The organism is Vibrio sp. JPW-9-11-11 (assembly GCF_013369335.1).
In the GTDB taxonomy this organism is placed as follows: Bacteria; Pseudomonadota; Gammaproteobacteria; order Enterobacterales; family Vibrionaceae; genus Vibrio.
Map to the genome: position 1 here is coordinate 113353 of NZ_SZQJ01000003.1, position 57671 is coordinate 171023.

Below are 57671 nucleotides of genomic sequence, written 5' to 3' on the forward strand. Positions count from 1 at the left end.
GAAATCGAGATTGAGAAAACCCAAGGGCTGAACGATATTTTTGCCCAGTTGTCTGCGCAAGGCATCAAGGTGCTATCGATGCGCAATAAAGCCAACCGCCTTGAAGAGTTGTTTGTCAGTATTGTTCGTGAAGGGGATAAATAATATGTATCGTCTCTATTGGGTTGCGTTTCGCAGCCTGCTAGGTAAAGAGATCAATCGCTTTACCCGAATTTGGGTGCAAACTTTGGTGCCGCCAGCGATCACCATGACGCTTTACTTCATCATCTTTGGCAACCTGATTGGATCGCGCATCGGTCAGATGAACGGTTTTAGCTACATGGAGTATATTGTGCCGGGGTTGATTATGATGTCGGTGATCACCAACTCCTATTCGAATGTCGCGTCCTCGTTTTTCAGTGCCAAGCTACAAAAGAACATTGAAGAGCTACTGGTTGCGCCCGTGCCTAACTACGTGATTATTGCGGGCTATGTGATGGGGGGAGTGACGCGTGGCTTATTGGTCGGCGCGATTGTAACTTGTGTTTCATTGCTGTTTGTCGATCTACAGGTTGAACACTGGGGAATCATTGTCGCCACTGTCTTTATGACGTCGGTTGTCTTTGCCCTAGGCGGTTTGATCAATGCGGTTTACGCCAAAACCTTTGACGATATCTCGATTATTCCGACTTTCGTGTTAACCCCACTGACTTATTTGGGTGGCGTATTCTACTCGATCAGTCTGCTGCCAGAGTTTTGGCAAGGAGTGTCGAAAATCAACCCGATTGTCTATATGGTCAATGCATTCCGCTATGGTTTCTTGGGCGTATCGGATGTGGGGATTGTGACTTCGTTTGGCGTGCTGAGCATATTTGTTATCGCGCTTTATGCCGTTGCCCATTACTTGGTGACGAAAGGGATTGGTCTAAGAAGCTAATCGTTTTACTCTTGCTATCAATAAAAAGGCTTGGTGTATTGCACCAAGCCTTTTTTGTGTGTCGACCTTATTCCGCGCTTTCTGACGGCGTGGAATGAGGTTCGTCATCTTTGTTTTCGACCACTAAATCGACCACCTGGTTGTCAATCAGACGCGCCTTGCCCAAAAACGCAGACATCAAGATGACCGCTTGAGTGGTTTCGGCGGTGATCGCGTGTAGTGTGCGAGCATCGCGGATAAAGATTTCATCAGGATGCAACCCCGCTGCACGCAGTTGGTCGCTGGCATCCTCAATAATCGAAGCATAGTCATCACGACCGCCGCGTATCGTGCTGCTGATCCAGCGCATGGTGCGTGCTAGAACCGGCGCACGTTGGCGTTCGTCGAGTGTCAGCAGACCATTACGTGAGCTCATCGCGAGTCCATCCATTTCACGTACTGTAGCCACTCCTATGATTTCGATGTCCATCGCCAAGTCTTCCACCATCTTGCGAATGACGGCCAATTGTTGGAAGTCCTTTTCTCCAAAACAGGCGATATCAGGCTGCACTATGTTGAACAGTTTTGTCACCACGGTGGCGACACCGCGGAAATGACCAGGCCTTGAAGCGCCTTCCAACATGCTTGATAACCCAGGGACGTCCACCGAGGTTTGGTTTTCCACACCTTGTGGATAAATGATCTCTGGAGTTGGCGTAAAGACTAGCTCTACCGCCTCACTGCTCAGTTTACTGAGGTCGTCTTCAAGCGTGCGAGGGTAGTTGTTGAGATCATCGGTGCGGTCAAACTGCATCGGGTTTACAAAAATGCTCACCACCACGATGTCTGCGTGTTCACGGGCTTTGCGTACTAAGGTGAGGTGACCTTCGTGCAAATTACCCATAGTGGGCACAAAAGCGATACTGCGTCCTTCGCGTTTATACTGTTTGATTTGCTCGCGCAGTGCGGCAATTTCAGCAAAAGTTTGCATGGCAGTGATCCTTAAGCGATGGTATGAGCGTCATCAGGGAATGCACCACTTTCAACGTCTTGCTTGTACTTAGCGACGGCTTGACGCATATCACCCGTTTCGGCCAAGAAGTTTTTCGAAAACCTTGGCATGTAGTTGGCAGCAATGCCAAACATATCGTGCATCACTAAGATTTGTCCGTCAGTGACATTACCCGCGCCGATACCGATAACAGGCACATCACACACCTCAGTAATACGTGCCGCGAGTTCTTTAGGGACACATTCGAGCAAGATGATTTGCGCGCCCGCTTCTTGCAGTGCGAGAGCATCACGTACCATACGATCGGCTTTATCTTGTTCGCGCCCTTGAACTTTAAAGCCGCCAAAGATATTCACTGATTGTGGAGTGAGTCCTAGGTGAGCACAAACAGGAACTGCACGTTCTGTTAACATCTTCACTGTGTCGACTAACCAATCGCCACCTTCAATTTTCACCATGTTCGCCCCTGCGCGCATCAGCGTTGCGGCATTTTCACACGCTTGCTCGGGTGTGGCGTAACTCATGAATGGCATATCGGCCATCAATAAGCAGTTTGGGCTACCCGCGCGAACACAACGGGTGTGATAGGCGATATCGTCAACGGTCACGGGTAGTGTGTCACGAGTACCTTGCAACACCATACCCAGCGAGTCGCCGACAAGCAGAACTGGCATTTCTTGGCTTTCAAATAACTGAGCGAAACTCGCGTCATAAGCGGTTGAAGTCGCAAATTTACGACCTTCTTGCTTCCAAGTCATTAGGTCATTGATGGTAATTTTTTTCATGATTTATCCTTACAGGAGTTGGCTATGATTGCCAAATACGCAGACCGTTTTGTTCGACGACTTTGAGTAAGTCTTCTAGTCTGGTCCCACATGGGAGGGTTAAATTTGGTGCGATCTCAGCAAGCGGGTAGAGCACAAATTCGCGCTCTTTCATTCCATAATGGGGAACGGTCAGTCGCTCGGAATCCATCACCTCATTGCCATAAAGAAGGATATCGAGATCTAGGGTTCTTGGGCCCCAACGCTCTTCCTTACGGACGCGCCCTTGCTCTAGCTCAATGGCTTGAGTGCAATCGAGTAGTTCAAGTGGCGTTAATTCTGTCTCGAGTTCAACCACGGCGTTAATATAATCGGGTTGATCTTGTGGCCCCATCGGTGTGCTGCTGTAGAGCGATGAGGCGCCAACAAACTCGGATTTGGGCAAGGCTTTTAGCGCATCGATAGCCGCGTTTGCTTGTGCGACGGGCGAGCTTAGATTGCTGCCCACAGCAATAAATACACGCATCATGATGAGGCCTTAGGCTTCTTCTTACGGCTGCTTTTGCGGCGGCGCTGCCTAGGTTGACCTTCACTACTTGCGTCGAGATCTGCCACCATCGCTTGGCGCATATTGCGTCCGGCATTTTGGAACGTTTGCCACCATTTCGCCAGCAGTTGGGTGTCGCCCTGCTCAATCTCACCACGCATTTCAAGGAAGTCAAAACCCGCGCGGAACTTGTTCAGCTCCATTAAGCGGAAAGCGCGTTTGCCGCTGCGACGTGGTAGGCGCAACTGCAGTTGCCAAATCTCACGAATGGTTGCGGTATGGCGACGAGGAATCGCTATGGTGCGCACCTGCTCATCCAGTACGTAGTTGCTCGCTTCCATAATCGCATCGTAATAAGAGAGCTTGCGCTTTTCCATCAGTTGTTTTGCGCGCTCTTGCAGCGGGTACCACAACATAGCAGCAAACATGAAGGCAGGATTTATACGCTTGCCTTCTTCGATGCGCTGGTCTGTGGAGTCGAGTACCAAGTCCAGCATCTGCTCAGTGGGTGAAGAGTAGTCTTCAGTAAAGTGTTCCGCGATGGTTGGGAATAACTGCTGGAATAAGTTGTATTCGCGCATTAAATGATAGGTTTCTAAACCATAGCCTGATTGAAGCATCTTCAATGACTCTTCATACAGGCGGGCCGCGGGAATATCTTGCAATAGGGTTGCGAGTTCTTCGATCGGCGCGGCGGTATCTTCTTCAATATCGAAATCAAGTTTCACCGCAAAACGAATCGCCCGTAACATGCGTACAGGATCTTCGCGGTAACGCGTTTCAGGATCGCCGATGAAACGAATCAGCTTATCTTCTAAGTCTTCAATGCCGCGAGCGTAGTCGTGGATGGAGTAGTCGCCGATATTGTAATACATTGCGTTAACGGTGAAGTCACGGCGTTCGGCGTCTTCATCAATAGTGCCATAGACATTATCACGCAGTAGCATGCCTTCTTTCGACTGCTGAGCCACGTTCTTGCTTGGCTCTTGGTGATGGCCTCGGAAGGTGGCCACTTCGATGATATCGCGGCCAAACATAATATGCGCGAGGCGGAAACGGCGACCAATCAGACGACAGTTTTTAAATAACTGACGGATCTGTTCTGGTGTGGCGTTGGTGGCAATATCGAAATCTTTCGGTTGTTGGCCGAGCAGTAGGTCACGCACCCCACCGCCGACAAGATAGGCATCAAAGCCTGCACCATGAAGACGGTATAGCACCTTCAATGCATTATCACTGATCTGTTTGCGCGAGATGTTGTGCTCTTGGCGAGTAATAATATTCAAAGCGAGTTCGGGAAACATTTTTGGCTCGCTTGCTGTATCGTCGATTCTATTCATGTGCATCTGGCAACAGTTGGTTGAGCCAACCTTGCTCTAGTTAAAATGTTTAGGCCCATTCGGGGCGAATTTGCGGCTAATGATAGCTTACGGCGAGCGGTTTGAGAATATTGGTGTGATTTCAGTAGCATCCGGCAACTGAGAAAGGTGCCAATGTTCGACTCCCCATTGAACCAGTTCTGGTACCGATAACTGGCTAATTTCTTTATCAATATCAAACCCTAAGAATTGCATCGCGTCGAGTAGGGCTGGTTTAGGGTTATGATTCTCCACCGCCGGTGCATGATTCTGTTTGGATAACTTTTGACCAGTGCCATCCAGAGCTAATGGTAGATGCAAGTAGCTAACTGGGTTAGATTTCAGCATCTTATACAAACTGATTTGCCTGCCTGTCGGCTCGATTAGGTCTGCGCCGCGCACTACCTCTGTGACGCCTTGGTCGATATCATCCAATACTACCGCGAGATTATAAGCAAACAAGCCGTCACGACGTTTGATAATAAAATCTTCATCCGCTAATCCTTGAGGGATGGTCAGTGTACCATGTCGCTGGTCTTGAAACTGATAGACAGGTTCGGTCATTTTCAGCCTGATTGCACACGGATTGGCATCGGTCAACCCGAGGTCACGGCAGGTGCCGCGGTAAAATCCGCCGAGCGCCTTGATCTGTTTTCGTGTGCATTGGCAGTAGTAGGCTTGCTTTGAACGTAACCAATTATCGATTTGGTCTTGATACAGAGCATGGCGCTGGCTTTGGTATACCACTTCGCCATCCCAAAACAGATGGTACGCTTCTAACGTTTTTAAGATCAAGGTGCTGGCGCCGGCCATTTCTCGTGGCGGATCGAGGTCTTCGATACGTACTAACCATTTGCCCTGATGCGACTTGGCTTGGAAATAGCTGCCGAGTGCGGCAACGAGCGAACCGAAATGCAGCGGACCAGAGGGAGAAGGGGCGAAGCGACCAATATAGCTCATAGTATTTTACGTTGCGTGATAAACCAAAAAGGGAGCCAAAGCTCCCTTCAATCGTTATGGCAAAGGTGTAATTACCCTTGCATCTGCTTTTCTTTGATTTCAGCGAGTGTCTTACAGTCGATACAAAGGTCGGCAGTAGGACGAGCTTCTAGGCGACGAATGCCAATCTCAACACCGCAAGATTCACAGAAACCAAAATCGTCTTCTTCGATTTTATTTAGCGTTTTTTCAATCTTCTTGATTAGACGACGCTCACGATCACGGTTGCGTAGTTCTAAGCTAAATTCTTCCTCTTGAGAAGCACGGTCAACGGGATCGGGAAAGTTTGCTGCTTCGTCCTGCATGTGGTGCACAGTGCGGTCAACTTCTTCCCTGAGCTGGTTGCGCCAAGCCGATAGAATTTTTGTAAAATGAGCCAGTTGCTCAGGTGACATGTACTCTTCACCCGCTTTCTCTTGATATGGCTCAACCCCTGCAATGGCTAGGATGCCTAGCGCTTTTTTCTTTGATTCTGGCATGCAGCATCTCCTACTAACACCTAGTCAACTGCGCTCGCAGTTATTTTAAGGCGGGTATCTATAGCAAAAAGAATCATTGGAGGCAAATACTAGACAGTAAACTTATTGTCAATGTGAAGGTCACATCATTTTTAGTCGCTAATGACTAAATTTGAGTGACTTGACGAGTTTTATCTCATTGCTTGAAAGTTGCGCCTTGTAGCACAGGACTTCCACCCCTTGTTCTTGTGCGTCTTTAAGTAATTGTGAATATTTTGCGTCTATATGGAGTGCCGGAGAGACTTTTTCAATCCCTGAATGTAAAACAGTGAATAAAAGTACCGCTCTGCTTCCAGATTGCGCCATTTCAGTCAACTCCCTTAGATGCTTTTGTCCGCGTGTCGTGACGGCATCAGGGAAGTAGCCTTGTCCTTGTTCACCTAACAGGGTGACGCTCTTTACCTCTATATAACATGTTGGCTTATTTTGTGATTTGAGCAAGATATCAATCCGACTATTTTCACTGCCATATTTTACTTCTGTGAGTCGCTGCTCATAGCCTTGCAACTCGGTAATCACGCCGTTTTCTATCGCTTCCAATGCGACCGTATTGGCGCGCGCGGTGTTGACGCAGATACGATGCCCCTGTTGGGTTTCAGTTAGCTCCCAGCTGTTGGGGTATTTACGTTTTGGGTTATCCGAGGTTGAGAACCAAACGGTATCGTCTGGCGTAGCACATCCGGTCATGGCCCCAGTGTTCGCGCAATGAATGGTACGTTGCTCGCCATCGATTAGGATTATGTCGGCCAAAAATCGTTTATAGCGTTGAATGAGTGTGGCGGACTCTAAAGGCGGTTGGAACTTCATTTGGGACTCATTACTGTTTTTATGTACAATACTTGCCACCATTACACCACAAGGTTTCTCCATTGTCACAACTGCCTATTGAAGGCGTGATGCCAGAGCTCCTCTCCGGCGTTCGCGCGCACTCGCAATTGATCCTCAAAGCCGCCCCCGGCGCGGGTAAATCCACTTATTTCCCCTTGCAATTGCTGCTGCAAAATACAGTGAATGGAAAAATTCTAATGCTGGAACCACGACGACTCGCGGCACGTAATATTGCTCGATATCTTGCTCAGCAGTTAGGCGAGAGTGTCGGCCAGCGAGTGGGGTACCGGGTTCGTGGGGAGAACAAAACCAGTCGTGAGACTCAGTTAGAGGTGGTAACGGAAGGGGTGTTAACTCGCATGATTCAATCGGACCCTGAATTAACGGGTATCGACTTGGTGATATTTGACGAGTTTCATGAGCGTAGCATTCACGCCGATACCGCACTGGCTTTCTGCTTGGAGATTCAGGAAGCGCTGCGAGATGATTTAACGCTGGTGGTGATGTCGGCGACTTTAGACCACCAGGCGCTCAACCAGCTACTCCCCCGGGCAACCTATATTGAATCCCAGGGGCGCAGTCATCCGGTGGAATATCGTTATCTACCCCCAAAACCAAACGAACGTCTTGAAGATCAAATGGCTAAGCAGATCAGCTCCTTGATGGCGAGTGAGTCAGGATCCTTGCTCGCGTTTCTACCCGGCGTCGCCGCGATCAAACGCGTTGAAGAGCGTCTGCAGCATTTACCCGCCGATATTCAGCTTTGTCCTTTGTACGGTCAACTTGATTTCGCTCAACAGCAGGCAGCGATTCAGCCAGCAGAGCAGGGCAGGAGAAAAGTGGTGTTGGCGACCAATATTGCAGAAACCTCACTGACTATTGAAGGGATCAGGTTGGTGGTCGACTCTGGGCTAGAGCGCGTTGCCAAGTTTGATTTGCGCAGTGGCGTGACACGACTTGAGCAGGTGCGCATTGCACAGTCATCTGCCGAGCAGCGTGCAGGTCGAGCAGGGCGGATTGAGCCTGGTCTATGTTTGCGTTTATACAGTGAAGGTCAGCTCATGCAGCAGCCTTATGTTCCCCAAGCTGAAATTCTCCATTCAGACTTATCAAACCTAGTTTTAGAGTTGGCGCATTGGGGAACACAAAACCCAGCCGATCTGAGCTGGTTAGATATCCCACCACCAAGTGCGGTTAGCCAAGCTCAAACCTTGTTAGCACAATTGGATCTGTTGGATGAGAAGGGCTTGCTCACCGAGGCAGGCAAATTGGCTGGAAAACTCGGCCTAGATCCGCGGATGGCCAGCATGCTCGCCAAAGCCGAGTCATCGTATTCCACCGCGATTGCACTCGCGGCACTGCTTGAAGAGGCCGAGCGCAATAGCCTCGACTTCACTCACAGCGTGCACCGTTTTAAGCAGGGTCGTCATCACAAACAAAAACTCGTTTCCCAGCGAGCAAAAGCGCTTGCCGATCGTCTTGGACAGAGCTTTGACATGAATGATCTAGATGAGGCTATTATTGGGCCTTTACTGGCGCTAGCCTTCCCCGATCGAATCGCGCAAGCGCGGGTCAATCAACTTGGGCGCTTTGTGCTCGCCAATGGACATGGCGCGGAAATGCAAGACAGTGAACGACTTGCCGCTTGCGACTATCTAGTGGTGTTGGATCTGATGCGCAGCCAGTCTGACTCTTCGATGATCTTTTCGGCGATTGAACTCGATATCCACTCCTTATCTAGCCATTTCCCTAGCCTGTTTTGTGATCAGGAGGTGGTTGATTGGGATGAAAAAAAAGGGCGTTTAGTCGCAGAACAACAGCGAAAAATCGGTCGTTTGGTGGTGGAGAGAGCGAGCTTGCCAGAGCCGCCTCGAGAAAAAATGACGCAAGCTTTACTTAATTTCATTCGTCGCAAAGGGCTTTCGGTATTAAATTGGACAGCGGCCAGCGTTGAACTGTTGGAGCGTTTGCGTTGTGGCCAAGAGTGGCTGCCAGAGCAAGAGTGGCCAGAGTTGAGTGACAGTGCACTACTCAACAATTTAGAGCAGTGGCTAGAGCCATACCTGAATGGAGTGAGTTCAGTCAAAGCTTTGAGCAAAGTTGAGCTAGAGGACGCGTTGTTAGCCTATTTAGGCTGGCCGCTCAATCAAAACATTGATGAGTGGTTGCCGACCCATTATCGAGTCGCCACCGGTAGCAACAAAAAGATTCGCTACCAACAAGGTCATGACCCGGTGCTATCGGTACGAATGCAAGAAGTGTTCGGTGAGCAGAGTTCGCCAGAAATTGCACAAGGGCGTAAACGCTTGGTTCTGGAGTTACTCTCTCCGGCGCAAAGGCCTTTGCAAGTGACTCGAGACTTAGCCAGCTTCTGGGCAGGTGCTTATCAACAAGTGCAAAAAGAGATGAAAGGGCGTTACCCGAAACATGTGTGGCCAGATGACCCGGCAAATCATATCGCGACAACAAAAACAAAACGACAGTTAAAGTAATGACCAAGAAAAGCAGTAACAAAACGACCAGCAAGAGAACCCCGCGTAAGTCGACGGCTAAGCGTCGAGGCGCTAAAAAGCCAGCGCATCGCGGTTGGGTTAAGAAAATTTGGCACGTGAGCTGGAAATTAGCGTTGGCGGTTTTTGCCGTGCTGGTTGTGGTTGGAATTTACCTCGATAGCGTGGTTAAGCAGCGTTTTGAAGGGCAACTGTTCGATTTGCCTACGGTAGTGTATGCGCGAATTCTGAACTTAGCCCCTGGCGACAATATCACCATTCAAGAAGTTCGCAATGAACTCGATGTGCTCAATTACCGCAAAGTGCGCCAGCCACGTTACCCTGGTGAATATTCGTCATCGTCGAGCAAAATCGAGTTGATTCGTCGTCCGTTTGAGTTTAGCGATGGGCCAGAGCCAGACCGTCATGTGATGTTGCACTTTTCAACGTCGAGTTTAGAGCGTATTCAGTCGTTGGAAAAGTCAGGCGATCTTGGCTATTTGCGTGTTGAACCTAAAATGCTCGGTATGCTGGAGAAAAGCCAAGACGAACAACGTCTGTTTTTACGTCGTGATCAGTTCCCCGAAGTGATGGTCGATGCTTTGCTGGTCACTGAAGATCGTCAGTTCTATCAACATGATGGTGTCTCTCCAATGGCCATTGCCCGCGCCATGGTGGCCAATGTTAAGGCAGGTCGTACGGTGCAAGGGGGCAGTACCTTAACGCAACAACTGGCAAAGAATCTGTTTTTATCGAGTGATCGAACCTTATGGCGTAAAATCCGCGAAGCGTACATTGCCTTGATCTTAGATCACCGTTACAGCAAAGACCGTATTTTAGAAGCTTACCTCAATGAGGTGTATCTCGGTCAGAATCGTGGTCAAGCGATCCACGGTTTTGGTCTGGCGTCGCGTTTTTATTTTGGTCAACCGATTCAAGAGTTGCGCATTGACCAATTGGCATTGCTGGTGGGGATGGTGAAAGGGCCTTCTTATTACAATCCGGTCCGTTTTCCTGAGCGAGCCAAACAGCGCCGTGATCTGGTACTCAGACTGATGATGGAGCAAGATATTTTGACGGCACGTCAGTTTGATATGGCCGCCAGTCGCGAGCTCGATATTCAAGATAGTCCACGTATTGCTAGTCGTCAGCCCGCCTATTTCCAGCAATTAAAAATCGAACTCAAACAGAAGGTGGGGGAAGCCTTTCAGGCTGATACGGGTCTACGTGTCTTTACGTCACTTGACCCTGTTTCTCAGCAACAGCTGGAGCGAGCAATCGCAACAAAAATTCCGCAACTCGCGGCCAAAGCGGGCAAATCACTAGAGGGAGCCGCGGTGGCGGTTGATCGTCACAGTGGCGAAATTCGCGCGATGGTGGGGGGGAAACGTACCGGCTATGACGGTTTTAACCGCGCCTTAAATGCCAGCCGCCAGATAGGGTCGCTCGCCAAACCCGCGGTCTATCTGACCGCATTACAACAGCCTGAAAAATATAACCTTGCCACCACGTTACACGACAAACCGATCAGTCTGAAAGGCAGTAAAGGCAATGTTTGGTCACCTCGCAACTACGACCGACAGTTTCGTGGCGACGTACCGCTTTATATCGCGTTGGCCAAGTCGCTCAATGTGCCAACGGTTGAGCTTGGTATGCAAGTGGGCATTAGTAATGTCGTGAAAACCTTCGAACGACTAGGGGTGGATAAAAATGAGATTCGCCCTGTGCCCTCCATGTTTTTGGGCTCTTTTACCTTAACGCCGTTTCAAGTGGCGCAGATGTACCAAACGTTGACCAATTCAGGCAAACGCGCCGAGCTGTCGGCACTGCGTTCGGTTATCGATTTAGAGGGAAATGTGCTTTATCAATCGTTACCTAAAGTGTCACAAACCATCGAACAGCAGGCGGCGTGGTTAACCACCTATGCGATGAAACGCGGCGTACTGGAAGGGACAGGTCGCTACTTAAATAGCCAATTTGGTTGGGCGGCACTCGCGGGTAAAACCGGGACCAGTAACGATACCAGAGACAGCTGGTTTGTGGGCGTTGATGGGCGTGAAGTCACCACCATTTGGCTGGGCCGGGATGATAACAAACCGACCAAACTGACCGGGTCGAGTGGGGCACTGCGTGTTTACGCGGAATACCTTCAACATCGCATTCCAGAAAAGCTAGTATTGCCCTGGCCGAAAGGAGTGAGGACGATAGGTTTTACCTCAGTCACGCAAGGTGGCTTAGATTTGGACTGTGATAATGATTTTACCTTGCCTGTTTGGGATATCAATCAGACCTTCAAACAGCAGTGTGATAATCAACCCAAGCAGTGGTTGAAAAAGTTATTCACTTGGTAGGGCTATAGCATTGAATATTGGCGCTTTACCGCAGTAGATTCTGACAGTATAAACAGCTAGTCGATTAGCAAAGGAAACTCGTATCGTGAAAAAAATGGCCTCACTGTTGTTAGGTGTGCTCACCAGTAGCGTCCTCCATGCCGCTACATTGAGCGATACGCACGTTGAACCACGGCCTAAAGTGGCCTTGGTTCTAGCGGGCGGTGGGGCAAAAGGCGCCGCGCATATTGGGGTATTAAAAGCGCTGGAAGAGCTGAAAGTGCCGATTGATATCATTACGGGTACCAGTATGGGCGCTTATGTGGGCGGGCTCTACGCGACCGGGATGAGTGCGAGTGAAATTGAGTCGTTTATCGAGACCGTCGATTGGAATAGTGGTTATCGCGATAGAGTCGACCGAAGCCAGCGTAAAGTGCAAGATAAAGAGTACGAGGATAGGTATCAATTGACGACCGACCTCGGATTGGGTTGGGGAGAGATCAAAAGTAAACGTGGGATTGTCCAAGGGCAGGGAATGCTTAAGCTACTGCGGGAAACCACGGGGAACTTACCCCCTCTCGATTCGTTCGATCAGCTAGCGATTCAATACCGTTCGCTAGCAACGGATATTATCGAGCTAGAGCCAGTGGTGCTCGATAAAGGCTACTTAGTGGACGCCATGATGGCGAGTATGTCTGTACCTGGGGCACTACCACCGTATGAACTTGATGGACGGTTGTTGGTGGATGGGGGCGTAACCAATAACATGCCGGTCGACGTCGCTCGCGAGTTGGGCGCCGACATTGTTATTGCGGTTGATATCAGCACCGAGTACAAGCGTGCAGAAGACTTTACCAACGTGCTCACCGTGGCAGACCAGCTGTCCAACTATCTAGTGAGAAACACGACCAATCGCCAAGCCGAATCTCTGACCGACAAAGATCTGTTCTTGCGACCCAAAGTTGGGGACATGGAAACGACTGAGTTTGATAAAATGCCTCAAGCCTTTATCAGTGGTTATCAAACCGCAATGACTCAAAGCGAGCAACTGACGGCGCTCAGCGTGTCTTCAGCCGATTACCAAGACTATATCGACGCGAAAGAAGAGGCGCGTAAAAAGCTCCGTTATGGTGACGAAATTCGCGTAGAGCAGGTCATAATCAACAACCACACGCACTATTCACAAACATTGCTTGAGAATCGCCTCGACCTTGTCGCAGGAGAGACCTACAGCCTTGAACAAGTTGAGCAGAGCGTTCAAGACCTGTACGCATTAGACCGTTTTGAACTGGTTACTTATCGTTACGATGTGGTTGACGGTCAAGACAGTTTGATTGTCAATGTGGACGAAAAATCGTGGGGCCCCAATTATGTCAACTTTCGCTTTTTTCTCGAAGATGATTTCACGACCGATAGCCAATATTCGATCGGTGTGTCGACCAACTTTACCAATCTCAATCAACACGGTGCCGAGCTCAGGGCCAACGTTGAGATGGGTAGCGATAAGTTGATACAAGCGCAGTTCTACTCCCCCTTTTTCTCCAGCCAAAAAACCTTCACCACCCTTGGGCTCACATACAGTGACGAAAAGCGCAATGCGCCGGTTACAGGTTTTGAAGATACCAGCCTTGAAGCGACAAAAAACTATATTCCAGTCACTTACAATGAATGGGTGGCTGAATGGGCCTTAGGCTATCAGGATACCTTGTGGCGCCGATTCAAATTTGGTGCTCGTTACACCGACGGGGAAGGCCAGTTCTCAACCTTACCTAGTTTGGGTGACATTCGCTTTAAGCGGTTAGGAGCTTTTGCCAATTATCGTATTGATACCTTGGATAACTACAGTTTTCCGCGTAAAGGCTTTTACCTCGACCTGGATTACTTGGTGTCTCATGATGAAAGTGTTGATGAGAGCTTCGATGATACCTTACTGACCAATCAAACCGGAGAAGATACTTCTTATGAGTTAGGGGCGAAAATGATCGCGGCGCAGACCTTTTCTCGCCATACTTTGGTCGCAAATATCGATCTGGGGTTTGTTGAGAGTAAAAAGTCCTCATTACCGATCGATCCACAAGAAATTGGTGGTTTTTTAAACCTGTCTGGGATTCCGCGCAATAGCTTAATTGGCCAAAACAAAGTGTTTGGCAGTATGGTCTATCGTTACCGCTGGTTTGATAACGACTTCGGCTTGTTTACTTCGCCTTTCTATGTGGGAGCGTCGCTTGAATATGGCGGGGTGTGGTCTGACCCAGAGTTGAGTATTCGCCAAGCGCCTTTATATGCGGCTGGCACCGTATTTGCGGGGGTGGATTCACCGATAGGCCCCATTATGGTGGGCTATGGTCGAACTGAGCAAAACTTTGACTCGTTCTACGTGATCTTAGGAACGACGTTTAAATAACGAGCTAGTAACAAGTGGCGATAGTTTTTCTCTCATTGGGTAGGAAATCAGAGAATTTCGCAAACAAAATCATAGAACTTTAGTCTTAAGTTGCTATGTTGGTCAAAGTGATGAGATTTTAATTTAAGGTTAAATTTGCTATCCTACCGCCCACAGTTTGGCCTCTCTGGCACTGTTTCTCAGTCAACATTGAATGAAAAATATGGCATGGAGAGCCAAGTTTCCAAGGATGTTCACTCCCTTATTTTCTGAATAACTAAGTAATAAAAGGGAGGAACCGCAATGAGAGGAAAAAGTCGTGCTTGAAGCCTATCGTAAACACGTCGAAGAGCGTGCTGCTGAAGGAGTTGTACCTAAACCACTAGACGCTGAGCAAACTGCTGGCCTAGTCGAACTTCTTAAAAATCCCCCTCAAGGTGAAGAAGCGTTTATTCTTGACCTGTTAGAGAATCGAATCCCGCCAGGTGTTGATGAAGCTGCTTACGTAAAAGCGGGTTTTCTTACTGCGGTCGCCAAAGGCGAAGTAACATCGCCACTCGTAAACCGTGAAAAAGCGGCGCAGTTGCTCGGTACGATGCAAGGCGGTTACAACATTGCGCCATTGGTGGACCTACTCGATGACGCCGACCTCGCCCCTATCTCCGTTAAAGCTCTGTCTCATACCCTGCTGATGTTTGATGCTTTCTACGATGTTGAAGAGAAAGCGAAAGCGGGTAACAACTACGCACAACAAGTCCTACAATCTTGGGCGGATGCCGAGTGGTTTACTTCAAAAGAGAAAGTTGCGGAAAAAATTACCGTTAAAGTGTTCAAAGTCACGGGTGAAACTAACACCGATGACTTATCACCCGCCCCTGATGCTTGGTCTCGTCCTGATATCCCAGTGCATGCGAAAGCGATGCTAAAAATGGAGCGTGACGGCATTAATCCAGATCAGCCAGGCAGCGTTGGTCCAATTAGCCAGCTTGAAGAATTGCAAAAAGACGGCATTCCACTCGCCTACGTTGGTGATGTTGTCGGTACAGGCTCGTCGCGTAAATCGGCGACTAACTCAGTGCTTTGGTTCATGGGCGACGATATCCCTTATGTTCCTAACAAGCGCACTGGCGGCATCTGTCTTGGCGGTAAAATTGCCCCTATCTTCTACAACACAATGGAAGACTCAGGTGCACTGCCTATCGAGCTAGATGTACAAAAAATGAATATGGGTGATGTGATTGATATCTACCCATACGAAGGTGTCGTGCGTAAAGATGGCGAAGTCATCTCTACGTTTGAACTGAGCAAGGTACTGCTGGATGAAGTACGTGCTGGTGGTCGTATCCCACTCATCATCGGTCGTGGTCTAACAAGCCGTGCTCGCACCTCGCTCGGTCTTGAAGAGACGGATCTGTTTGCTAAACCTGTTGATCCTACAGCATCAACAAAAGGTTACACGCTAGCGCAGAAGATGGTAGGTAAAGCGTGTGGCGTGGAAGGTGTACGTGCAGGGCAATACTGCGAACCTAAGATGACCACGGTCGGCTCTCAAGATACTACCGGTCCTATGACGCGTGATGAACTGAAAGACTTGGCGTGTCTTGGCTTCTCAGCCGATCTCGTGATGCAATCTTTCTGTCATACCTCTGCGTATCCAAAACCTGTCGATGTGAATACGCACCATACTCTCCCTGATTTCATTATGAACCGTGGCGGTGTCTCGCTTCGTCCTGGCGATGGTGTTATCCACTCATGGCTAAACCGTATGCTGCTGCCTGATACTGTCGGTACAGGTGGTGACTCGCATACTCGTTTCCCTCTTGGTATTTCATTCCCAGCGGGTTCTGGTCTGGTTGCGTTTGCAGCGGCGACAGGCGTCATGCCCCTTGATATGCCAGAGTCTATCTTGGTTCGTTTCAAAGGCGAAATGCAACCGGGGATCACGCTGCGTGACTTGGTTCATGCGATCCCGCTATACGGTATCAAGCAAGGTCTGTTAACGGTTGAGAAGGCAGGTAAGATCAACGAGTTCTCTGGTCGTGTACTCGAAATTGAAGGCGTTGAACACTTGACGGTTGAGCAAGCGTTTGAGCTTTCAGATGCATCAGCAGAACGCAGTGCCGCTGGTTGTACGGTTAAGCTGTCTCAAGAATCAGTCGAAGAGTACCTAAACTCGAATATCACTATGTTGAAGTGGATGATTTCTGAAGGTTACGGTGACCGCCGAACCATCGAGCGTCGTATTACTGCGATGCAAGAGTGGTTGGCTAATCCTGAGCTGATGGAAGCGGACGCGGATGCAGAATACGCTCACATCATTGAGATTGACCTAGCTGAAATCAATGAACCTATCCTATGTGCGCCAAATGACCCAGATGACGCGCGTTTGCTGTCTGACGTTCAAGGCACACAGATCGACGAAGTGTTTATTGGTTCTTGTATGACCAACATTGGCCACTTCCGCGCGGCAGGTAAGCTGCTCGAGAAATGGGGTGGTTCGCTCGATACCCGTCTATGGGTGGCGCCGCCAACTAAGATGGACCGTGATCAGCTCACCGAAGAAGGTTACTACGGTATTTATGGCCGTGCAGGTGTGCGTATCGAAACACCGGGGTGTTCACTGTGTATGGGTAACCAAGCCCGCGTTGCTGATAAAGCCACGGTAATGTCGACCTCGACTCGTAACTTCCCGAACCGTTTAGGCACAGGAGCTAACGTTTACCTGTCGTCAGCCGAACTTGCGGCGGTGGGGGCGATTTTAGGTAAGATCCCGACCAAGGAAGAGTATCTGGCTTACATGGATCAAATTGATGCGACGGCAGCCGATACCTACCGTTATCTCAACTTCCATCGTATGGACCAGTACACTGAGAAAGCTGACCAAGTCATTTTCCAAGAGCCAGCTTAACGCAGTTGCGAAAACGACTTAGCGAATAAACGCCCACCTATCTTAGGTGGGCGTTCTGTTTTCTAATACGACAAACTGGGCCTACACCCTGTCTGTGACTTCCCGCAGGTCTCAGGTGGCTGTATACTGCGGCCCGATTATGTGAGGTGGATGTAGAAGAGGTGTCCGGTGGAGTTTGAATTTATTCGTAATACCTTAATGGGCGAATACTATGTTAAGTCCAGTATGGGGCATGAAATCGTCGGCCGATGGTTACAAGAAGAAGTAAGTAAAGATTGGCATAAAATTGAACAAGTAGAAGGCTTGATTCAGGCTGCGCGTTCACATCCCCAGCAAGAACATTTGTTAGAAGGCACGGAGATCTCCCTTAATATTCAGGGGGATGAGGTTGTTGTTCAAGAGAATGTACTCGCACACGGCCAACAACTGGAAACAGACAATGAGTTTGATTTCTATGACAGTGAAAGCACGGCTAGCTGCGGTATCGAAGATTTTGAACTGCTTATCGAACAGTGGAAAACCTTCCTGACCACCAAGTAATGCACTTCATTGGTGAGTGATATCAAGCTTGCCTTAAAATTGTGAACAAGGCGCACCGTAATGGTGCGCCTTGTTCGTTGTTAGGCCTGAGAAATAATTGATTATCAATAAAAATCAATAAGTTAAAAACTTGGCACGCCGCTTGGATTACTTATTGTCAAAAAGGATGACAGCTTCAGAGAGGATGCAATGAAACTTATAAATGCGATTATCAAACCGTTCAAACTAGACGACGTACGCGAGGCGCTTGCTGATGTCGGTATCGAAGGCATGACAGTATCAGAGGTTAAAGGGTTTGGCCGTCAGAAAGGCCATACCGAGCTTTATCGAGGTGCAGAATACCAAGTCGACTTTCTGCCGAAAGTAAAATTGGAAATCGCAACTCAAGCCGAGAACGTTGACCGAGTGATCGAAGCAGTATCAAAGGCCGCCCACACAGGAAAAATCGGTGATGGCAAGATCTTCGTTTACGACTTGAGCCAAGCGGTGCGTATCCGTACTGGTGAAATGGACGCTGAAGCGCTTTAAGAATTCAAAGGATTGGAGACAACACAATGGAATTAACGACAACAGTAACTGAGTTACGTTACGCACTAGATACCTTTTTCTTTCTCATTTCAGGTGCGTTAGTTATGTGGATGGCGGCAGGCTTTGCCATGTTAGAAGCCGGTCTAGTTCGCTCAAAGAATACCACGGAAATTCTGACTAAGAACGTCTGCCTATATGCTATCGCTTGTACTATGTATTTGATTGTTGGCTACAACATTATGTATGTCGATAACGGTGAAGGTGGCTGGTTGCCATCATTTGGTGCCTTGATTGGTACTCAAGGTGAAGGCGCAGATCACTCTTTAGAGTCTGACTTCTTCTTCCAAGTGGTATTTGTCGCAACGGCAATGTCGGTAGTATCAGGTGCGGTCGCGGAGCGAATGAAACTTTGGTCGTTCCTTATCTTTTCGGCGGTATTGACGGCGTTTATCTACCCAATGGAAGGGTACTGGACTTGGGGCGGTGGTTTCCTATCTGAAGCGGGCTTTAGTGACTTCGCAGGTTCAGGTATCGTTCACATGGCGGGTGCGGCTGCCGCATTAGCAGGTGTTCTACTCCTTGGTGCTCGCAAAGGCAAATACGGTAAGAATGGTGAAATCTACCCAATTCCAGGTTCGAACATGCCACTTGCAACGCTAGGTACTTTTATCCTTTGGTTTGGTTGGTTCGGCTTCAACGGTGGCTCACAGTTGATGGTGTCTGACTTTGAAAACGCGACAGCGGTTGGTCAAATCTTCCTAAACACTAACGCAGCAGCGGCTGCAGGTGCTATCGCAGCGTTACTCGTCTGTAAGACTACTTGGGGTAAAGCAGACCTAACCATGATTTTGAACGGTGCGCTTGCGGGTCTAGTAGCCATTACGGCTGACCCACTATCACCATCACCGCTGTATGCTGTGGCTATTGGTGCAGTATCTGGTGCCATTGTTGTGTTTAGCATTGTTGGCCTAGATAAGCTTAAGATTGACGATCCAGTAGGTGCGATTTCTGTTCACGGTGTGTGTGGTTTCTTCGGCCTAATGGTCGTGCCGCTAAGCAATGGTGATGCCACTTTTGGTGCTCAGCTACTTGGTGCGGCGGTTATCTTTGGCTGGGTATTTGGTGCAAGTCTAGTCGTTTGGGCAGTACTGAAGGCAACCGTTGGTATCCGCGTCTCTGAAGATGAAGAGATGGAAGGGATGGATATGCACGATTGTGGCGTTGGCGCTTACCCGGAGTTCGTTACTGTTAAGTAATTTACTCTAACTGTGACGTAACAATTAGTTACAAAGAAAACTATCAAAAACCTGCTCATTTGAGCAGGTTTTTTTGTTTCGCATCATTGTTTTCTAAACTATGATGAATATAATAACGCAACTGATAGACATTATCATTTCGATATTAAAGGATTGCACCAATGAAAAAACTGCTAACTCTTTCTGCTCTGGCTTGTGCTTCAATTGCTCCGTCTGCAGCATTCGCAGCGGAAGAGGTCAACGTATACTCTTACCGTCAACCATTTCTAGTTGAGCCAATGTTCAACGAGTTCACCAAAGAGACGGGTATCAAAGTAAACGTGAAGTTTGCTAAGAAAGGTTTAGCAGAGAAATTGGCTCAAGAAGGCGAATACAGCCCTGCTGATGTGATTCTTACTGTTGATATCAGCCGTCTTTCTGAACTGACTGAAAAAGGTCTGGTTCAAGCGGTAGAAAGCGACGTTCTTGAGCAAAACATCCCAGCTCAATATCAAGATACCGACAACGAGTGGTTTGCGCTGACTACACGTACTCGCAGCGTCTACTCATCTCGTGACCGTGTTGGCCGTCTAGGTGAGGATTTTACTTATGCTGATCTTGCTAAGCCTGAGTTCAAAGGCAAAATCTGTACTCGTAGCGGTAAGCACCCTTACAACGTTTCTCTCGTTTCCTCAATGATTGCTCACAAAGGTGAAGCGGAAACAAAAGAGTGGCTAGAAGGCGTGAAAGCGAACTTAGCGCGTAAGCCTCAAGGCAATGACCGTGCACAAGTTAAAGCGATCAAAGAAGGTCTATGTGACGTTTCTCTAGGTAACAGCTACTACCTAGGTAAGATGGTCAACGATGCTGAGCAGAAAGCTTGGGCAGATGCCGTTTACATTAACTTCCCGAACCAGAGCACAACGGGCACTCACGTTAACATCTCTGGGATGGCAATGGCCAAGTACTCGCCAAACAAAGCGAACGCTGTGAAGCTAATGGAGTTCCTATCTAACGATACAGCACAGAGCTTGTATGCAGAAGTGAACTACGAATACCCAGTGAAAGAAGGCGTGAAACGCTCTGAGCTCGTCGCCTCTTGGGGGGATTTCAAAGCAGATACTATTTCACTAGATGAAATTGCAGATCATCACGAGGCCGCGATCAAGCTACTCGACGAAGTGAAATTTGACCTTTAATCTTTAGTGGGTTAATGCTTGAATTGAGATAGCCTCAAGTCGCTCTTTTCTTAGGGTTACTTGAGGTTATTGTTTTATACAGGTATAAATACCCTTAATCTATTAAAGGGATATGAGATTTATTTGCAAACGCATTTATGTTTCATACAGCCTCGTTGTATTTAGGCGATGAAAGAAAAAAATTACCTATGGAAAACCAGTAGTGGAGTACTTGCTTTACTGCTGGTTTTGCCGATCTTAGCGATATTCACTACTGCCGTTGGCGAAACTAATGAGCTTTTTGCGCATTTGATGTCAACGGTCATGCCTACGTATGCCTTTAATACCGTGGTATTAGTCACGGGCACTATGGTGCTGTCAACACTGCTTGGGATCCCTGCCGCTTGGGTGATGGCGATGTGCCGAGTCCCCGGAGAGCGAGTGCTGCAGTGGGCGTTGGTTCTGCCTCTGGCCATGCCGGCTTATATTATTGGTTATATATTCACCGATTGGTTTGATTTTGCGGGCCCGGTACAAATCTTACTACGCGACCTGACAGGCTGGGGCCCCGGTGACTATTGTTTTCCTGATATTCGAACTTTGAGCGGCGCGATCATCGTTCTATCGCTAGTGCTTTATCCTTATGTCTATCTGTTGTGTCGTGCTGCGTTTATGGAGCAGAACGTGTCTCTGCTTCAATCGGCGCGATTGCTGAAGTGTTCACCGTGGGATAGTTTTCGCCGCATTTCTCTGCCACTGGTGCGTCCCTCTATTGCCGTCGGGTTATCGCTGGTTGCGATGGAAACCTTGGGGGATTTTGGCACGGTTAGTTACTTTGCGGTCAATACCTTGACGACCGCGGTGTACGATACTTGGCTCGGTTACTCGAGCTTGACCGCGGCGGCAAAAATATCGGCGATTATGCTGGTGGTGGTGATTTTGCTACTTAGTAGTGAGCGTTATAGCCGCCGTAAACAGAAACTATTCCAAAACCAGTTTAGTAGCCGAGAAGATTTTCGCTATGAGTTGAATGGGTGGAAAAAATGGCTAGCGTTAACCTGGTGCTGGGGGTTGGTATGCGTGGCGTTTTTGTTTCCTCTAGGCCAGTTGTTGATCTACGCCTACAAGTATTTTGCCCAAAGTTGGACCAGTGAGTTTCGTGATTATGCATTAAACAGTTTATATGTCTCGTTGACCGCCGCACTGGTTGGGGTGTTGGTGGCGTTAGTGGTAAATTTCTGTCAACGCCTCAATCCAAGCCGTACTAGTCTTGCGATGATGCGTTTATCATCAATGGGTTATGCTGTCCCTGGCACGGTATTGGCGATTGGCGTGATGGTACCCGTACTGTTTATGGACCATCTGGTTAATGACATTGCTAAAGCGATGGAGTGGAGTCGTCCTGGCTTGATTTTCTCTGGCTCGATGTTTGCTCTTATTTTTGCGATGGTTGTGCGCTTTTCGGCCGTCGCGATCGGCAGTATTGAAAGTAGTTTAAGTAAAGTGTCGCCGTCGTTAGATATGGCGTCGCGTACCATGGGGTGCAATGGCAATAGTATGCTTTGGCGCGTGCATTTGCCTTTGGTCCGCCGCGGGGCGCTAATCGCAGGGTTGTTGGTATTTATCGAGTCGATGAAAGAGCTCAATGCTGCGCTATTGCTGCGTCCGTTCAACTTTGAAACGCTCGCGACTTATGTTTATAACTTCGCTTCCGACGAGCATCTAGAGCTTGCTGCTTTACCCGCGGTGCTATTGGTGTTAGTGGGGTTAGTGCCGTTAGTTATTGTTAACCGTTCACTGGAGCATTCCCACTAATGAGTTGTGCCTTATCCATCAAGAACCTTACCTGTAAGTATGACCAACAGACCACAGTGCTTGAGTCGTTGTCGTTGGAAGTTGAACAGGGCGAGATTGTCTGTTTGCTCGGTGCTAGTGGTTGCGGTAAGACGACGTTGCTCAAGGCGATAGCAGGTTTGTTACCTCTTAGCTCCGGTGAGATGAGTCTCAACTGTATGTTGATTGACGATGGTGATAACTGGTTGCCACCGGAGCAGCGCAATATAGGGATGATTTTCCAAGACTACGCGCTGTTTCCTCACCTTACTGTTGCCGAGAATATCTCGTTTGGCTTACGTGATATCAGCGCCGAACAGCAGCAGGAGAAAGTGGCGGAAATGCTTGAACTGGTTCATCTATCTGGTTTTGAGCAACGTTATCCGCACCAGCTTTCCGGAGGTCAGCAGCAACGCGTCGCGATTGCCCGGTCACTGGCTTACAAGCCCGATCTTTTGCTGCTTGATGAGCCATTTTCCAATATTGATACCCAAGTACGCCACGAGCTAATTGGTGAGATCCGCAAGATCTTTAAAAAGCAGGGGGTGACCGCGATTTTTGTTACCCACAGTCGTGAAGAGGCCTTTGCTTTTGCGGACAAAATGGCGGTGATGAACCATGGTGTGATAGAGCAATATGGCACGGCTGGTGAGCTCTACTACCAGCCTTCAAGTAAGTTTGTCGCCGATTTTCTTGGTGGAGGAAGTTACTTGCTTGCGACCCGACGCTCAGATGATGAGTTTGTCACTGAACTTGGCACGATTGAAGCCAAGGCGCAGGCCACTATCGCAATCGGCGCACAATGCGAGCTGCTACTGCGTCCGCAGCATGTGCAGATTTCAGCGACTGAAGAAAGCAGTGTGACGGTACTTGAGCAACAGTTTATGGGCGATCACTGTCGTTATGTGATTGATGCGGGCGGACAACGTTTGTTGGCGAGCTCTGCTGAGGCACTGAGTATTGGTCAGCAAGTCGCAGTGAAAGTCGAAACCCAGGGTATTTTGGCATTTTAGCCGTCTAGCGTGTTATCAATCGCAGCGTGATTATAAGCACAAAAAAAGCCCGGCAGTGATGCCGGGCAAGTGTTCTTCACCTATAGGGTGAAAGAGCGCTGGCTAGAGTTGCAAGAACTCCTTCATTTGCTGAAGAACACATTCCGCCGTATCTTTGTCCGCCATCTCTGCGAAGATACGTAGCAGTGGTTCGGTACCAGAGAAACGCGCTATCACCCAGCCACCGTTTTTGAAATAGACTTTAGCGCCATCTTCATAGCTGACGTGGTCGATTTCAAAGTCGAATTTAGGCAATTGTTTCTCAACATAAACCTTGTTGTACAACGCCTCTTTTTGCGCAGGTTTAAAGGTGCAATCGCCTTCGGCCGTGTAGGCATAGCCATACTTAGCGTAGATCTCGTCGAGTAGCTCAGAAAGCTTCTTGCCCGTCACTGAGATCATTTCAACCAACAGGCTAGAGGCAAATACGCCATCTTTACCTTTAATATGACCACGAATCGTCAAACCACCGGAACTCTCGCCCCCGATAAGAGAATCATCAGCTTCCATTTGTGAGCTAATGTGTTTAAAGCCCACCGGGACTTCAAAGCATTGTTCGCCGTGGTCGTTGGCGATCTTATCCAGCAGGTGAGTGGTGGCAATATTCCGTACCACCGATCCTGACCAGCCTTTATACTCGAGTAGGTAATAGTAAAGTAAGATTAAAACTTCATTGGGATGAATGAAGTTGCCTTTTTCATCAATGATACCTAGGCGATCGGCGTCTCCATCAGTACCGATACCGATATCATAGCCTTCCGCTGCCACAAGGTGTTTGAGGCGATACAGTGTTGCTGCGCTTGGTGACGGCATCAAGCCGCCAAAGTCTGGGTTTTTACCGTCGTTGATGACATCTACATCACAGCGACCGTTGATCAGCACCGTTTGTAGAGCATTTTTGGCAACACCGAACATTGGGTCGATCAGTACGCGTAAGTTGGCCTTTTTGATCGCCTCGATGTCGATAAAATTAATGATCGAATCGACAAACTCGTTCATCGGGTTGATCACTTCGATCAACTTATCTTCCACTGCTTGCTCAAAATCAACCGACTTAATCTGCTCAACCGAAAGTTGGCTGATTTGAGTCTCGATCTTTTCGGTAATGATTTCGTCAGCGTCACGTCCGCCTTCGATAAACACCTTAATGCCGTTGTAGTCGGCAGGGTTATGTGAGGCGGTGATACAGGCTGAGTAGGCGCAGCCCATCTCTTTTGCTTTGAACATCACAATCGGTGTGGGTACAAACTTGTCGATAAAGCTGACTTTAATGTCATTGGCCGCCAGTACCTCTGCAAACCAGCGTCCTGCTTTGTCTGACAAGAAGCGGCGGTCGTAGCCGACCACAAAACCACGCTCTGCGACCTGTTCATGGTTAATAATATTGGCGACGGATTGCGCGACAAGGCAAACATTGTCTTTGGTGAACTCTTCACCGATAAATGCGCGCCAGCCACCAGTACCAAACTTGATCATAACTCTTATCCTTACTCTTAAGTAAAGAGCCTCAACAAAGAGGCTCTTGCTCGCGTTTAGCCAAGTACAACAACAACGTCGTTGACACTGCCTTCAGCTTGCACCGGAACCGAAGTGCCTAGCAGTTTTTCGCCATTCAGTGTCACTGATTGGACGCCTTTGCTGACAGCGTTCGGGTTCTCTACTTTGATCTGGTAGGTTGCGCCAAGCCACTCGCGAGTTACTTCAAACCCTGGCCAGTTGGTTGGGATACAAGGGTCAATCGTCAAAGCATCGAAACCGGTGCGCACACCGAGAATGAAGTTGGTGACCGCGAAGTAAGCCCAGCCCGACGTTCCTGTCAACCATGGGTGGTTGGCACGGCCGTGGTCTTGATGGTCGCGGCCCATGATGAACTGCACGTATGAGTAAGGTTCGGCAATACGTTTCTCAATGATGTCGTTTTGGTTATACGGGTTGAGTGCATCGTAAAACTTCATCGCACGGTCACCACGGCCAAGCTTAGCTTCAGCGACCCATGCCCATGGGTTTGGGTGCGAGAAGATAGCGCCGTTCTCTTTGACGCCTTGGTAGACGCGAGTGACGAAGCCAATGTCATCGTTTGGCGTTGCGAATGACGGTGAGTTGAGGTGCAGGCCGTACTCAGAGAACAGATTCTCGTCGACAGCGTCCATAGCTTTCTCACCGCGCTCTTGAGAAACCGCACCGGAGAGCACCGCAAGGGTGTTGGATTCCAGGTGCACTCGACCTTCCGCTTGCTGCGCGGTACCAATTTTATCGCCATTCTTGGTTAGGCCACGGATGTACCAGCCGCCTTCGTCATCCCAAAGGTGAGTTTCACACGCTTCACGAACGTTGGCTGCCATTTCGGTGTACTTCTCAACATCGGCTTGTTTGCCTAGGAATTTCGCAAGGTCGATAAACTCTTGCAGCGCCCAGAAGTGTAGGAATGACACCATCGAAGACTCACCACCGCCTAGGTTGAGGCAGTCGTTCCAGTCGGCGCGCAGACCTTTACAGATACCGGTTTGACCCACGTACTCAGCCGAGAAGTCTAGCGCGGCTTTCATGTGGTCATAAACGGTCGCATCGCCGCCATCTGCGTAAGGGATCATTTCGTCGAAGAAGCTGTGCTCGCCTGTTTCCATCACGTACTTACAGATGGTCGGTACTAGCCATAGATGGTCATCCGAACAGGTGTCTTCGATGCCGTGGATTTTGTCTTCATCAGATGGCGTCGGTACAACCGTTGGAGATTTAGACGGTTTCACATCCGCTTTCTCAGGATCGAACCAATCTGGATCGAACAGGTGCAGACCGTAACCCGCTTTCACCTGACCACGCAGAAGATCAACGATGCGTTTACGCGTCATAACTGGGTTAGCATGCGGAACGGAAATAGCGTCTTGCGCGGTATCGCGATAACCAAGACCAGTACGACCTCCCACTTCGATAAATGACGCAAAGCGAGACCAAACCACACAGGTTTCTGCTTGGTAAAGTGTCCAAGCGTTGATCATGGTGTCTAGGCCTTCATTTGGTGATTTCACTTGGAACTTGGCGCAACGCTCATCCCAGTGCGCCTTGATACCTGCAAATGCAGCATCTACATTCGCTAGGTCTTGGTACTTATCACGTAAACGTGCACCATTGCCTTTACCAATACCCAAGATGTAAGCAAAGCGAACCTCTTCCCCTGGCTGGATAGTGAATTGCTTGTGCAGTGAGCCACAGTGGTTGTAACAAGTTTGCGCGGTGTTGAAGCATTTACCTTGCTCGACCGCTAACGGATTGGCTTCATCACGGTATAGGCCAAGGAAGCTGTCACGCTGACCGTCGTATGAATCTGGGTCGAAAGTCGAGGCGAGGTAGTAGAAACCTTCGAAATCGTTAGTGTTGTAATACAGGTCGTATTCAATCACGCCTTGGTTGTATGAAGTGCCGGCAGAGTACAGAGACATCTGATGGTTTTGGTTATCAGATTGAATGTGGCTGAATGAGAACTCAACGAATGAGAATGCGCTGATGGTACGTGGTTTATCCGATGTATTCTTAATCACCACATCCCACACTTCAGCGTCTTCACCTTTGGGAACGAAGAGCGTCTTTTCGGCTTCGATGCCGTTGTAGTCGCACTTGAACTTGGAGTAAGACAAGCCATGACGAACTTCGTAGCTCGCTTCGTCAAGGCTTTTGGCTACTGGTTGCCATGAAATAGACCAGTAATCGCCCGTCTCATCATCACGCAGGTAAACGTAGTGTCCTGGACGGTCAAAGGTTGCGTTGGGACGGAACTTAGTCACACGGTTATATTCAGGAGAGTTGTAGAAAGAGTATCCCCCAGCGTTATGAGAAATGACCGTACAAAACTTCTCAGTGCCAAGGTAGTTTGTCCATGGCGCAGGTACGTCTGGTCGAGTGATGACGTATTCACGATGGTCGTTATCGAAATAGCCGTATTTCATGTTAATTTCCTTTTTACCAAGCTACCACTTTGGTAGCCAAAACTTCTAAAGCTAGTGAAAACTACGAATGAACGTCATTCGTGTCGTTGTTATTTCCAAGGTTGTCGATACTCAATGCCCTGCATATCGAGCAAAGGTAAGTGGCCTTTCAGCCGCGCTAGGTAGTCATGCCAGTTACGATGCGGTTTCTCTGTCCAGCATGCCTCCGCTAGGGCGGTTAACCTTGGGAAAATCATGTAATCCATGCGTGACTGATGAGTGACAATTTCACTCCACAGCGCACATTGGATGCCTAAAATACGCTTGCGAGTTGGGTCGGATGACGGCACTTGAGCTAAAGGCTCATAGCGATAGGCGGTTTCAAGTGGTATCACCGCTGCCCAATCCACCCCGGGTTCTTCAGGGCTAAAATCTTGAGTCATATCTAAGTAGGTCGACTGACCTGGCTGCAAAATCACATCAAAGCCTTGCTTGGCGCAATTGAGCGCCGCCTCTTCACTCAGCCATGAGTAAATAACGGTGTCTTTGCTCACCTTGTTGCCATGTTGTGCCTCTTCCCAGCCGACCATACGTTTACCGAGTGAACGCAGTTTCTTCTCCGCGTAGCGAAGCAAATGCCCTTGCAACTCCTTGGCGCTTTGATAACCATGTTGCTGCATAAGCTCTTGACAGGCTGGGCTATCGAGCCAGACTCCATCAGGGACTTCGTCGGCACCAATATGAACCCATGGCGAGGGAAACAGATCGGCAACCTCTTCCAGTACTCGGTCTAAGAACTGGTAAGTGCCAGGCAGTGCAGGCGATAACACGTTGTCGTTGTAGTGTTGAATGCTGCGATATTGGGACGCATCTTGCTGGTCGCAAAGTAGCGCTGGCAGTGACTTAATCGCCGCTCGGCAGTGACCGGGAATATCGATTTCAGGGATAACGGTAATACCGCGTTGCTCGGCATACTCAATTACCTGCTTGATCTCTTGCTGGGTGTAAAAGCCGCCGTAGCGCTCGGCGAGGTGACTAAACTGTGGTTCAAGAGCTTGGTGTGGACCACGATAGCCTCCCGTTTCTGTCAACTGAGGAAATGCCTTGATCTCGACTCGCCAGCCTTCGTCATCCGTGAGGTGCCAATGGAAAGTATTGAATTTGTAGTGCGCTAATTGGTTGATCAGACGTTTAACCATATCAAGCGAATGAAAATGACGCGCACAGTCGAGCATCATGCCTCGATATTTGAAGCGGGGTTTATCGCAGATTTTGACATGGGGTAACTTGAGCGTGTCGCTCGTGCTATCTGTCTGAATCAGTTGAATCAGGGTCGCCGTCGCATGGACAAACCCACAACGAGAGCCTGCCTCGAGTTTGGCTCCAGAGCCGTTAATCGTGAGTTGATATTGCCCATCATCTAGTGTTGGGTTGTTGCGATAGACTACCGCACTTTGGCCTATGGTTTGAACGCGAAAATCGTACAATCGCTCTAACTCTTGTTGCAGCCAAGTCGCCGCATGTTCGGCTAAAGAGGCTTGCAAAGTGATTTGACTTGATGCCGTAAGGTGCAAAACCCCTTCACTCGTTTCGATGTGGTTGGGTTTTGGGATCACAGCAAAGGTATCGCAGTTCACTGTTGGCACATCGGTACGTTCACGAAACGGTGAGGCAAGTGAGATGGGAGTCAGTGTTACTTGGTGTTGAGTGGCCCCTTGGTCGGCAACAATCACAGCGTCTTTGAGTCCATCGGTATAGAAACGCAGCGGCGCCGTATTGATGCTGAACTCACAATAATAGTGTTGGTTAGCCGGTAAGTTTGGCTGTTTAGGGCGTAAGGTGCAGAAACTACCAATTTGCTCTATCTCACCTTGAGTGAGGCTGTCTGGCAGAATAAATCGGTCGATAATGAACTGTAAATGCCAGTCAGACAGTGCTTGGTCACTGAGGTTATGTACGGTCAGACCAAAACGGCAAAAGTGCTTTTGTTCGGCAAGTACAGCAAGTTCAACGCGATAGCTCATGCTCGTCTCCTTAATACAGGTTGTGCTCAGGCTGACCTGCGAACATTAGTGCTCCTTCAATCGCATCGCACTGAGGTTCAACAATCCAAGCTTGAACAGGAGGAGAAAGCCAAGCCTTGATGCGCTCAGCGATACTACCCATTAAACAGATGCGTTTGGCACCGCGTGCATGCAAAGCGGTCACAAACATTTCGATATCGGCGGCGGTTTGCTTGAGCATCTCTATGGCTAGGGCATCCCCTTGAGAGGCGTACTCAAAGATCGCTGGAGAGAATTGACCATAGTCGCGCGGGAGAGCTTGTTTTGACCAACTGACGACGGTGTCTACATCGTTTCCAAACTCACGCATCACATGCTGGGCCAACGGCGTGTTTTCACCAATTCCATCTTGTGCAAGTAGTACTTTTTGTATCAGTCGCAAGCCCATTACTGCACCGCCACCTTGGTCAGAAATCGGAAATTCGCGTCCACCTACTACATGTTGTTCGCCATGCGCGAGGTAAATGCCACAAGAGCCCGTGCCGGCAATCATGATGGCACCTGGTTCTCCTTTGTGGGCGCCGATACAGGCACCATAAGCATCGGTATTGAGAGTGATGGAAGCAAAAGGGTGCTTGGCCGACATAAACTCAAACCAAGCGGATTTCTGCTCAGCCCCGGCAAGAGCAAGACCTACGTGCATATGGCTAAACGCCGACTCGTTTAAGCCTCCTTGGGCGGCAGCTTGTGCAATCGCATCCAGAATAGAGGCCATCGCGATGTCTACACCGAGTAAGATATTGGCGCTGCCACTTTTCGCTTCACCGATAACGTGACCTTGCTCATCCCGAATGCGAGCACGGCAAGAAGTGCCACCACCATCAATGCCAACATAATACAGCGTCATGTTAGTAATCCTTGTGCTCGTTAAAGTGATGAAATTGCGTGACGATGGCTAACAAATACCAAGCGCCGTGAGGGATCCATTGCTCACCCCAGCGCCAGTTTTGGAGCATGTCGTCTTTTTGTCCGGCAGGATTGAATGCGATGTCTTGTTCGTCCTCAAAGCCTGCGGTAATACCGTTACAAATCCCGCCTTTGGCGTTAAAAAAACCAAGTTGGGGTAGGTAGTCTGGGTTGTTATAACCGTGACCGTCCAACATGCACATGTGGTAGGGGTTTAAGCCTAGTACCCAGTTGAGCGAGTTTTGCGAGTACGACAGTAGTTGCTGTTGTAGCTGCTGATTCTTTATGTATGGAAGGGCGATGAACGCCATCGACGCTAAAGAGCCTAAACGTGCGTTTTCACCTTGCCACCAGTAACCCGTTTCGTTGTCTTGCGCGACAAAAAACGCATCACGTTTGGCGCTGTTGACCCCTTTTACGTATTGACGCGGATAGCCAAACGGATTGTCTACCGCTTGAGTGATCTCGAGTTCGAAACTGACGGCTTGTTCAATCGTGGTTAACGTTCCTGCCGACAATGACACGTCTGTCTCGATATCTAGATATGCACACAGAGCGATCACAGGTAGGCCCGCTTCGGCTGCGTGATAATAAGGTCGCGAGCCGTCAAGATTTGCTGCCCAGAAGTGGTTAAATTGGTTGTCGCTTTGCTGGCGATGTTGAAGCTTATTCGCCCAATAACGGCTCTCGCCGAGGTAATCGGATTTTTGGGTTGTTGTGTAAAGCTCAACACTGGCGAGCAGTGCACAGTATTCGTCGATGATGTTCTCTTCACCGTCATTAAGGTATTGCGAGTTGAACTCGCGTAAATGCCAGTAGCCTTTTTCGGCGGCTTGCAAGTACTGCTCTTGAGTATACTCGCCACATTCATCCTGACGCGCGGCCGCTGCCAACGCTGCAATTGAAGCACCGCCGCCTTGTCTGAAACCTGCTTGGAAATCGTCGGTCTTATGGCCTTCTTGAGTGGCGAACACACAGATTTCGCGTTGTTTGACGTCTTTCGACCATTTATCAAACACAGTGATGAAAAAGAACCCTTGTTCGCTTTGCATGCGCACTAAAAAGTCGGCTCCGTATAGCGCTTCTTCAGCCAAACGAACTTTGGTGTTCAGTGGAACTTGTTCGTTGTTGGCGGTTATTTCTAGGCTACGGAGCATATTCCACACCACCATCGGCGTTTGCTGCGGGTTGAGATAGTTGGCATAAGAGAGGTGGCTGAGGTACTTACTCACATCACCGGAGGCGTCATACCAACCACCGTGGACATCTGCGGTAGTGTCGGTTCCCAGTATAGGGGCGTTGTGGTCTTGCTTGTCGAAACGGCCACCACAACGTTGTGATTTGAAGTAGTGCAAAACGTCGGACAGGGTATGTTTAAGCAACAAACCTTGCTCAATGTTAAACGGCTCTGAACGGAGATTATCGACTTTTAAGTAGTAGTGGCCGATTTGTTCAAAGTGTGAGAAATCAATGCGAAAAAAATTCCCTTGGTGCCAATTGGCAACTTTAGTGCCTTTTTCAATCGAGAAAGTGGCGACTGTCTGATGGCTTTCAGCACAGACTAACAAGGCAGTGGTAGAAGATAGGCGCGCTTTGCGAGTCATCAAAACAGCCTGCTTTGGCCCAAGGGCTTCGTAACCAATATGGTTAGTAAGTAGCAGCATTAAAATCTCCGAAACATTCTATCGTTATTGTTATTGAGCCAAGAGCTAGGCCCTTGGCTCTGTTGGTTAGTTTTCGTATAGGTAACAACGCACAAAGTGGTTGTCAGATAGTTGCGTCACTTCAGGTAGCTTCTCACGGCACTTGTCAGTGGCATGTTGGCAGCGTCCAGCAAATGGACAGCCTAACGAAGCTGGCGTCCAGAGTGGGATCTCACCCTTGTTACCTTTGAGTTTTTCGTGAATTGACTTGCTTGGATCGGGCACCGCAGAAACCAGCAGTTGAGTATATGGGTGCTGAGGATCGTGAATGATCTCTTCAGTATCTCCCCATTCCACCATATGGCCGACATACATGACGGCAAGGTCTTCGGCGATGTAACGAGCGGTTGCGATGTCATGGGTGATGTAAAGTAGCGACATCTGTTTGTCGAACTTCATCTCTTCCATCAGATTGAGTACCCCTGCTCGAATCGACACATCGAGCATTGAAGTTGGCTCATCGGCTAGAACGACTTCAGCACCGACCGCGATATTTCGCGCAAGGTTGACGCGCTGGCGTTGGCCCCCCGATAGCTGGTGAGGGAACTTCTGCGCAGTCTCTTTTGGTGGAATCAGACCTACTTGCTCGAGAAGCTCATAAACGCGTTCTTCCAGTTCCTTCTTGTTGCCCGGTGATACTTTTTTGTGAATCAGTAGCGGACGAGCAATGTGATGAAAAATATTGTGGGTTGGGTTGAGCGACCCAAATGGGTCTTGCCAAACCATTTGTACCCCTTCACGGTAGTGCATCAGGTCACTGCGTGAGTTGATGGTTTGGATGTCGCGACCTTTATATTCGATCACACCATCGGTCGGGGCGTACATTTTTGCGATCATTTTCGCTGTCGTGGATTTACCCGAGCCCGATTCACCAACCACAGACAAGCCGCGGCTTTTGTACATTTTGAATGACACGTCATTGATAGCACGCATCATAGGTTGTTGTAGTGCGTTACTGTTGATTGGAAAATCTTTGACTAGATTTTTGCCTTCAACCAGTAGTTCGCCAAATTGTTTGCTCATAATTATCTCCAGTAATCTTAATGCTTATTTCTCAATCAGTGGCTAGAGCTTGGCTTGAGCAATGGTTTCACCATATAAGTGACAGTTTGAGAAACGATTTGGCTCTATTTCTCTTAACGTTGTTGGGACCTGAGTGCAGGCTTCATGAACGCGGTCACAGCGAGCTTGGAAGCGACAGCCTTGAGGAATTTCCAACAAGTTAAGCGGGTTACCAGGAATACCGGTTAGCTTAGTTTTTGGGCCAATTAATGGAGGGAAAGAACTACCCAACCCTTTGGTGTAAGGGTGGAAAGGGCTTTCGAGAATTTGTTTTGAAGGTGCGACTTCTATCAATTCACCCGAGTACATGATGCCGATGCGGTCTGAGAACTCGACCATCAATGACAAGTCATGGGTGATGAATAAGATTGAGAAGCCGAACTCTTCTTTTAGCGCGTAGATCTTCTGTAAGATTTCGCGTTGTACCACCACGTCCAAAGCGGTCGTCGGCTCATCCATGATGATCATCTTTGGATTGAGCGCTAAAGCGATGGCGATAACCAAGCGTTGACGCATACCACCAGAGAACTGGTGTGGGTAGTCGGTCAAACGGCTAGGGTGAATATCGACGATTTCTAGCAGACCTTCTGCACGCTTACGCGCTTGTTCGCGTGTCATGTTGGTGTGACGCATTAATACATCACAGAACTGGTCTTCCATGGTGAGAACTGGGTTGAGTGCGTTCATCGCACTCTGGAACACCATCGACATTTCACTCCAGCGGAATGACTGCATACGTTCGTCGCTGTATTTAAGGATATCTTCACCGTTGAAGATGACCTCACCTCCTGTGATAAATGCGGGCGGCTTATGGAGACGCATCAGTGAGAAGGCGACGGTCGATTTACCACAACCCGATTCACCGGCAAGGCCAAAGACTTCGCCCGGGGCGATATCAAAGCTGACGTTATTACATGCACGCACATCACCTGCATCAGTAATGTAGTCGACGCATAGATTGCGGATAGAAATAAGTGGATTGGTCATGATTATTTATCTCCGCTCCAAAGTGCATTTTGTGGTGGTAGCTCAGGGGTGCGCTCTTTTTGGTCTTGCTGAGCCAGTTTCTTCCAGCGCTTCATTCCTTTGTGTGAACGTAGCTGTGGGTTAGCGATTTCATCGACGGCAAAGTTAAGCAGTGCCAAGCCCGTAACAAGAACTGTGAGGGCGAAACACGGAGCCAATACTTCCCACCAAGCGCCAATCAACATGGCAGAAGAGGTTTGTACGTTGTACAGCATGATGCCCCAACTGATGGTGCTCGGATCGCCTAGACCTAGGAATGAAATGATTGACTCCATACCGATGGCGTACATGACCGAACCGATAAAGCTCGCCCCTACGATTGGAATTAGGTTTGGTAGAATTTCGACGAAGATGATGCGGAACGATGATTCGCCCAAAACTTCAGCGGCTTTCACGAACTCTTTTTCACGCAGTGCCAAGGTTTGTGAGCGAATCACCCTTGCGCCCCACGCCCAGGAGGTACAGCCGATGATAATGGCAATGGTTAGCGGCCCTGCCTCACCGATGAATGCGGCCAGAACGAATAGCAGTGGATATTGAGGAATCACCAACATGATGTTCATTGCTGCGGTCAGAATGTCATCGACGCGCCCACCAAAGTAACCTGCAGAGATACCAATTACCGTCGCGAGGAAACACACCGTCAAACCAGCACCAAAGCCGACCCCCAAAGAGATGCGCGCACCGTAAACCAGTTGAGACCAAATATCGCGTCCCATACGGCTGGTACCCAGCACATGGTCGGCTTTCTTCGACATCAGCATAGTACGGCGGTCTGTGGCTAAGTTTTCTGCTACCCAGCCATCTGGGGAGGCTTGGGCACTTTTTACGACAAACGCTGGGTATTCATGAGGATTACCGGTGCGTTTATCGGGCGCATGTTTAGTGATCAGTGGCGCTGCCACGGCCATAAAAATAAACAGAGAAACAATGGCTAAGCCGATACGAGCGTAGGCATTACCAAGAATGAGTTTAAATAAAGATTTCATGATTATTTGCCTCCCTTACGCAGGCGAGGGTCAAGGACGACGTAGAGCATGTCGGCAATCAAGTTAAATGACAGCATAAAGAGCGTCATAATGATCAACTGACCTTGCAGCACTTGGTAGTCACGGGCGTGAATCGCATTCAATAGCACGGTGCCAAGACCTGGGTAGTTAAAGATGATCTCGATAATCAGCTGACCACCAATCGCCATACCTAAAGACATGGATAGTGCCGTGACGCTAGGTAGTAAGGCATTTCGTGCTGCGTAGTTGAATACCACGCGGTTTTCACTTAAGCCCTTACCTTTCGCCATGGTGATGTAATCTTCAGCTAAAAGGTTGATCATGTTGTTACGCATGTTGACGAGGAACCCACCGATTTGAATGATGGAAGCACAAAACAGAGGTAATACGGCGTGGTACGCCACGTCTTTATAAAACGCCCAGCTGGTCCAGTCTGGCGTCGTTCCCGCGGTATAGGCGTAGCCAGTAGGGAACCATTTGAGACCGATAGCAAAGATGAACAGCGCAAGCATGGCGATAACCACCTGTGGGACGGCCTGGATAATCAGCATACCCGGGGTCACAAAGGCATCGTACTTACTGCCGCGTTTCCAAGCCGCAAAGATACCCAAGATTGAGCCGAGCGAGAAAGAGAGGATAACCGCGCTGCCCGCTAAAAACAGCGACCACCCAAAAGCGCCACCTAATAGCGTATTGACCGACAGAGGATAGAACTGAATCGAAGTGCCCAGCTCCCAACTGAGGATGTTTTTCATGTAGGCGATGTACTGTACAAACAGACCGCCATCAACAAAGCCAAGCAGTTCTTTCATTGCAGCGATACGCTCAGGCGTTACCTGAACCGAAGCATTGGCGAACATCATGGTGACTGGGTCACCAGGCATTGCACGAGGAATAATAAAGTTTAACGTCGCAGCAACTAGCAGCGCGACCAAATAGAACGACAAACGTCTTAAAAAATAACCCATAACTCACACCTTACTTACCCAGATTTTCCCTGTTTCTGGTTTCAGGTCGCTCCTAGCGAAAACAAAAATTAGAGCGAACAATCCCCTGACGACTGGCGCCATACTTTAAACAAGCTAAAGAGTGGGGGGATTGAGCGGCGCACAGAATATGCGCCGCATAGTTAGAACAACTACTTATTTAACTGGTTTTAGGTCCAGTACGTGTAGTAGACGCTCTGGGATACCAGCCCAAATGTTTGGACGGCCTTTTGGATTTTCTTCGTTCCACCAACCAGTGAAGCGAGTCGTGTTGTACTGGTACATGTAAGCACCAGACATAACAGGAATCGTGACTTGGTCAGCCGCAATGATTTGCTGGATACCGTGAGCGATTTCTAGCTGTTCGTTCTTATCAGCTGTCTTGTAGAAGCTGTTTAGAAGGCCGTCTAGCTTATCGTTCTTGTAGAAGTGCATTGCGAAACGAGGCATACCGTCACCAGACTGTAGCTCTGAGTTGTAAGCACTGTTCCAGTATAGATGTGGATCCGCACCGTGGAAGTAGTTGGTGTAAGCTACATCATAAGTTGCTTCAAGCATCGCTTGGTTGTACACAGAGAAGTCAGGAGTACGAGCTTTCGCTTTGATACCGACTTCTGCTAGTTGCTCAACCGCTAGCTGAACTGTGTTGTTAAAGTCTGTCCAACCATTTGGCGATTGAATAAGCAGTTCAAAAGATTTACCAGATGGTGTGTCAACGAATCCATCGTTGTTGACATCTTTAAAGCCCGCTTTGCTCAGCAGCTCTTTCGCGCCTTCTACGTTGTACGTGTTGTAGCCTTGGAATTTCTTATGAGTTTCCTCATCAGACCAAGTCTTAAACGCATAACCTAGGCCAGAGGCGAAGTCATTGACCGTACCACCGCCGTAGAACGCGATGTCGATGATAGTTTGACGGTCAAGAGCCATTGAGAACGCGCGGCGGAAGTCAACGTTAGTGAGCGCTTCGTTCTTCGCTGGATCTGGGTGTTTAAAGTTAACCACGAACGCTTGAGTACCTGCTGGCGGGTACCAGTATTGGTGGTTAGGGCTTGCAGCCGCGTAAGTACGGTCGATATCTGGAATGAATGATGAAGTCCAGTCCATTTCGCCATTGACAACTTTACCAAGGAACTGGTCGTTGTTCGCGATTTGAGGAACACGTAGACAGTCAACGTCTAGGTTGTCTGCATCCCAGTAGTTAGGGTTAGCACACTGGATGTAAAGCTGTGCGGTAAACGTATCGATCTCAGTGAAAGGACCTGAGCCTACAGGATTTTCGTTGGTGAAGGTTGAAGGATCTTTGATGGTCTTCCAAACGTGCTCAGGTACCACTGGTACTTTCACGATTTCGTAAGGAGCGTTTGAGTTAGCTTCTTTGATGTTGAACTTAACTTGGTAGTCGTTCAATTTCTCAACGCTAGAAACCCAAGAGTTGATACCACTTTGATCGAGTTCTGGCTTCTCTTTCACTAGATTGAAAGAGAAAATTACGTCGTCTGCGTTGAACGTTTCACCGTCAGACCACTTAACACCTTTACGTAGGTCAAACACAACACTCAGTAGATCGTCAGCAATTTCGTAGTTCTCTGCTAGACGGAATACAGGTGTGTTACCTTGCATTTCGTTGAACACAACTAAAGGCTCGTACATGAAGTCAGTCGTAGTGTGCAAGTTGGTTGCACCTAAGAATGGGTTAAAGTTACGAACAAAAGTTGTAAATTCTTTCGGGTGTACAGTCAGTTCACTGCGTTCAGCCGCTGTTGCAACAGAAGCGAAGCCTGTTGTTGCAGTAGCAATAATTGCTGTTGCTAGTACTGTTTTTTTAATGTTGGCAAGCATAGCTGTTCCTTACTATTTGCTTTCATTTCACTAATGGATGGAATGTCATCAATTGATAAACACTCACTAAGGCCTACCTCTAAGGTTGAAATCGAACCGGAGGAGACTCGATATCGAGAGTGGCCTGTAGGCCTTAGGCAAGCTAAGAAAACACCTTAATGTTAAAATACGCAATCGCTATTCCCGTCAAAAACGTAAAAATCACCACTAACGACGTCAATAACGTTAAAAAATCTCAACGAGCTGCTTTTTTGTACGATTTTTTGGGTTTGAACTGTGTCGCATAAAGAGTGTGGTTATAGGCTGTTTGTTAGTGCTTACTATTTATTTGTTTCTTTATTTTTATTGGTTTTGAGACTTGTTTTAGAGGGTGAGATCTTGGTCACTGATGGCGATTTTGATTAATTCTCGTAGTTAATTAAAAACTGCCGTCTTGTTGTGACTAGTATCGCAATCTGGGTTCTTTTTCGTCTATTTGGATTGTTTATCGCGCTCTATAAAGCAACAGAGGCTTAAATTGACGTTTGATTTCGCGCTTGTTTGTGTGTTGTTTTACGTAACGTAATAACCCTTTAGCTGGGCTATTTTCGATATAAAAAAAGCCCGCATCAGCGGGCTTATCAAACAGCGTGGTTTAGAGTTAACTGGTAAGTAAATGCTGAAGCTTATCGCGCATCGCCTCGATGTGCGAACGCTCTGGGCTTTGTTCGTTACAGTGCTCTAAGATGTAGTCCAGTGAACTCAATACCGTGCGCCAGCGCGGTGTTTTAGGCAGAGTTTCCAGACGTAGATACTTATCTAGCGTGCGAGTTTGCAAGGTGCTGCGGTCAAGGTAAACGCGCCACAAACCACTTTGTTCGGCAAACGCAAACTTGGTCTGCCCTGTGACTGACTCCCAGTAAGTCAGAGCGCTGGTCATCGCTTCGACCAGTACCTCACGCATCACATCCTGCTTCGACTTATTGTCCCCGGCTACTTTGTCTGCAAGGCGAGTAAACTCACCACCGAGCTCTTTGAGCTCTTGAAGTTTGGCTCTGTCCCCCTCAAACGCAAAGCTGGAGAGTGCCTCTATCGCGGTTTCAAGGTTATTGATGCGAGTCACATTGACCCCACCACCGACGTTAAAGATATACATAAAACGCAATCCAGATTCAGGCGGGAGCCTTAATATATCGGCCGACAGATGTTGTCTCACATCATCAACATAAATGTCTATCTTGCCGCAATAGTGCTCTTGCTCAACCTTCAAATATTTGGGCGCAATGATTTCGTCGGCACTTGAACGCTTGAGCTGTTCAGCTGAGCGTCTGAATAGTTTCGATGCCGCTTCATTGGCAAAGCGAATCTTATTGTCTTCGCGTACGCAAATAATGGCTTCTGGCGCGGTCTCTAGCTGTTCTAATAATCGCCCTTGAGTTTCAAGTAAACTTGCTTCGACCATCGCTCGTTGCTTGAGTTCTTGTTGCAGTTGTTGGTTTTCAATCCGCCTTAGCTCGGCTTGGCTTGCTGTCAGGTGGGCACGAATACGCGCCGCCAACTCCTGCTTGTTAAATGGCTTCGACAGATAATCGTTGGCGCCCACGTTAAACCCTCGTAACCGATCATCCGTTTGATTAAGAGCGGTCAGCATGATGACAGGGAGCTGGGCGTGGTCGTGTTGTTGGCGGAGCGTTTCACACACTTGATAGCCGCTCATTCCTGGCATCATAATATCGAGCAACACCAGTGCGGGTTTTTCGCTCTTGACGGCTTCCAGTGCTTCGTGGCCGTCTTTGGCTGTGCGCACGCGATAGCCTTCGATGCGTAAGAAACTGTCTAGCACACGTAAGTTAACGGGTTCGTCGTCGACAACCAGCAATAATGGGCCATCACTGTTCTCGGGTAAGTTAGTCGGCTCCTCAAGTTCGAGCTCGTTATTATCGGGCGCTTTAAAGTGTGGAGCATCGTAGTGGTAATGATTGGCTGCTTTTATTTGCTCATCATTCGCCAGTGGTAAAGTAAAGCTAAAGGTTGTGCCCACCATTGGTTGGCTGCTGACGTACAAAGAGCCGTGCATCAGTTCGATAAGTTGGCGGCTGATGGACAAGCCTAAACCGGCACCTTGTCGATATCGACTCGAATCGCTACCTGCTTGGATCAAAGGTTCAAAAATATGTTCGAGTTGATCGGCGGGAATACCTTGACCGGTATCAACGACTTGCACACGAACATTGTCATCGACTACGCCAGCAGAGATAACGATTTTACCCTCACTGGTGTACTTGATCGCATTGCCCACAAGATTATACAGCACCTGTTCAAGTCGCTGCGGATCAGCGCAAACCCAAACTGGATCATTTGGCACTTGGTTGATGATACGAATAGGTTTGTTACCCAGTAGGTGCGACGAAAGCTCGAGGACTAATCGGGTCGAGCCAGCCAGGTCGACGGCGCATGTTTCAATATCTAAGTTGCCATAACGCATTTTATGGTAATCAAGCAGGTCATCGACCAATGTGGCTAGGCGTTGACCGCTGTTGATAATGATATCGAGTTGATATTTTTGTTCGGCGGTAATGGGGCCGTTGGCGCCAGAAACCAACGCCTCGGCGATACCAACCATGCCATGCAGTGGAGTGCGCAGTTCGTGCGAGGTTGTGGCAAGGAATTCATCTTTAAGCTTGTTGGCTAATTGGAGCTCATCGTTTTGCTTTTGGATGAGTTTGATGTTGCTCTCAAGCTCTTCGTTTTGCTGCTTGATCAATAAAATCTTTTCGCGGATCGAGCGTTGCATACGTTCGAAACTGACGGCAAGGCGACCAATCTCATCCTTACGCTGAGTGTTGATCATATCGGCATCGAGATCACCGGCCGAGACTTTCTCTGCTGCCCAAGTGAGTTTCAATAGCGGTGAAGTGATGAAGTTAGACAAGTAGTGTGAAGCCATCACCACCAGCAAGATCGCGGTGAGCATGGCGAAAATAAACAGTGTCTCCAACTGATGAACACGAGCAAACGCGACCTTCTCAGGGACTTCGACCACGATGGCCCAATTAATACTTTTGACCGAAACTGGGCTGTAGGCGGCGATAATAGACTCATTCTCGGCGTTAGAGTATGTGCCGACGTCGGTTAATCCTGATAAGGCTAAATCGATGACGGTTTTACTTTTATCAATATCCGATTGTTGGTAGGCCAGAGAGCGAGATAGATGATCACTACCGACTAAAAGTGTACGTCTTGGGTTGTTGGGATCGTCGGCAATCAGTTTGGTAATGCCATTGTTGGGTAAACGAAACAGCGCGTAACTGTGCAAGTAGCCTTGCTGAATAATGGGCGCGCCAAGCCAAGCGACCGATTTACCGTCTTGGGGGGAGAAATCCGACACCACTACTGGCGTAAAGTCTTCGTTGGTTTTGCGTTTCTCGTTGACAAGATTACGCAGCTTGAGGAAGGTTTGTCCTAGATTGTCGTCTTTGTAACGACCAGATAGTAGGTTAGTGCCGAAGTAATCATGCTTATAAATCGAATAAGTGACGTTGCCTTCTCGGTCGACCAGCAGCACATCATTAAAGTCGGAGCGTTTCAGCAGTTCTAAATAAGCCCAATGGTAGCGTTTGTGCAACAAACGGTAGCGCTCAGTGCCATTGAACACACTCGACTGAGGTAAGATGGAGGTCTTAATTTGGTCACCAGAGCCTTGAATGTAGCGCTGCTGCGCATTTGCTCGAGCTTGCTCTATATCCAACCCTAAGTTTTGGAATGCGTTCACTAAACCGTAAAAGCGACCACCACTGGCGTAGGCAAGTTCAGAGCGTACGAATCCCATCACTTCAGACTCTTTGGCATATAAGTAGTCGATCACTTGTTGCTGCTTACTGTCTCGAACGGAAACAAGGTGCGAAGTACTCTGTTCTTGAAGATCTTTGGTGTGGGACTGTAAGAAAAAGATCGCAATCACGGTCAGTGGCGTGATGCTCAATACCAAAAACGCCAACATTAACGTATTTTGCAGGCGTTTAAATTTCTGCTTTCGATACAACTTAAACATGATTTCTATAGACTTTCCGTGCGAATGCGGCTCACAAGAGCGTTTTCACGCCAGTAAGCAAGACAAAAACGTTATTTTCTAACCTGACAAAATTAACGAGTTTTTTTACTTTGACAAGTAAGTTGCAAGGAAAGCGTGCAGGAAGGCGCAGTTTTGGCGAACTTTGCGGGGTTTGTACTCAAAGCTCGCCAAAGTAACACGCTAAAGCGTTATTTTTTTGCGTGGTAAATGGTGAATTTGTTGGTCTTATTTAGCGTCTCACAATTACTGTAGGCTTGCTCAATAATGGGAGGGTATTTAAGAAAACTGTTGGCAACGATAAAGAGCTCTCCTTGCGCCGATTGATGGCTAGGGCCTTGTGCCAATAGGGTCTCTGTTGCGCTGTAACTGGTGTCTAGGCCAGAGTGAAAAGGTGGATTGCTAATTATGTAGTCGTAGTCTCGGCTGGTATCTGAGTAAATATCAGAAGCAAACACCTGAGCATGTAGACCGTTGGCCGCTAAGGTAGCGCGACTTGATTCGACGGCGAGAGCGCTAATGTCGCACATTTCGAGTTCGATACCGGGGTTAAGTAGAGCAAGCACAGAACCAATCACGCCAGCACCACAGCCAAAGTCGAGCACTTTGCCGGATAGGGACGGTAAGGTATCGAGCAACAACTGACTACCAATATCAAACTCGCCATGACTAAAGACGCCAGGGAGACTTTTAATCGTCAGTGTTGAGCCTCGATAATTCACGATATAGGTTTTAAACCACTCGGTCAGGCTGAAGCGCTCTGGAGCGTGGTGACATACCCCCCAGTAAAAGGAGCAGCGGCGCGCAGAGTCGTATTTGGTGATAGGGCCATAAGGCTTAAACATTTTTTCAATGCTTTTTATCCCGGAGCGATTTTCGCCGACAACGACAATTTCAGTGTTTTCTCCTAGCTTGGCCATTAGCATCGCGAGTAGGTATTCGGCTTCCGCTTTCGCTTTGGGCCAGTACAGCAGCACCATATCGGCTTGAGTCGTTTGATCAAACTCAGCACCGAACACAATGCTGATTTGAGTGTGCGTTTGCAACTGGCGGTGGTACCCATAATTGGTGGTAAACACGGTCACCGACTGACAGTGTTGCGCTAACTCGACAGGAAAGAGATCTTCAACTTCACCTGCAACGAGTACATGCTTGTCGGCAAAATAGTCCAGTTGTCTTTGCGCAATTTGGCTAGGGGCGATATAGGCAGACATAAAAGCCTCAGTGTAAAAATCCGAGTGGGGATTCTCGCACAATCCCCGCTGGTCATAAACAGTTAGTGATTAACTGCGATCTTGTTGGTCTAGAAAGCCTTTAAACTCTTCTTCGTAAATGTTGAATAACACTATGGTGATGGCAAAAATCAATGGACCGTAAATAAGGCCGATAAGGCCAAATAAGTGTAAACCGCCGAGCAAGGAGAAGAAGATCATCAAAGTATTCATCCCCGCACTCCCTTGCATCAATAGAGGACGCAGTAAGTTATCGATTGACCCGACGATCACGATACTCCAAATGGCGAGGAAAATGGCCCAAGTGGTATCGCCAATTAAAAACAGGTAGATGGTCGCGGGGATCCAGATAAGGGCGGTGCCGACCACAGGAATAAACGAGGCAAAGCCCATCATGGTTCCCCAAAATAGCCCAGGGAAACCGGCGATCCACATGCCGATACCGCCAGCAAAACCTTGGGCGATTGCGGTCAAAAACGATCCCATTACCGCGGATTTCGACACTTGTTCGATCTCTTCGAGTAGTTTGTCCTCTTGGCTACGCGATAGTGGCAGAATATGACGCATCGCGCTGATGATCTTGTCGTGATCTCTCAACAAGAAAAACAGTACAAACAGCATCAAGAAGAAGTTGATCAAGAAGTTGGTCGCATCGCCCAGTATTTTGGCGCTAATGCCCACGAGGTTGGTGCCAAATGAGGTGGCAAACTGACCGATTTTTTGTGCGATCTCTTGTGGTTCAATCGTGTCAAACGGTAGATAAGTATTGATCAGTGAGAGTCCTTTGACGACCCAGGGATGCGCGAACAGAGTTTGGATCCCGCCGTGCGTGACCCACTGATAGACGTTCTGTGAGAAGTTGGAACCCTGCTGAACGATGGCGGCAAACACAAACAACAAAGGGACCACAATGATAAACGTCAGCACAATACAGGAAAGCAGTGACGCGATATTGGCGTGTTTGGGTAGCGCTCGTTCAATCCATTGATGGATCGGAAACATCAGCAGCGAAATAATAAACGCCATCACAATGGAGTTAATATAGGGTTCGATCAGTAGAAAGCAGGTAAAAGCCGCTGCGATGAGAGCCACGACGAGTACCCAATGGCTTGAAGTGATTTTAACTTTGTTTGACACAAGCGTTGTCCCAGTGTTTGACCATATTTGCGTATAATGGCGTCAAACCGTCGAGACATCAACGCAAAATCAAAAAGTTAACTTAGGGAGAACACAGAGTGGGCTGTTGCAACAAAGAGAGGCCGTGCCAAGGACAATCTAAGCCAAGGGCGCGTATCCCTTGGTTTGCTATATGTGTCGCGCTGTTAGTCGTAATGGTCGTGTTCAACTGGCGCTAAAAAAAGGCTGCACTGAGCAGCCTTTTAATCTGATGTGGGCTTAGGCTTCGTTAGCGAGGATAGCAAAACAACGTTCTGCCGCTTCCAGTGTTGCGTCAATCTCTTTACTGCCATGGGCAAGTGAGGTGAAGCTGGCTTCGAAAGCCGATGGAGCTAGGTAGACACCGTGCTCAAGCATCAAATGGAAGAAGCGTTTAAAACGTTCGATATCGCATTTCGTGACGTCTTCATAACGAGTAACGGTTTCTTGTTCAGTAAAGAAGAAGCCGAACATGCCACCCACTTGGTTGACAACCAATGGGATACCATGTTGTTCAGCCAGAGATTTGAATCCATCTGCTAACTGTTTGGTTTTAGACGCCAAGCGCTTCTCGTTGCCTTCCTCTTTTAGCAGGTTTAAACACGCGTAGCCTGCGGCCATGGCCACAGGGTTACCAGACAAAGTACCAGCTTGGTAAACTGGGCCTGTTGGCGCGATGTACTGCATGACTTCTTTACAACCACCAAAGGCGCCAACTGGCATACCACCGCCGATCACTTTACCAAGTGTGGTGAGGTCTGGCTTGATGTTGTAGTGACCTTGAGCACCGCCCAAAGCAACGCGGAACCCCGTCATCACCTCGTCAAAAATTAACAGAGCGCCTTCTTCATCACAGAGTTGACGCAGGCCTTCATGGAAACCTTCTATTGGTGGAATACAGTTCATATTGCCAGCCACCGGCTCAACGATGATACAAGCAATGTCCCCTTTGTTGGCGGCAAACAGCTCACGAACCGAATCTAAATCGTTGAAGGTTGCTGTTAGTGTGTACTTGGCAAAATCAGCAGGAACGCCAGGAGAACTTGGCTGGCCGAGCGTGAGTGCGCCTGAGCCTGCTTTAACCAGCAAGCTATCAGCGTGGCCGTGGTAACAACCTTCGAATTTGATGATTTTGTCGCGGCCAGTGTAACCACGCGCAAGACGAATCGCGCTCATGGTAGCTTCAGTGCCCGAGCTCACCATACGAATTTGCTCCATCGATGGAACCAGTTCTGAGACCAGTTCCGCCATCGCAATTTCCATCTCAGTGGGCGCGCCAAAACTGAGACCACGTTGAGCCGCATCGATAACCGCTTGACGAATGACCGCGTGGTTATGACCAAGAATCATGGGGCCCCATGAGCCGACGTAATCGATATACGCTTTGCCATCAGCATCAAAGATAAGTGGGCCGTCGGCACGTTCGATAAAGATAGGTGCGCCGCCTACGCCGTTAAAAGCACGAACTGGCGAGTTGACACCGCCGGGAATCGTTTGTTGTGCTTTTTCAAATAAGTCTGCTGATTTGGTCATGGGATATCCTCTTTTGATTGCTCGGACCAATTTTGGAAGGCATTGTACCTGCCGAACTCACTCGAATAAAACGCTTTGCGCCACATTCTGGACACTTTGCCCTGAGATATCGCTACATTGATGGAAAAAATCGCCACAATGCTGGCGAATACTTGAACGCTTCACTCAGGTATTAGATAATCCCCCTAATAGACTAATTAGGAAGCTTCAAATTGACGGGTTTGATTTGAAGATTGACGACTGAGAGAGGTCATCGTGAGCGAAGTAAATATTCCTTTAACATTCTCTGATGCCGCGGCCCAACGCGTGGGCGCTTTAATTGCAGAAGAGGAAAATCCCAATTTGAAGTTGCGAGTGTACATCACTGGTGGCGGCTGTAGTGGTTTCCAATACGGTTTCACTTTCGATGAGAACGTTAATGAAGGCGACACCACCATCGTCAATAGTGGTGTCACTTTAGTGGTCGACCCAATGAGTTTGCAGTACCTAGTCGGCGGCCAGGTTGACTATACAGAAGGCCTTGAAGGCTCACGCTTCTTTGTTAATAACCCGAATGCGACCACTACCTGTGGCTGCGGCGCCTCATTCAGCGTTTAATCTGCTTCAACTAGGTTGCGGCCTACGCAGCCTAGCCTCTTTCCCCTCCCAGTTGATAACCCTAGTTTTAATCCCTTCGCTGATTTGAGAAATACGCTAAATAGTTGGTCATATTAGTGTATTTTTAATTGATTAATTTATATCCTAGTTGCTCAAGTTTACTGCAGTGTTCAGTAAGCGCTCTATCTCTCGCCTTTGATTGGTTGGATTGCCAGCAAAAAATCGTTTTGACGCGAGGCAGATACACTAAGGATAGTTATGGCTAGATTCTCCCCACTGCGCTTTATCGCGGTTAGACCTTATATCGTTTCTCTTTTTATTGTCGTTATGCTTACTGTCTGGCTTGGCATAGGAATGCTTAATGCCGATGACACCCCCCCTGAGCATGGCAACGAAACCATTCCATTGGCGAAAGTTGCCTTTCGCACTTTCGTTGCCGAATCGACACATCAAACAATCGAACTCTATGGCCGTAGCGCGCCAAATAAACAAGCGCGGCTGGGGGCTGAAATAGCAGGTACCATAACAGCTCTTAAAGTCCAGAAAGGGGACTCGGTTAAAAAAGGCCAGGTGATCGCCCAGATAGATAAAGGCGATTTAGACATCCAACTGCAACGTGCTGAAGCGATGCTCAAAGTACGTTTACAAGAATATAAAGCGGCTCAGTCGTTGAAAAGTAAAGGGCTCCAAGGAGAAGTGGCGTTTACCAATGCCGAAGCGAGCTTAGTGGAAGCGCGAGCAATGGTTAGTAATGCTAAGCGTGCATTGGCAAATACTCAAGTGTTGGCGCCGTTTCCTGGTGTGGTCGATCATTTGTTTGTCGAAACGGGGGACTTTCTCGGTGTCGGCGATCCGGTCGCGACGCTACTCGACTTAACTTACATTGTTATTGAAGCGGATGTCAGTGAACGCCATATTCAAGACTTACGCCTTAATCAACAAGCGAGCATCCGTTTTATCGATGGTCAGCAAGCTACGGGAACCGTGCGTTATATTTCACGTGTGTCATCGCCAGCGACCAACACCTTCCCGATCGAAATCGAACTGCCGAATCCTGAGCAGCGTGTCCCTGCGGGTATTAGTACCGAGGTGGCGCTGAACCTTAAAGATCGACTCGCGGTAAAAGTCACCCCTGCGATGCTAGCACTGAACGAGGCGGGCGATTTAGGGGTGAAAACACTGGTTGAAAACCGAGTGAAGTTTGTACCAATCAAGTTGGTCAAAGCAGAGCAAGACGGAGTGTGGCTAACCGGCTTGGGCGAGCGGGTCGATATTATCACCACAGGGCAAGGCTTTGTTCGAGATGGCGATCCTGTCATCGCTCAAGCGCAGCAATAGGGGAGCGACGATGTTTACCTTAATTGATGCGGCGATGTCTCGCACCCGAACCATGATGGTGTTGTTGGTGTTTATTCTTATCGCAGGCGTGGGGACATACTTAACCATACCCAAAGAGTCGAGCCCCGATATCACCATACCAATTATTTATGTTTCTGTCGGTCACCAAGGTATCTCGCCCGACGATGCAGAACGTTTGCTAGTACGTCCCATCGAGCAAGAGCTGCGTTCGATTGAAGGGGTCAAAGAGATGACGTCGACCGCAGCAGAAGGGCATGCCTCTGTGATGCTCGAGTTTAGCGTAGGCGTCGATCTTAATAAGGCGATGGCCGATGTTCGTGAGGCGGTTGACTTGGCAAAACCTAAGCTGCCCAGCGACAGTGATGAGCCGACCGTGAACGAAGTGACCATGGCGTCAGAAGAGCCGGCGCTGTCGATAGTGTTATACGGTACCGTACCTGAGCGCACCATAGTACACATTGCTCGGCAGCTTAGCGATAAACTGGAAGGTTTTCGTCAGATCTTGGAAGTCGATATCGCCGGTGATCGAGAAGATATTGTCGAGATCATTGTCGATCCACTCCTGATGGAAAGTTACGGACTTGATCAGGGTGATATCTATAACCTGATTGCACTGAATAACCGGGTCGTGGCCGCAGGGTTTGTTGACACTGGCTACGGGCGTTTTTCAGTGAAAGTCCCATCGGTGTTTGATTCACTCAAAGATGTGCTAGAGCTGCCTGTTAAGGTGGATGGCAAACAAGTGATCACTTTTGGCGATGTTGCGACGGTGAAACGTGCGTTTCGCGATCCAGAAAGTTATGCACGCCTAGATGGCAAGTCGGCTGTTGTTCTTGATGTAAAAAAGCGTGCGGGTGAGAACATTATCGAAACCGTCGCCTTGGTCAAAGAAGTTCTGGCACAAGCTCAGCAACGCGATGATTGGCCGAACAATCTACTGGTCAAATACACTTGGGATCAGTCGAAAGACGTCAAGATGATGCTCAATGATCTGCAGAATAATATCATGTCAGCCATCATCTTAGTGGTGATCGTGATCATCGCTATATTGGGGGTTCGTACTGCGTTTTTGGTTGGTGTTTCGATTCCGGGGTCTTTCTTAACCGGTTTGTTGGTGCTGTCGGTATTTGGCCTAACGGTTAATATCATCGTGTTGTTCTCACTAATTATGGCCGTGGGGATGCTGGTTGACGGGGCCATTGTGGTAACCGAGTTTGCCGACCGACGTCTGCAAGAGGGAACCTCACGACAACAAGCTTATCGAGATGCGGCTAAGCGAATGGCTTGGCCGATTACCGCCTCGACGGCAACCACACTGGCCGCTTTTGCTCCGTTACTGTTTTGGCCTGATGTGACGGGCGAATTCATGAAGTATCTGCCGTTAACCTTAATTGCAACCTTAAGTGCTTCTCTTGCTATGGCGCTGTTGTTTGTTCCTGTGTTGGGCAGTTTAATTGGGCGCCCACAGCATGTGACTCGTCAGCAACGTGAGAAAATGGTCGCCTTGCACGATGGGGACTTTAGTAAAGCAACCGGGATCACTAAGCTCTATTTTCATACCTTAGACATTGCTATTCGCCATCCGTTAAAGATTTTGCTCAGTGCGATTTTGCTCGCGATTGCGGTCGGCTTTACCTATGCCAAGGCAGGGCTTGGCGCCGAGTTTTTCCCTGAAGTTGATCCGCCTTTCTTTACGGTAAAAGTGCGCTCGTACGGAGACTTATCTCTGGATGAGAAAGATTTGATTATGCGCGATATTGAAGCTGTGATGCTTGGCCATGACGAGTTTGAAAGTGTTTATACTCGCACTGGTGGCGATGACGAAATTGGTCAAATTCAGATCACCCCCGTCGATTGGCAGTATCGTCGCCCAGTTAAGGCCATTATTGAAGAGCTTAAGCAGCAAACCGATGATTATGCTGGCGTCGAAATCGAGTATAAGTTTCCAGATGCAGGGCCTCCGGTTTCACATGATTTAGTGATTGAGATGTCTGCGCGAATTCCCGATCAGTTAGATCAGTCTGCCAAACAAGTACGCCAGTGGGCGGATAATTATCCGGCCTTTACCAACCTAAGCGACACCTCGAGTAAAGAGGGGATCGACTGGCAGATAGATATTCGACGTGATGATGCTTCTCGCTTTGCGGCGGACGCCACTTTGGTAGGAAACACGGTTCAATTTGTCACTAATGGTCTCAAAATCGGGGATTATTTGCCGGATGACTCTAATGAAGAGGTCGACATTTTGGTGCGCTACCCTGCCGATAAGCGGGATATTGGCCGTTTTGACCAATTAAGAGTAAAAACTCCGGCGGGCTTGGTGCCGATCACAAACTTTGCCACTATTGTCCCTGAGCATAAACAGGACACAATTCGTCGTATTGATGGTCAACGAGTGATCAATATTATGGCCGACATCAAAGAAGGGTATAACCTCGCTTTAGAGCTGCCAAAAATTGAGCAGGCGATCACTGAGCTAGATTTACCGCCAGGCGTTGAGTTTAAAATCCGTGGTCAGAACGAAGAGCAAGAGAATTCATCGGCGTTTCTAAAAAATGCTTTCCTAGTGGCATTGGTTGTGATGGCGTTGATTCTTATCACTCAATTTAACAGCTTCTATCAAGCATTTTTGATCTTGAGTGCGGTGCTGTTTTCTACCGTTGGTGTGTTCGTCGGACTGTTAATATTCCAAAAACCGTTTGGCATTATTATGTCGGGTATTGGTGTGATCGCTCTTGCTGGGATCGTGGTGAACAACAATATCGTGTTAATCGACACCTATAACCAGCTTTTGCGCCGAGGGTTGGATAAACGTGAGGCTATCTTACGTACTGGTGTTCAACGTTTACGTCCGGTGATGTTAACAACGGTCACTACCATTCTCGGTCTATTGCCAATGGTATTGGAAATGAATATTGATCTTATCAATCAGAAAATTGAGTTTGGAGCACCGAGTACGCAGTGGTGGTCGCAACTCGCGACTGCTGTCGCTGGTGGGTTGGCGTTTGCCACTGTACTGACGTTAGTTCTGACTCCATGCCTGCTGATGCTTGGCCGAGTGCATAAAGTCGAAGAAAAAGCTAACCAGGTTATTGAAGCAGAATAGACAACGCTTGAATGATGGAGTGACAAACGTCATCAAATATAAAGCCCCGCAACTCGTGCTGCGGGGCTTTTATTTATGGCGTGGCGAGCAGTTCGCCATATCGCTCCAGTTTAGACAGTCTCAGCTTGGCGTTGGCGATAAAGGTCGTCTTCGATTTACCCGTTAACGATTTGGACTGCGGTAACTTCACCGTACGCGGGTTTTTATGGACCCCGTTTACTAAGAACTCGTAGTGCAGGTGCGGACCAGTGACTCGACCTGTGCCGCCAAGAGTACCGATAGTCTGACCTTGTTTGACACGCTGACCTGTTTTGACCATGCGCTTGGTAAGGTGTAGATACTTAGTAATGTAGGTATTGCTATGTTTGATGAAAACATAGTGACCATTGAATTGGTTGTAACTTGATTTTTGTACAATACCGTCACCCGCGGCCCAAATGGGGGTGCCGACTGGCGCTGCGTAGTCTGTGCCTCTATGGGCACGGACTTTTCCAGTCACGGGGTGGCGTCGAGTAGGGTTAAAATTGGAGGTTACGCGGCGAAAGTCCAAAGGTGAGCGTAAGAACGCTTTCTTCATTGCACGCCCGGTTTCGTCATAATAATTGCCAGTTTTATCATCCAAAATAGCCTTAAAAGTATCGCCCTGGTTGCTGAACATTGCCGCGATGATCTTACCTCGGTCTACGACTTCACCTTCGACGACTTTTTCTTGGTAAAGAATTTTGAAGTTGTCACCGCTGCGGATGTCGAGAGCAAAGTCGATATCCCAACCAAAAATGCCCGCCAGCTCCATAATTTGGTTGGGGGTAAGCCCTGCTGATACGGCCGCATTCCAGAAGTTAGAGCTAATGGTAGCTTCGGCATAGTTGTATTGATAATTGACTTCTTTCTTATCCACTGAAGAGGTATAACCCTGACTCGATTTAGTGATCAGAAAGGTTTCGTAAGGGCTGATCTGGCGTTTGATTTGTACCAGTTGGTTGTCTTCATCAAAGCCAAGTAAAAAGGTGTCACCGGGCCTGACTCGGGTCAGTTGACGTTCGATGTCTTTACTGGTGGAGGTCAATTGATAGAGAAGACGTGAAGAGAGTCCGGCCCGTTGAAACAATAGAGCCATGCTATCACCGGAGCCAATACTATGTTTCTCCCAGCGCAAGGTGGCGAATGGTGAGGTCGTTTGCTGCGCTATGATCGCATCAAGATCAATCGCGAGAGGGTACGCGGTGCCAACTTGATAAAAGTTTTCGTTCTGACGCAGATCTTGTGGAGCGGGCAGAAACAGCGCCACAACCATGAAGGCACTGAAAAAAGCAATGAGGGCTCGATGAATCCAAGGCAGACGAGCGTAAAGAGACAACATCTTATGTCCGTATTAAAAAATCAGTAAAAAAGCATAGCTGTTTAGTCTAACTGGTTTCAAAAAGCATCGCTATTCAAGTAAGATGGCAAACTAACAAATTTTTGCCAAATCTGTGGGAGTGAACAAGAATGGCGAGCATTGAAGCTGCACTAGCCGAGATTAAGCGCGGTGTTGATGAACTGATTCCAGAAGAAGAACTGATTGCCAAGCTCAAAGAGGGGCGTCCTCTGCGCATTAAATTGGGGGCCGATCCAACGGCGCCAGATATCCATTTAGGTCACACAGTTATTTTTAACAAGTTGCGTGCATTTCAGGAGCTCGGTCATGACGTTACCTTCCTGATCGGCGACTTTACCGCCATGGTCGGTGACCCAACTGGTAAAAACAACACTCGTCCGCCTTTAAGCCGTGAAGATGTGCTGCGTAATGCTGAAACCTATAAAGAGCAAGTGTTTAAGATCTTAGACCCAGCCAAGACTAAAATTCAGTTTAACTCTGAGTGGTTATCAGAGTTAGGTGCTGAGGGTATGATTCGCTTGGCGGCGAACCAAACAGTAGCACGTATGCTAGAGCGTGATGATTTTAAAAAGCGTTATGCAGGCGGCCAACCTATTGCCATCCATGAGTTTATGTATCCACTCCTACAAGGTTATGACTCAGTAGCAATGGAGACGGACGTTGAGCTAGGCGGTACTGACCAGAAGTTCAACTTGCTAATGGGTCGTGAGCTACAAAAAGCCAACGGTCAGAAGCCTCAGGTTGTGCTTATGATGCCACTTCTTGTTGGTCTTGACGGCGAGAAAAAAATGTCGAAGTCAGCCAATAACTACATCGGCATTAGCGAAGCGCCAAGTGAGATGTTCGGTAAGATCATGTCGATCTCAGATGACCTGATGTGGAACTACTACGATCTCTTGTCATTCCGTCCGCTTGATGAAGTGGCGAAGCTAAAAGCTGATGTGGAGGCGGGTCAGAACCCACGTGATGTTAAAGTGGCACTCGCGAAAGAGATCATCGCACGCTTCCATAGCCAAGCAGATGCCGATGCAGCTGAGCAAGAGTTTGTAAACCGTTTTGCTAAGAACCAAATCCCTGACGAAATGCCAGAGTTTGAGTTTGAAGCGGGCCTACCAGTTAGCAACCTGCTCAAAGAATCGGCACTGTGTGCCTCTACTTCAGAAGCGATGCGTATGGTTAAGCAAGGCGCTGCTAAAATTGACGGTGAAAAAGTCGCAGATTCTAAGTTCGCCCCGCAAGCTGGGACTTACGTATTCCAGGTCGGTAAGCGCAAGTTTGCTCGCATCACTATCAAGTAGTGGGTGTGGTTTGTCTGCTCAAAAAGCGCCTCTCGGGCGCTTTTTTTATACCTTTCTCAATCGGTGAGAAAAATTTCCCTTCTTGACACAATAACCACTGTTTTCTCTTATCACATTTGCTATCATCGCCGCGCTGCCAGTTAGGCAGTTTATTCGGAGATTTCTATGAACAATATCGACCATCCTCCTAGTATGAGAGGGGAAAAATAGTCCGCTACGGTATGGTCGTCTTACGTCTCTACCTCAAGTGGTAGAGCATCCTTTCAATTGAACTGCATCCTCACGTTTTTCTCCTTTAAATTCTAGAATCAACACAGCTATATGGCTCTTAACATGGGTGGCATGCGCCTATGTTGTTCGTATGCGACTGTGTTTGATGGTCGTTACCAATTGCCAATCGGGAGATTCGCCATGACGGTAATGAGCAATACATACATCGAAAATAGCCCTAACTTTTCTCAAGAGGAAATTGGCGCCGCTCGCAATGCGTTTTTGCAGTACGATCAGGCTCAGCAAGTGCATTTACTGACGGTGATGCCGGTGGAAGAAGCGGTCGCGATCCTGCATCACTGTTCGGTCGGCTATGTGCAACACCTTATTTCGGCCCTAGAAAATCAGGGGCACGATAAACTGGCGCGTCACTACGCGCATCAACTGGGGTTTATCCTCTCAGAAGTGGAGACGCCCAGTGGCTACTTAGCGACATCGGTCTTTGAGCATGTCAAACAGCGTATTGGTTGGATCATTGCATTGGCGCTGCTTGGTATTGTGTCTGGATTAATCATTGCACAGTACGAAGATACGCTGAGCCAACTCGTGTTGCTGGCGGTGTACATGCCAGTGATTGCAGCGGCTGGAGGGAATACTGGTACTCAAGCGGCCACTTTAGTGATTCGCGCTTTGGCGACGGGTGAGTTACGCAAACGTCAATGGCTTGCGGTACTTTGGAAAGAGAGCCGCGTAGCGATATGTCTTGCGTTGGCGATATCCATGGTGATGATCGGGCGTATTTTGATCTTTAGCGACTCAAGCAGCGCTGGTGGCTTTAATTTAAACACCATTGCACTAGCGATTGCTGTTGCATTGTTTATTCAAGTGACAATGTCGACCACCCTTGGTGGCTTACTGCCCATTTTAGCCAGGGTGTTTAAATTAGATCCGGCCGTGTTAGTGAGCCCTGTATTAGCGTCGATTGTCGATATCAGCGGAATGTGGGTCTACTTTACAGTCGTGAACTATTTTTTGGGCATTGCCTGACTGAACTTAATCACTTCTTGATAGAACAAGGTTTCAAACTGAGTAATGGGTGCGATGCGCTTCGGGGCATCGCTACTGGGTTTAGGGGGGTGATAATCTGCGACAAACTGAACAAACAAAGTGCTAGGTTGGCCTTGTTTATCTAATCCGAATCCCGCCATGTTGTAGGAGCCATAGACAGAGCCGCTTTTAGCGATCAGTTCCCCTTTGATCGGCGCTTTGCGCATGCTGCGGCGATATTTGAGCGTGCCGTTGGTGCCCGATTTTGGCATGAGAGCAATCAGATTAAGTTGATCATCATGCTGCCATATATAGCGCAGGACTTTCGCCATTTCTTCACTGCTAAAACGATTGTTACGTGATAAACCACTGCCGTCGGCAAGGGGGAGTGAGTCAAGGTTGACCCCCGTATGGGCGAAGATAATCTGTTTGAGCGCCTTGATCCCGTTGCCAAAACTGCCTGGTTGAATATAAAAGGCGGCCCCAAGCGCTTTAGTTAAGTTATCAGCAATTAAGTTATCTGACTTTTGCAACATGGTAGCGAGTAACTCGGGTAAAGGCGCAGAGTGATGGGTTGCCAGTACGCGTGCTTTGCTCTGTTTGACGCCCACTTTTATCTCACCCTTGAGAGTGATGCCTAACTGGGAGAGAAAAGAGTGCACCATTCTTTGGGTGTATAGCGCAGGATCTTGGATAGCGAATTTTAGCGGTAACGGTTTACTGCGGCTCTGTAGGCAACCTTGCAACTGGTAATGATTGTCGGGCGAAGAGAGCAACTCCAAATCACATTGGGTACTGTCGCGTTCTATTTTTGAGACTGATTTTGCGATCGTAGTGACGTAAATCGGTTGATGTTCGGGCACATAGACTCGGGTACGCCCGTCTTGCTCCGTGTAAATAGAGGCTTGTACGCAGTTGCCATCAAGCGCAATGGCGGAAGCGGGGGCACTGTAGCAAACCCCAAGAATATCCCAAGGCCAGCCTACAGCACGGTCATAGCCGGTAAAGGCACTGTTTTCTAGCCATAGGTCTCCCTCGATAGCATCGATGCCGTTTTGTTTAAGCTGCCCCAATAGGCCTTTTAAATCACCACTGGTTAAGGTTGGATCGCCGCCAAAACGGATGATGATATCTTTTCCTGACTGTTCGAGTTGAGTATGAAAACGAAATTGGTCACCAAGCTCTAACTTGGCCGCTAGGGCGGTAACGAGTTTTAAGGTGCTAGCGGGGGGGAATAGCTGCTGCTGATTGTCCGTTTGTTGGTAGATGTTCGATTGCTCGAGACTCTCGACACGAGTAGAGACACGGCTGCCTTGTGGCAATACCTGCATCGATGAACTCGCCGAGGCAAAAAAGCTGAACGACGAACAAATAATGGTGGCAATGAGCGTGTAGCAACAACGTAACATGAACAGACAGTCGGTGATGGGGTTTACACTCAGTATAGCGAGTAAAAAAAACGCCTGCTAGAGAGCAGGCGTGTTAGATTCTTGACCTAGAGTCAGGAAATTAGAAGTCGTAACGTAGACCTAGCGCTAGCTCGTCTTCAGCATCTGTTTTAGAGATGTATGACTTGCTATCATCAAGTAGGTTGAAGTTGTACGAGATGTAAGTACGGAAGTTTGGCTTGAAGTAGTACGTCGCGTCGATAGCGATGTTGTCCGCTGCGTCGTACTTAGTACCAGAAACTTTGTCTTCTAGGTAGTTGTACGTGGTCGTGAACGCAACTTTGTCCATTTTGTAAGCCGCTGCGAACTCGTAACCAGTTTTATCGGTTTTGCTTGAACCGTCTTTTTCTTGGCCGTCAACGAACGTACCTGCGAAGTATAGGTCGTTGATCGAGTATGACGCCGCTAGAATGTATTGATCAGCAGAGGCATTAGTATCTGTGTTTTGATCAGCGTAACCCGCACCTAGCTTAACGCCACTGTCGCCAATTGCGTAGATAGCAGATAGTGAGTAACCATCCGTTTCATTGTCAGTGTAGCCGCCGTTAGTCGTATCTTCGATGCGGTCAGCGAAACGGTAGCTTGCTTTCACGCCTAGGTCAGCAAATTGGCCTTTGTAAGACAGCATGTTGTCTGTACGGTCTGCAACAGCAATTTTGTATGCCGCAGTGTTGCCGTGGTAAGACATGATATCGGTAAAGTCAGTGATAACACCCAATGCACCGTCGTTTTTACCGTAAGTCACTTCACCGAAGTTACCGCCGATACCCGCGTAAGTGTAACGATGGTCGATGTCGTCCTTATCACCCGCAGTACCGCTGTCGTTTGCTTGGAATTCACCTTCGTAGAAACCAAGGCCGTATAGGCTGTCTGTGATTTGAGTTTTACCTAGGAAGTTTAGACGTACACGAGTTCTATCTTCAGCTTTGCCATCTTTTAGAGATAGACGAGCTTCAGCACGACCACCGATCTCTAGAGAGTTGCCGTTAGCGCTGTATACAGAAGTACCTTCGATACCGCCTGCTTGAATACCGTCTGCCGCGTTTGCGCCAGTTGCTACTGCTGCAGCTGAAACTGCTAGAGCAATCAGAGTTTTGTTCATCTTATAAGTCCTAATTTACTGTCCATAAATAGTTGTGTTGCGAGTGATGAGCCATTAGATGACCATCCTCTATCGATTGCTCAAGTGATTCAATCTTCATAAGTGAGAATCACGCTGAATAACATCTCGATCAATCGGTGAGCAATGTTGTAACGCTAAAGTTCCAGTAGCAGTTAGTAAAACGATATAAATTGGATTATTGAACAGTGTTTTATTTATCAAAATAAATATCAAGATGATGATATT

General features: G+C 48.4%; 41 protein-coding genes (1 of these 41 running past the window's edge). 17 read left to right on the top strand and 24 right to left on the bottom strand.

The window, feature by feature from the left end:
• Positions 1-144: the end of an ABC transporter ATP-binding protein gene (locus tag FCU94_RS02080; RefSeq protein ID WP_176286900.1), read on the top strand. It extends 774 nt beyond the left edge of the window; only the last 144 of its 918 coding nucleotides appear in the window; the start codon falls outside the window, past its left edge; the stop codon is at positions 142-144.
• Position 145: 1 nt separating this feature from the next.
• Positions 146-916 (top strand): ABC transporter permease, encoded by a 771-nt coding sequence (locus FCU94_RS02085; RefSeq protein WP_176286901.1) that lies wholly within the window; start codon positions 146-148, stop codon positions 914-916.
• Between the two features lie 67 nt (positions 917-983).
• Here FCU94_RS02085 and panC read toward each other — a convergent pair whose 3' ends face one another.
• The 7 genes from panC to sfsA form a co-directional block, all read right to left on the bottom strand.
• Positions 984-1886 carry a pantoate--beta-alanine ligase gene (gene panC / locus FCU94_RS02090; RefSeq protein ID WP_176286902.1) on the bottom strand — a complete coding sequence of 301 codons (903 nt, stop codon included), beginning with the start codon at positions 1884-1886 and terminating at the stop codon, positions 984-986.
• An 11-nt stretch (positions 1887-1897) separates the two neighbouring features.
• Positions 1898-2692, bottom strand: coding sequence for a 3-methyl-2-oxobutanoate hydroxymethyltransferase (gene panB, locus FCU94_RS02095; RefSeq protein ID WP_176286903.1), 795 nt, complete (start codon positions 2690-2692; stop codon positions 1898-1900).
• Positions 2693-2714: 22 nt separating this feature from the next.
• Positions 2715-3200, bottom strand: a complete 486-nt coding sequence (gene folK, locus FCU94_RS02100) for a 2-amino-4-hydroxy-6-hydroxymethyldihydropteridine diphosphokinase (protein WP_176286904.1) — start codon at positions 3198-3200, stop codon at positions 2715-2717.
• Positions 3197-4564, bottom strand: a complete 1368-nt coding sequence (pcnB, locus tag FCU94_RS02105) for a polynucleotide adenylyltransferase PcnB (RefSeq protein ID WP_176286905.1) — start codon at positions 4562-4564, stop codon at positions 3197-3199. Before pcnB ends, folK begins: the two co-directional genes overlap by 4 nt.
• A gap of 81 nt (positions 4565-4645) precedes the next feature.
• Positions 4646-5536, bottom strand: a complete 891-nt coding sequence (gene gluQRS, locus FCU94_RS02110) for a tRNA glutamyl-Q(34) synthetase GluQRS (RefSeq protein ID WP_176286906.1) — start codon at positions 5534-5536, stop codon at positions 4646-4648.
• A 71-nt stretch (positions 5537-5607) separates the two neighbouring features.
• Positions 5608-6054: an RNA polymerase-binding protein DksA gene (dksA, locus tag FCU94_RS02115; RefSeq protein WP_176286907.1), complete on the bottom strand. Its 447-nt coding sequence runs from the start codon at positions 6052-6054 to the stop codon at positions 5608-5610.
• Between the two features lie 138 nt (positions 6055-6192).
• Positions 6193-6900 carry a DNA/RNA nuclease SfsA gene (gene sfsA / locus FCU94_RS02120; protein ID WP_176286908.1) on the bottom strand — a complete coding sequence of 236 codons (708 nt, stop codon included), beginning with the start codon at positions 6898-6900 and terminating at the stop codon, positions 6193-6195.
• A gap of 62 nt (positions 6901-6962) precedes the next feature.
• Here sfsA and hrpB point away from each other — a divergent pair, with 62 nt between their 5' ends.
• The 10 genes from hrpB (at position 6963) to FCU94_RS02170 (ending at position 23358) form a co-directional block, all read left to right on the top strand.
• Positions 6963-9413, top strand: coding sequence for an ATP-dependent helicase HrpB (gene hrpB / locus FCU94_RS02125; protein ID WP_176286909.1), 2451 nt, complete (start codon positions 6963-6965; stop codon positions 9411-9413).
• Positions 9413-11761: a penicillin-binding protein 1B gene (gene mrcB / locus FCU94_RS02130; protein ID WP_176286910.1), complete on the top strand. Its 2349-nt coding sequence runs from the start codon at positions 9413-9415 to the stop codon at positions 11759-11761. Before hrpB ends, mrcB begins: the two co-directional genes overlap by 1 nt.
• A gap of 94 nt (positions 11762-11855) precedes the next feature.
• Positions 11856-14144, top strand: coding sequence for a patatin-like phospholipase family protein (locus FCU94_RS02135; RefSeq protein WP_176286996.1), 2289 nt, complete (start codon positions 11856-11858; stop codon positions 14142-14144).
• A gap of 298 nt (positions 14145-14442) precedes the next feature.
• The gene (gene acnB, locus FCU94_RS02140; RefSeq protein ID WP_176286911.1) at positions 14443-17031 is read left to right on the top strand and encodes a bifunctional aconitate hydratase 2/2-methylisocitrate dehydratase; all 2589 of its coding nucleotides are present in this window, start codon (positions 14443-14445) and stop codon (positions 17029-17031) included.
• A 168-nt stretch (positions 17032-17199) separates the two neighbouring features.
• Complete coding sequence (locus FCU94_RS02145; RefSeq protein ID WP_176286912.1) at positions 17200-17571, top strand: YacL family protein; 372 nt, start codon at positions 17200-17202, stop codon at positions 17569-17571.
• Between the two features lie 189 nt (positions 17572-17760).
• Entirely contained in the window at positions 17761-18099 is a 339-nt protein-coding gene (gene glnK / locus FCU94_RS02150) for a P-II family nitrogen regulator (protein WP_004742633.1), read from the top strand.
• A 26-nt stretch (positions 18100-18125) separates the two neighbouring features.
• Complete coding sequence (locus FCU94_RS02155; RefSeq protein WP_176286913.1) at positions 18126-19355, top strand: ammonium transporter; 1230 nt, start codon at positions 18126-18128, stop codon at positions 19353-19355.
• Positions 19356-19516: 161 nt separating this feature from the next.
• Complete coding sequence (locus FCU94_RS02160) at positions 19517-20533, top strand: Fe(3+) ABC transporter substrate-binding protein (protein ID WP_176286914.1); 1017 nt, start codon at positions 19517-19519, stop codon at positions 20531-20533.
• Between the two features lie 168 nt (positions 20534-20701).
• On the top strand, positions 20702-22327 hold the full coding sequence (locus FCU94_RS02165; RefSeq protein WP_176286915.1) for an ABC transporter permease: 1626 nt from the start codon (positions 20702-20704) through the stop codon (positions 22325-22327).
• Positions 22327-23358, top strand: a complete 1032-nt coding sequence (locus FCU94_RS02170; protein WP_176286916.1) for an ABC transporter ATP-binding protein — start codon at positions 22327-22329, stop codon at positions 23356-23358. Before FCU94_RS02165 ends, FCU94_RS02170 begins: the two co-directional genes overlap by 1 nt.
• A gap of 102 nt (positions 23359-23460) precedes the next feature.
• Here FCU94_RS02170 and FCU94_RS02175 read toward each other — a convergent pair whose 3' ends face one another.
• The 14 genes from FCU94_RS02175 to hemL form a co-directional block, all read right to left on the bottom strand.
• The gene (locus FCU94_RS02175; RefSeq protein WP_176286917.1) at positions 23461-24873 is read right to left on the bottom strand and encodes a phosphoglucomutase/phosphomannomutase family protein; all 1413 of its coding nucleotides are present in this window, start codon (positions 24871-24873) and stop codon (positions 23461-23463) included.
• A 56-nt stretch (positions 24874-24929) separates the two neighbouring features.
• The gene (locus tag FCU94_RS02180; protein WP_176286918.1) at positions 24930-27338 is read right to left on the bottom strand and encodes a GH36-type glycosyl hydrolase domain-containing protein; all 2409 of its coding nucleotides are present in this window, start codon (positions 27336-27338) and stop codon (positions 24930-24932) included.
• A gap of 89 nt (positions 27339-27427) precedes the next feature.
• Positions 27428-29341 carry a beta-N-acetylhexosaminidase gene (locus tag FCU94_RS02185; RefSeq protein WP_176286919.1) on the bottom strand — a complete coding sequence of 638 codons (1914 nt, stop codon included), beginning with the start codon at positions 29339-29341 and terminating at the stop codon, positions 27428-27430.
• A gap of 10 nt (positions 29342-29351) precedes the next feature.
• Complete coding sequence (locus tag FCU94_RS02190) at positions 29352-30227, bottom strand: N-acetylglucosamine kinase (protein WP_176286920.1); 876 nt, start codon at positions 30225-30227, stop codon at positions 29352-29354.
• 1 nt (position 30228) lies between these two features.
• The gene (locus FCU94_RS02195; protein WP_176286921.1) at positions 30229-31950 is read right to left on the bottom strand and encodes a glycoside hydrolase family 9 protein; all 1722 of its coding nucleotides are present in this window, start codon (positions 31948-31950) and stop codon (positions 30229-30231) included.
• Positions 31951-32016: 66 nt separating this feature from the next.
• Positions 32017-33012, bottom strand: a complete 996-nt coding sequence (locus tag FCU94_RS02200) for an ABC transporter ATP-binding protein (RefSeq protein ID WP_176286922.1) — start codon at positions 33010-33012, stop codon at positions 32017-32019.
• Between the two features lie 42 nt (positions 33013-33054).
• Positions 33055-34038 (bottom strand): ABC transporter ATP-binding protein, encoded by a 984-nt coding sequence (locus FCU94_RS02205; protein ID WP_176286923.1) that lies wholly within the window; start codon positions 34036-34038, stop codon positions 33055-33057.
• Between the two features lie 2 nt (positions 34039-34040).
• On the bottom strand, positions 34041-35066 hold the full coding sequence (locus FCU94_RS02210; protein ID WP_176286924.1) for an ABC transporter permease: 1026 nt from the start codon (positions 35064-35066) through the stop codon (positions 34041-34043).
• A gap of 2 nt (positions 35067-35068) precedes the next feature.
• A complete protein-coding gene (locus tag FCU94_RS02215; RefSeq protein WP_176286925.1) occupies positions 35069-36055 on the bottom strand; it encodes an ABC transporter permease in 987 nt (328 codons plus the stop codon).
• Between the two features lie 174 nt (positions 36056-36229).
• Entirely contained in the window at positions 36230-37912 is a 1683-nt protein-coding gene (locus FCU94_RS02220) for an ABC transporter substrate-binding protein (RefSeq protein ID WP_176286926.1), read from the bottom strand.
• Positions 37913-38552: 640 nt separating this feature from the next.
• Positions 38553-41942: a response regulator gene (locus FCU94_RS02225; RefSeq protein ID WP_176286927.1), complete on the bottom strand. Its 3390-nt coding sequence runs from the start codon at positions 41940-41942 to the stop codon at positions 38553-38555.
• A 209-nt stretch (positions 41943-42151) separates the two neighbouring features.
• Positions 42152-43174 (bottom strand): 16S rRNA (guanine(1207)-N(2))-methyltransferase RsmC, encoded by a 1023-nt coding sequence (rsmC, locus tag FCU94_RS02230; RefSeq protein ID WP_176286928.1) that lies wholly within the window; start codon positions 43172-43174, stop codon positions 42152-42154.
• Between the two features lie 69 nt (positions 43175-43243).
• Positions 43244-44329 (bottom strand): AI-2E family transporter, encoded by a 1086-nt coding sequence (locus tag FCU94_RS02235; protein WP_176286929.1) that lies wholly within the window; start codon positions 44327-44329, stop codon positions 43244-43246.
• Between the two features lie 258 nt (positions 44330-44587).
• Positions 44588-45880: a glutamate-1-semialdehyde 2,1-aminomutase gene (gene hemL, locus FCU94_RS02240; protein ID WP_176286930.1), complete on the bottom strand. Its 1293-nt coding sequence runs from the start codon at positions 45878-45880 to the stop codon at positions 44588-44590.
• A gap of 255 nt (positions 45881-46135) precedes the next feature.
• Between hemL and erpA the strand changes: the two genes are divergently transcribed.
• From erpA to FCU94_RS02255, 3 genes are all read left to right on the top strand, one after another.
• Entirely contained in the window at positions 46136-46477 is a 342-nt protein-coding gene (gene erpA / locus FCU94_RS02245; RefSeq protein WP_006878298.1) for an iron-sulfur cluster insertion protein ErpA, read from the top strand.
• Between the two features lie 258 nt (positions 46478-46735).
• Positions 46736-47815, top strand: coding sequence for an efflux RND transporter periplasmic adaptor subunit (locus FCU94_RS02250; RefSeq protein WP_176286931.1), 1080 nt, complete (start codon positions 46736-46738; stop codon positions 47813-47815).
• A gap of 10 nt (positions 47816-47825) precedes the next feature.
• A complete protein-coding gene (locus FCU94_RS02255) occupies positions 47826-50942 on the top strand; it encodes an efflux RND transporter permease subunit (protein WP_176286932.1) in 3117 nt (1038 codons plus the stop codon).
• A gap of 73 nt (positions 50943-51015) precedes the next feature.
• Here FCU94_RS02255 and FCU94_RS02260 read toward each other — a convergent pair whose 3' ends face one another.
• On the bottom strand, positions 51016-52302 hold the full coding sequence (locus FCU94_RS02260) for a peptidoglycan DD-metalloendopeptidase family protein (protein WP_176286933.1): 1287 nt from the start codon (positions 52300-52302) through the stop codon (positions 51016-51018).
• Positions 52303-52430: 128 nt separating this feature from the next.
• On the opposite strand from FCU94_RS02260, the gene tyrS reads away from it, so the two are divergent.
• Both tyrS and FCU94_RS02270 read left to right on the top strand, forming a co-directional pair.
• A complete protein-coding gene (gene tyrS / locus FCU94_RS02265) occupies positions 52431-53618 on the top strand; it encodes a tyrosine--tRNA ligase (protein ID WP_176286934.1) in 1188 nt (395 codons plus the stop codon).
• Between the two features lie 411 nt (positions 53619-54029).
• Positions 54030-54875 carry a magnesium transporter gene (locus tag FCU94_RS02270; protein ID WP_176286935.1) on the top strand — a complete coding sequence of 282 codons (846 nt, stop codon included), beginning with the start codon at positions 54030-54032 and terminating at the stop codon, positions 54873-54875.
• On the opposite strand, the gene dacB is transcribed toward FCU94_RS02270, so the two are convergent.
• Both dacB and FCU94_RS02280 read right to left on the bottom strand, forming a co-directional pair.
• Positions 54854-56284: a serine-type D-Ala-D-Ala carboxypeptidase gene (gene dacB, locus FCU94_RS02275; RefSeq protein WP_176286936.1), complete on the bottom strand. Its 1431-nt coding sequence runs from the start codon at positions 56282-56284 to the stop codon at positions 54854-54856. The genes FCU94_RS02270 and dacB overlap by 22 nt on opposite strands.
• Positions 56285-56384: 100 nt before the next feature.
• On the bottom strand, positions 56385-57425 hold the full coding sequence (locus FCU94_RS02280) for a porin (protein ID WP_176286937.1): 1041 nt from the start codon (positions 57423-57425) through the stop codon (positions 56385-56387).
• Positions 57426-57671: the final 246 nt, after the last annotated feature.

Excerpts from the sequence above, each read along its gene's own strand:
- FCU94_RS02215 (WP_176286925.1), bottom strand. The coding sequence starts at position 36,055 with ATGGGTTATTTTTTAAGACGTTTGTCGTTCTATTTGGTCGCGCTGCTA.
- pcnB (WP_176286905.1), bottom strand. The coding sequence starts at position 4,564 with ATGCACATGAATAGAATCGACGATACAGCAAGCGAGCCAAAAATGTTT.
- gluQRS (WP_176286906.1), bottom strand. The coding sequence starts at position 5,536 with ATGAGCTATATTGGTCGCTTCGCCCCTTCTCCCTCTGGTCCGCTGCAT.
- sfsA (WP_176286908.1), bottom strand. The coding sequence starts at position 6,900 with ATGAAGTTCCAACCGCCTTTAGAGTCCGCCACACTCATTCAACGCTAT.
- panC (WP_176286902.1), bottom strand. The coding sequence starts at position 1,886 with ATGCAAACTTTTGCTGAAATTGCCGCACTGCGCGAGCAAATCAAACAG.
- FCU94_RS02225 (WP_176286927.1), bottom strand. The coding sequence starts at position 41,942 with ATGTTTAAGTTGTATCGAAAGCAGAAATTTAAACGCCTGCAAAATACG.
- FCU94_RS02185 (WP_176286919.1), bottom strand. The coding sequence starts at position 29,341 with ATGAGCTATCGCGTTGAACTTGCTGTACTTGCCGAACAAAAGCACTTT.
- FCU94_RS02175 (WP_176286917.1), bottom strand. The coding sequence starts at position 24,873 with ATGATCAAGTTTGGTACTGGTGGCTGGCGCGCATTTATCGGTGAAGAG.
- rsmC (WP_176286928.1), bottom strand. The coding sequence starts at position 43,174 with ATGTCTGCCTATATCGCCCCTAGCCAAATTGCGCAAAGACAACTGGAC.
- FCU94_RS02180 (WP_176286918.1), bottom strand. The coding sequence starts at position 27,338 with ATGAAATACGGCTATTTCGATAACGACCATCGTGAATACGTCATCACT.
- FCU94_RS02210 (WP_176286924.1), bottom strand. The coding sequence starts at position 35,066 with ATGAAATCTTTATTTAAACTCATTCTTGGTAATGCCTACGCTCGTATC.
- glnK (WP_004742633.1), top strand. The coding sequence starts at position 17,761 with ATGAAACTTATAAATGCGATTATCAAACCGTTCAAACTAGACGACGTA.
- FCU94_RS02135 (WP_176286996.1), top strand. The coding sequence starts at position 11,856 with ATGGCCTCACTGTTGTTAGGTGTGCTCACCAGTAGCGTCCTCCATGCC.
- FCU94_RS02220 (WP_176286926.1), bottom strand. The coding sequence starts at position 37,912 with ATGCTTGCCAACATTAAAAAAACAGTACTAGCAACAGCAATTATTGCT.
- FCU94_RS02160 (WP_176286914.1), top strand. The coding sequence starts at position 19,517 with ATGAAAAAACTGCTAACTCTTTCTGCTCTGGCTTGTGCTTCAATTGCT.
- dacB (WP_176286936.1), bottom strand. The coding sequence starts at position 56,284 with ATGTTACGTTGTTGCTACACGCTCATTGCCACCATTATTTGTTCGTCG.
- panB (WP_176286903.1), bottom strand. The coding sequence starts at position 2,692 with ATGAAAAAAATTACCATCAATGACCTAATGACTTGGAAGCAAGAAGGT.
- FCU94_RS02190 (WP_176286920.1), bottom strand. The coding sequence starts at position 30,227 with ATGACGCTGTATTATGTTGGCATTGATGGTGGTGGCACTTCTTGCCGT.
- FCU94_RS02255 (WP_176286932.1), top strand. The coding sequence starts at position 47,826 with ATGTTTACCTTAATTGATGCGGCGATGTCTCGCACCCGAACCATGATG.
- FCU94_RS02170 (WP_176286916.1), top strand. The coding sequence starts at position 22,327 with ATGAGTTGTGCCTTATCCATCAAGAACCTTACCTGTAAGTATGACCAA.
- FCU94_RS02085 (WP_176286901.1), top strand. The coding sequence starts at position 146 with ATGTATCGTCTCTATTGGGTTGCGTTTCGCAGCCTGCTAGGTAAAGAG.
- mrcB (WP_176286910.1), top strand. The coding sequence starts at position 9,413 with ATGACCAAGAAAAGCAGTAACAAAACGACCAGCAAGAGAACCCCGCGT.
- folK (WP_176286904.1), bottom strand. The coding sequence starts at position 3,200 with ATGATGCGTGTATTTATTGCTGTGGGCAGCAATCTAAGCTCGCCCGTC.
- hemL (WP_176286930.1), bottom strand. The coding sequence starts at position 45,880 with ATGACCAAATCAGCAGACTTATTTGAAAAAGCACAACAAACGATTCCC.
- FCU94_RS02195 (WP_176286921.1), bottom strand. The coding sequence starts at position 31,950 with ATGCTGCTACTTACTAACCATATTGGTTACGAAGCCCTTGGGCCAAAG.
- FCU94_RS02200 (WP_176286922.1), bottom strand. The coding sequence starts at position 33,012 with ATGAGCAAACAATTTGGCGAACTACTGGTTGAAGGCAAAAATCTAGTC.
- FCU94_RS02205 (WP_176286923.1), bottom strand. The coding sequence starts at position 34,038 with ATGACCAATCCACTTATTTCTATCCGCAATCTATGCGTCGACTACATT.
- dksA (WP_176286907.1), bottom strand. The coding sequence starts at position 6,054 with ATGCCAGAATCAAAGAAAAAAGCGCTAGGCATCCTAGCCATTGCAGGG.
- FCU94_RS02270 (WP_176286935.1), top strand. The coding sequence starts at position 54,030 with ATGACGGTAATGAGCAATACATACATCGAAAATAGCCCTAACTTTTCT.
- FCU94_RS02250 (WP_176286931.1), top strand. The coding sequence starts at position 46,736 with ATGGCTAGATTCTCCCCACTGCGCTTTATCGCGGTTAGACCTTATATC.
- tyrS (WP_176286934.1), top strand. The coding sequence starts at position 52,431 with ATGGCGAGCATTGAAGCTGCACTAGCCGAGATTAAGCGCGGTGTTGAT.
- FCU94_RS02280 (WP_176286937.1), bottom strand. The coding sequence starts at position 57,425 with ATGAACAAAACTCTGATTGCTCTAGCAGTTTCAGCTGCAGCAGTAGCA.
- FCU94_RS02155 (WP_176286913.1), top strand. The coding sequence starts at position 18,126 with ATGGAATTAACGACAACAGTAACTGAGTTACGTTACGCACTAGATACC.
- FCU94_RS02165 (WP_176286915.1), top strand. The coding sequence starts at position 20,702 with ATGAAAGAAAAAAATTACCTATGGAAAACCAGTAGTGGAGTACTTGCT.
- FCU94_RS02260 (WP_176286933.1), bottom strand. The coding sequence starts at position 52,302 with ATGTTGTCTCTTTACGCTCGTCTGCCTTGGATTCATCGAGCCCTCATT.